Origin of the sequence: Pseudanabaena sp. UWO311 (assembly GCF_006937785.1) — a bacterium.
GTDB lineage: Bacteria > Cyanobacteriota > Cyanobacteriia > Pseudanabaenales > Pseudanabaenaceae > Pseudanabaena.
In genome coordinates this window covers 283,807-341,477 of record NZ_SJEE01000002.1, presented here as the reverse complement: position 1 = coordinate 341,477, position 57,671 = coordinate 283,807, and the positions used below count along the sequence as shown (strand labels likewise).

At 40.8% G+C, this 57,671-nt stretch carries 56 protein-coding genes, 2 tRNA genes and 1 pseudogene (2 of these 59 only partly in view); 29 read left to right on the top strand and 30 right to left on the bottom strand.

Going from position 1 to position 57,671, the window contains the following annotated elements; translation table 11 throughout:
* On the bottom strand, positions 1-38 hold the beginning of the coding sequence (locus PseudUWO311_RS03420) for a thermonuclease family protein (protein ID WP_190303382.1). The gene continues 577 nt to the left of window position 1, outside the view; the window shows 38 of its 615 coding nt (coding positions 1-38); it begins with the start codon at positions 36-38; its stop codon lies off the left edge, out of view.
* A gap of 108 nt (positions 39-146) precedes the next feature.
* On the opposite strand from PseudUWO311_RS03420, the gene PseudUWO311_RS03415 reads away from it, so the two are divergent.
* Complete coding sequence (locus PseudUWO311_RS03415; protein WP_190303381.1) at positions 147-527, top strand: hypothetical protein; 381 nt, start codon at positions 147-149, stop codon at positions 525-527.
* 132 nt (positions 528-659) lie between these two features.
* Here PseudUWO311_RS03415 and PseudUWO311_RS03410 read toward each other — a convergent pair whose 3' ends face one another.
* The 6 genes from PseudUWO311_RS03410 to PseudUWO311_RS03385 all read right to left on the bottom strand — a co-directional run bounded on the left by PseudUWO311_RS03410 (position 660) and on the right by PseudUWO311_RS03385 (position 6,886).
* A complete protein-coding gene (locus tag PseudUWO311_RS03410; RefSeq protein WP_142653662.1) occupies positions 660-1,331 on the bottom strand; it encodes a hypothetical protein in 672 nt (223 codons plus the stop codon).
* A 187-nt stretch (positions 1,332-1,518) separates the two neighbouring features.
* Entirely contained in the window at positions 1,519-2,634 is a 1,116-nt protein-coding gene (locus PseudUWO311_RS03405) for a hypothetical protein (RefSeq protein WP_142653661.1), read from the bottom strand.
* Positions 2,621-3,658, bottom strand: coding sequence for a metal-dependent hydrolase (locus tag PseudUWO311_RS03400; protein WP_142653660.1), 1,038 nt, complete (start codon positions 3,656-3,658; stop codon positions 2,621-2,623). Before PseudUWO311_RS03400 ends, PseudUWO311_RS03405 begins: the two co-directional genes overlap by 14 nt.
* A complete protein-coding gene (locus PseudUWO311_RS03395) occupies positions 3,646-3,867 on the bottom strand; it encodes a hypothetical protein (RefSeq protein WP_142653659.1) in 222 nt (73 codons plus the stop codon). The genes PseudUWO311_RS03400 and PseudUWO311_RS03395 overlap by 13 nt, the downstream gene beginning before the upstream one ends.
* A 100-nt stretch (positions 3,868-3,967) precedes the next feature.
* Entirely contained in the window at positions 3,968-4,900 is a 933-nt protein-coding gene (locus PseudUWO311_RS03390) for a FecR domain-containing protein (protein ID WP_142653658.1), read from the bottom strand.
* Positions 4,901-5,044: 144 nt separating this feature from the next.
* Positions 5,045-6,886, bottom strand: a complete 1,842-nt coding sequence (locus PseudUWO311_RS03385) for an ATP-binding protein (RefSeq protein ID WP_190303380.1) — start codon at positions 6,884-6,886, stop codon at positions 5,045-5,047.
* Positions 6,887-7,295: 409 nt separating this feature from the next.
* Between PseudUWO311_RS03385 and PseudUWO311_RS24815 the strand changes: the two are divergent.
* The 4 genes and pseudogenes from PseudUWO311_RS24815 to PseudUWO311_RS03365 all read left to right on the top strand — a co-directional run.
* Positions 7,296-7,379: pseudogene (locus tag PseudUWO311_RS24815) on the top strand (hypothetical protein); the annotation flags it as partial.
* Positions 7,379-8,098: an IS1595 family transposase gene (locus PseudUWO311_RS03375; RefSeq protein ID WP_142653656.1), complete on the top strand. Its 720-nt coding sequence runs from the start codon at positions 7,379-7,381 to the stop codon at positions 8,096-8,098. The pseudogene PseudUWO311_RS24815 and the gene PseudUWO311_RS03375, both read left to right, overlap by 1 nt.
* 340 nt (positions 8,099-8,438) lie before the next feature.
* Positions 8,439-8,921: a Panacea domain-containing protein gene (locus tag PseudUWO311_RS03370; RefSeq protein WP_190303379.1), complete on the top strand. Its 483-nt coding sequence runs from the start codon at positions 8,439-8,441 to the stop codon at positions 8,919-8,921.
* 8 nt (positions 8,922-8,929) lie between these two features.
* Complete coding sequence (locus PseudUWO311_RS03365; RefSeq protein ID WP_142653654.1) at positions 8,930-9,694, top strand: hypothetical protein; 765 nt, start codon at positions 8,930-8,932, stop codon at positions 9,692-9,694.
* Here PseudUWO311_RS03365 and PseudUWO311_RS03360 read toward each other — a convergent pair.
* The gene (locus PseudUWO311_RS03360) at positions 9,691-9,936 is read right to left on the bottom strand and encodes a hypothetical protein (protein ID WP_142653653.1); all 246 of its coding nucleotides are present in this window, start codon (positions 9,934-9,936) and stop codon (positions 9,691-9,693) included. The genes PseudUWO311_RS03365 and PseudUWO311_RS03360 overlap by 4 nt on opposite strands.
* Positions 9,937-10,211: 275 nt before the next feature.
* Here PseudUWO311_RS03360 and PseudUWO311_RS03355 point away from each other — a divergent pair, with 275 nt between their 5' ends.
* The 3 genes from PseudUWO311_RS03355 to PseudUWO311_RS03345 are packed head-to-tail and all read left to right on the top strand — an operon-like array spanning position 10,212 to position 12,102.
* Positions 10,212-11,006 carry a TIGR04255 family protein gene (locus PseudUWO311_RS03355; protein ID WP_142653652.1) on the top strand — a complete coding sequence of 265 codons (795 nt, stop codon included), beginning with the start codon at positions 10,212-10,214 and terminating at the stop codon, positions 11,004-11,006.
* Positions 11,007-11,012: 6 nt separating this feature from the next.
* Positions 11,013-11,636 (top strand): hypothetical protein, encoded by a 624-nt coding sequence (locus tag PseudUWO311_RS03350; protein ID WP_142653651.1) that lies wholly within the window; start codon positions 11,013-11,015, stop codon positions 11,634-11,636.
* Between the two features lies 1 nt (position 11,637).
* Entirely contained in the window at positions 11,638-12,102 is a 465-nt protein-coding gene (locus tag PseudUWO311_RS03345) for a hypothetical protein (RefSeq protein ID WP_142653650.1), read from the top strand.
* 179 nt (positions 12,103-12,281) lie between these two features.
* Here the strand turns inward: PseudUWO311_RS03345 and PseudUWO311_RS03340 are convergent, their stop codons facing one another.
* The 11 genes from PseudUWO311_RS03340 to rpsJ form a co-directional block, all read right to left on the bottom strand.
* Positions 12,282-12,539, bottom strand: coding sequence for a hypothetical protein (locus PseudUWO311_RS03340; protein WP_142653649.1), 258 nt, complete (start codon positions 12,537-12,539; stop codon positions 12,282-12,284).
* Positions 12,539-13,360: an ATP-binding protein gene (locus PseudUWO311_RS03335; protein WP_142653648.1), complete on the bottom strand. Its 822-nt coding sequence runs from the start codon at positions 13,358-13,360 to the stop codon at positions 12,539-12,541. The genes PseudUWO311_RS03340 and PseudUWO311_RS03335 overlap by 1 nt, the downstream gene beginning before the upstream one ends.
* Positions 13,347-14,411 (bottom strand): site-specific integrase, encoded by a 1,065-nt coding sequence (locus PseudUWO311_RS03330; RefSeq protein ID WP_142653647.1) that lies wholly within the window; start codon positions 14,409-14,411, stop codon positions 13,347-13,349. Before PseudUWO311_RS03330 ends, PseudUWO311_RS03335 begins: the two co-directional genes overlap by 14 nt.
* Positions 14,412-14,620: 209 nt before the next feature.
* A tRNA-Arg gene (locus PseudUWO311_RS03325) sits at positions 14,621-14,694 on the bottom strand.
* A gap of 242 nt (positions 14,695-14,936) precedes the next feature.
* Complete coding sequence (locus PseudUWO311_RS03320) at positions 14,937-16,238, bottom strand: TldD/PmbA family protein (protein ID WP_142653646.1); 1,302 nt, start codon at positions 16,236-16,238, stop codon at positions 14,937-14,939.
* 62 nt (positions 16,239-16,300) lie between these two features.
* Positions 16,301-17,194 (bottom strand): M23 family metallopeptidase, encoded by an 894-nt coding sequence (locus PseudUWO311_RS03315; RefSeq protein WP_142653645.1) that lies wholly within the window; start codon positions 17,192-17,194, stop codon positions 16,301-16,303.
* 144 nt (positions 17,195-17,338) lie between these two features.
* Positions 17,339-18,028: a hypothetical protein gene (locus tag PseudUWO311_RS03310; protein ID WP_142653644.1), complete on the bottom strand. Its 690-nt coding sequence runs from the start codon at positions 18,026-18,028 to the stop codon at positions 17,339-17,341.
* Positions 18,029-18,054: 26 nt separating this feature from the next.
* Positions 18,055-19,854: an iron uptake porin gene (locus PseudUWO311_RS03305; protein ID WP_142653643.1), complete on the bottom strand. Its 1,800-nt coding sequence runs from the start codon at positions 19,852-19,854 to the stop codon at positions 18,055-18,057.
* A gap of 56 nt (positions 19,855-19,910) precedes the next feature.
* A complete protein-coding gene (locus tag PseudUWO311_RS23890) occupies positions 19,911-20,060 on the bottom strand; it encodes a hypothetical protein (RefSeq protein ID WP_190303378.1) in 150 nt (49 codons plus the stop codon).
* Positions 20,061-20,114: 54 nt separating this feature from the next.
* Positions 20,115-21,128 (bottom strand): MBL fold metallo-hydrolase, encoded by a 1,014-nt coding sequence (locus PseudUWO311_RS03300; RefSeq protein ID WP_142653642.1) that lies wholly within the window; start codon positions 21,126-21,128, stop codon positions 20,115-20,117.
* 340 nt (positions 21,129-21,468) lie between these two features.
* Positions 21,469-21,783: a 30S ribosomal protein S10 gene (gene rpsJ, locus PseudUWO311_RS03295; protein WP_009625825.1), complete on the bottom strand. Its 315-nt coding sequence runs from the start codon at positions 21,781-21,783 to the stop codon at positions 21,469-21,471.
* Positions 21,784-22,000: 217 nt separating this feature from the next.
* Here rpsJ and ndhL point away from each other — a divergent pair, with 217 nt between their 5' ends.
* The 3 genes from ndhL (at position 22,001) to PseudUWO311_RS03280 (ending at position 24,279) form a co-directional block, all read left to right on the top strand.
* Positions 22,001-22,231 carry an NAD(P)H-quinone oxidoreductase subunit L gene (gene ndhL / locus PseudUWO311_RS03290; protein WP_142653641.1) on the top strand — a complete coding sequence of 77 codons (231 nt, stop codon included), beginning with the start codon at positions 22,001-22,003 and terminating at the stop codon, positions 22,229-22,231.
* A gap of 63 nt (positions 22,232-22,294) precedes the next feature.
* Positions 22,295-22,636: a DUF3007 family protein gene (locus PseudUWO311_RS03285; protein ID WP_142653640.1), complete on the top strand. Its 342-nt coding sequence runs from the start codon at positions 22,295-22,297 to the stop codon at positions 22,634-22,636.
* Entirely contained in the window at positions 22,633-24,279 is a 1,647-nt protein-coding gene (locus PseudUWO311_RS03280) for a hypothetical protein (RefSeq protein WP_142653639.1), read from the top strand. The genes PseudUWO311_RS03285 and PseudUWO311_RS03280 overlap by 4 nt, the downstream gene beginning before the upstream one ends.
* Positions 24,280-24,307: 28 nt before the next feature.
* Here PseudUWO311_RS03280 and PseudUWO311_RS03275 read toward each other — a convergent pair whose 3' ends face one another.
* The gene (locus PseudUWO311_RS03275; RefSeq protein WP_142653638.1) at positions 24,308-25,741 is read right to left on the bottom strand and encodes a type IV pilus twitching motility protein PilT; all 1,434 of its coding nucleotides are present in this window, start codon (positions 25,739-25,741) and stop codon (positions 24,308-24,310) included.
* 154 nt (positions 25,742-25,895) lie between these two features.
* Here PseudUWO311_RS03275 and map point away from each other — a divergent pair, with 154 nt between their 5' ends.
* From map to PseudUWO311_RS03260, 3 genes are read left to right on the top strand one after another with little or no spacing between them, the layout of a single operon-like run.
* The gene (gene map, locus PseudUWO311_RS03270) at positions 25,896-26,741 is read left to right on the top strand and encodes a type I methionyl aminopeptidase (protein ID WP_142653637.1); all 846 of its coding nucleotides are present in this window, start codon (positions 25,896-25,898) and stop codon (positions 26,739-26,741) included.
* Between the two features lie 48 nt (positions 26,742-26,789).
* Positions 26,790-27,464 (top strand): SDR family oxidoreductase, encoded by a 675-nt coding sequence (locus tag PseudUWO311_RS03265; RefSeq protein WP_142653636.1) that lies wholly within the window; start codon positions 26,790-26,792, stop codon positions 27,462-27,464.
* A 7-nt stretch (positions 27,465-27,471) separates the two neighbouring features.
* Positions 27,472-28,626 carry a LysM peptidoglycan-binding domain-containing protein gene (locus PseudUWO311_RS03260; protein ID WP_142653635.1) on the top strand — a complete coding sequence of 385 codons (1,155 nt, stop codon included), beginning with the start codon at positions 27,472-27,474 and terminating at the stop codon, positions 28,624-28,626.
* Positions 28,627-28,799: 173 nt separating this feature from the next.
* On the opposite strand, the gene PseudUWO311_RS03255 is transcribed toward PseudUWO311_RS03260, so the two are convergent.
* Positions 28,800-29,546, bottom strand: a complete 747-nt coding sequence (locus tag PseudUWO311_RS03255; protein ID WP_142653634.1) for a hypothetical protein — start codon at positions 29,544-29,546, stop codon at positions 28,800-28,802.
* Positions 29,547-29,639: 93 nt separating this feature from the next.
* Between PseudUWO311_RS03255 and PseudUWO311_RS03250 the strand changes: the two genes are divergently transcribed.
* Positions 29,640-29,711: transfer RNA gene (locus PseudUWO311_RS03250), tRNA-Ile, on the top strand.
* A gap of 514 nt (positions 29,712-30,225) precedes the next feature.
* On the opposite strand, the gene PseudUWO311_RS03245 is transcribed toward PseudUWO311_RS03250, so the two are convergent.
* The gene (locus tag PseudUWO311_RS03245; RefSeq protein ID WP_223807428.1) at positions 30,226-31,263 is read right to left on the bottom strand and encodes an aromatic ring-hydroxylating oxygenase subunit alpha; all 1,038 of its coding nucleotides are present in this window, start codon (positions 31,261-31,263) and stop codon (positions 30,226-30,228) included.
* 205 nt (positions 31,264-31,468) lie between these two features.
* Between PseudUWO311_RS03245 and rpmG the strand changes: the two genes are divergently transcribed.
* Both rpmG and rpsR read left to right on the top strand, forming a co-directional pair.
* The gene (rpmG, locus tag PseudUWO311_RS03240; protein WP_094535841.1) at positions 31,469-31,663 is read left to right on the top strand and encodes a 50S ribosomal protein L33; all 195 of its coding nucleotides are present in this window, start codon (positions 31,469-31,471) and stop codon (positions 31,661-31,663) included.
* Between the two features lie 44 nt (positions 31,664-31,707).
* Entirely contained in the window at positions 31,708-31,929 is a 222-nt protein-coding gene (gene rpsR / locus PseudUWO311_RS03235) for a 30S ribosomal protein S18 (protein WP_055074037.1), read from the top strand.
* Positions 31,930-32,079: 150 nt separating this feature from the next.
* Here rpsR and PseudUWO311_RS03230 read toward each other — a convergent pair whose 3' ends face one another.
* Complete coding sequence (locus tag PseudUWO311_RS03230) at positions 32,080-33,030, bottom strand: histone deacetylase (protein WP_142653632.1); 951 nt, start codon at positions 33,028-33,030, stop codon at positions 32,080-32,082.
* A 226-nt stretch (positions 33,031-33,256) separates the two neighbouring features.
* Between PseudUWO311_RS03230 and PseudUWO311_RS03225 the strand changes: the two genes are divergently transcribed.
* Both PseudUWO311_RS03225 and PseudUWO311_RS03220 read left to right on the top strand, forming a co-directional pair.
* The gene (locus PseudUWO311_RS03225) at positions 33,257-33,877 is read left to right on the top strand and encodes a hypothetical protein (protein WP_142653631.1); all 621 of its coding nucleotides are present in this window, start codon (positions 33,257-33,259) and stop codon (positions 33,875-33,877) included.
* A 185-nt stretch (positions 33,878-34,062) separates the two neighbouring features.
* The gene (locus PseudUWO311_RS03220; RefSeq protein ID WP_190303377.1) at positions 34,063-37,266 is read left to right on the top strand and encodes a PAS domain-containing protein; all 3,204 of its coding nucleotides are present in this window, start codon (positions 34,063-34,065) and stop codon (positions 37,264-37,266) included.
* Positions 37,267-37,365: 99 nt separating this feature from the next.
* Here PseudUWO311_RS03220 and aroA read toward each other — a convergent pair whose 3' ends face one another.
* Complete coding sequence (gene aroA, locus PseudUWO311_RS03215) at positions 37,366-38,703, bottom strand: 3-phosphoshikimate 1-carboxyvinyltransferase (protein ID WP_142653629.1); 1,338 nt, start codon at positions 38,701-38,703, stop codon at positions 37,366-37,368.
* An 84-nt stretch (positions 38,704-38,787) separates the two neighbouring features.
* On the opposite strand from aroA, the gene PseudUWO311_RS03210 reads away from it, so the two are divergent.
* Complete coding sequence (locus PseudUWO311_RS03210; protein WP_142653628.1) at positions 38,788-39,402, top strand: Yip1 family protein; 615 nt, start codon at positions 38,788-38,790, stop codon at positions 39,400-39,402.
* Between the two features lie 265 nt (positions 39,403-39,667).
* Positions 39,668-43,885 carry a response regulator gene (locus PseudUWO311_RS03205; RefSeq protein ID WP_142653627.1) on the top strand — a complete coding sequence of 1,406 codons (4,218 nt, stop codon included), beginning with the start codon at positions 39,668-39,670 and terminating at the stop codon, positions 43,883-43,885.
* Between the two features lie 39 nt (positions 43,886-43,924).
* On the opposite strand, the gene PseudUWO311_RS03200 is transcribed toward PseudUWO311_RS03205, so the two are convergent.
* Together PseudUWO311_RS03200 and sufR are read right to left on the bottom strand one after the other, a co-directional pair.
* On the bottom strand, positions 43,925-44,161 hold the full coding sequence (locus tag PseudUWO311_RS03200) for a NifU family protein (RefSeq protein WP_103670054.1): 237 nt from the start codon (positions 44,159-44,161) through the stop codon (positions 43,925-43,927).
* A gap of 189 nt (positions 44,162-44,350) precedes the next feature.
* The gene (sufR, locus tag PseudUWO311_RS03195; protein ID WP_142653626.1) at positions 44,351-45,043 is read right to left on the bottom strand and encodes an iron-sulfur cluster biosynthesis transcriptional regulator SufR; all 693 of its coding nucleotides are present in this window, start codon (positions 45,041-45,043) and stop codon (positions 44,351-44,353) included.
* A gap of 205 nt (positions 45,044-45,248) precedes the next feature.
* On the opposite strand from sufR, the gene sufB reads away from it, so the two are divergent.
* From sufB to PseudUWO311_RS03160, 7 genes are all read left to right on the top strand, one after another.
* The gene (gene sufB / locus PseudUWO311_RS03190) at positions 45,249-46,685 is read left to right on the top strand and encodes a Fe-S cluster assembly protein SufB (RefSeq protein ID WP_103670052.1); all 1,437 of its coding nucleotides are present in this window, start codon (positions 45,249-45,251) and stop codon (positions 46,683-46,685) included.
* Between the two features lie 153 nt (positions 46,686-46,838).
* Positions 46,839-47,231 carry a hypothetical protein gene (locus PseudUWO311_RS03185; protein WP_142653625.1) on the top strand — a complete coding sequence of 131 codons (393 nt, stop codon included), beginning with the start codon at positions 46,839-46,841 and terminating at the stop codon, positions 47,229-47,231.
* 2 nt (positions 47,232-47,233) lie between these two features.
* Positions 47,234-47,581, top strand: a complete 348-nt coding sequence (locus tag PseudUWO311_RS03180) for a papain fold toxin domain-containing protein (RefSeq protein ID WP_103670050.1) — start codon at positions 47,234-47,236, stop codon at positions 47,579-47,581.
* Between the two features lie 22 nt (positions 47,582-47,603).
* Complete coding sequence (locus PseudUWO311_RS03175) at positions 47,604-47,933, top strand: hypothetical protein (RefSeq protein ID WP_103670049.1); 330 nt, start codon at positions 47,604-47,606, stop codon at positions 47,931-47,933.
* A 119-nt stretch (positions 47,934-48,052) separates the two neighbouring features.
* A complete protein-coding gene (gene sufC, locus PseudUWO311_RS03170; protein ID WP_142653624.1) occupies positions 48,053-48,835 on the top strand; it encodes a Fe-S cluster assembly ATPase SufC in 783 nt (260 codons plus the stop codon).
* Complete coding sequence (gene sufD, locus PseudUWO311_RS03165) at positions 48,835-50,220, top strand: Fe-S cluster assembly protein SufD (RefSeq protein ID WP_142653623.1); 1,386 nt, start codon at positions 48,835-48,837, stop codon at positions 50,218-50,220. Before sufC ends, sufD begins: the two co-directional genes overlap by 1 nt.
* A gap of 137 nt (positions 50,221-50,357) precedes the next feature.
* Positions 50,358-52,514: a transglycosylase SLT domain-containing protein gene (locus tag PseudUWO311_RS03160; RefSeq protein ID WP_142653622.1), complete on the top strand. Its 2,157-nt coding sequence runs from the start codon at positions 50,358-50,360 to the stop codon at positions 52,512-52,514.
* A gap of 270 nt (positions 52,515-52,784) precedes the next feature.
* On the opposite strand, the gene PseudUWO311_RS03155 is transcribed toward PseudUWO311_RS03160, so the two are convergent.
* The gene (locus PseudUWO311_RS03155; protein ID WP_223807427.1) at positions 52,785-54,056 is read right to left on the bottom strand and encodes an efflux RND transporter periplasmic adaptor subunit; all 1,272 of its coding nucleotides are present in this window, start codon (positions 54,054-54,056) and stop codon (positions 52,785-52,787) included.
* 136 nt (positions 54,057-54,192) lie between these two features.
* Entirely contained in the window at positions 54,193-55,179 is a 987-nt protein-coding gene (chlG, locus tag PseudUWO311_RS03150; protein ID WP_142653621.1) for a chlorophyll synthase ChlG, read from the bottom strand.
* A gap of 207 nt (positions 55,180-55,386) precedes the next feature.
* Here chlG and PseudUWO311_RS03145 point away from each other — a divergent pair, with 207 nt between their 5' ends.
* The gene (locus PseudUWO311_RS03145; RefSeq protein ID WP_223807426.1) at positions 55,387-56,016 is read left to right on the top strand and encodes a DUF4258 domain-containing protein; all 630 of its coding nucleotides are present in this window, start codon (positions 55,387-55,389) and stop codon (positions 56,014-56,016) included.
* Between the two features lie 54 nt (positions 56,017-56,070).
* Here the strand turns inward: PseudUWO311_RS03145 and PseudUWO311_RS03140 are convergent, their stop codons facing one another.
* Both PseudUWO311_RS03140 and PseudUWO311_RS03135 read right to left on the bottom strand, forming a co-directional pair.
* Positions 56,071-56,712 carry a retron system putative HNH endonuclease gene (locus PseudUWO311_RS03140; protein WP_142653620.1) on the bottom strand — a complete coding sequence of 214 codons (642 nt, stop codon included), beginning with the start codon at positions 56,710-56,712 and terminating at the stop codon, positions 56,071-56,073.
* A protein-coding gene (locus PseudUWO311_RS03135) for an AAA family ATPase (RefSeq protein ID WP_142653619.1) crosses the window boundary here: on the bottom strand, positions 56,709-57,671 show its 3' portion. The gene runs 354 nt beyond the window's last position; the window shows 963 of its 1,317 coding nt (coding positions 355-1,317); the start codon falls outside the window, past its right edge — the gene reads right to left on this strand; it ends in the stop codon at positions 56,709-56,711. The genes PseudUWO311_RS03140 and PseudUWO311_RS03135 overlap by 4 nt, the downstream gene beginning before the upstream one ends.

The window sequence follows — 57,671 nt, the reverse complement described above, 5'->3', positions numbered from 1 at the left end:
ATAATCGTAACAACCGACTCGACAAACTTTTCTTTCATGGTTTCCACGATTAGCCATAAAAAAAATAGCCTAAGACCTTGCATATAGCTAGGCTCAGGCTATTATTAGAGTAAGAAATTTGTCCTCAGCTTTTATATAAATAAATTTTGAGGACTAAACAAGTGCAAAAATTAATTCGTGTCGGTTCGATTTGTTTGGCGATTGCAGGGGCGATCGCAACGGGTCAAGAAGCATTTGCTCAATTACCCAGTGTATTTAAAGTTCAAAACCCAACATCAGGAGTTCAAAGCGTTGTTGTAACTGGCACTCCCAGAACACAGATTCCGATCTCTTTCACGGGTAGAACTGTAACTAAAAAAATTCCGATTCGCACTAATGCTTGTGGCTTTGGGATTTTGAGAAATGCCTCACAGTACGGATTAAGCCAGATAAGCGTTGGAGCGGGAGCATACAGTTTTACGGCTCAAGGCATCTTGGTTGAATCTATTACAAACGGCATTCCTACATGTAGTATTTCTATCTTCTAGCTTTAGCAACAACCCAGCAACTACAATTGCCGTAACGCCTCTATCTGGAACTGCTATTTCTCAAACTGTTGCTAGCCTTCCCATTGGTTCTCCCAATAGATGCACAAATGGCAGTACTCTAGTGCGTTTAAATTAGCTTTCCGAACCCTTACAGAGCCGCTGAATTCTCAGAGCTTGCGATCGCAGTCTAGTTTTAAACTGGGCTGCGATTATTTTTTTGCGATCAAAATCATTCAGCCTAGCAATTTGCTCAGTAGTTGTCCCTTCCCCAAGTCGGTATGAAATCTCAATTAATTTTGAACGCACTTCTTCACGGCGCACGATGGTACTTTGCAGATCTGATTCATCTTTGATTTGCTCAAAAGTAATCACAGCATCGGTTACTTTGCCCTTGATCGCGATCGCAATCTCAGCCTTAGTTTTTTCAAGTTGGGCTAATTTGATAGCAAGATCAGCATTTGATTGAGCATTACGGGTCTGATTTGCGTCAGAAGTGGCTCTGCCACTAATAATCGTGGGCAATGCCTCAAACAATAATCTTGATTCTAAAGATGTGCGAATTTCAAAGGGGGCTAACGGTCTAGAATTTTGTAAAAGGATTGGGGCGATCGCTGATACCCACGGTGTAATAGTTTCCGCAAAACTATCTTCACCTTGAACTTTAGCCAACTTCACAGCCTGAGAACTACTGGCAATTTGTGCATCGATGGCTTTCAGTTCGGGACTATTGGCGATCGCTAAAGCTTCTAATTGTTTGATGCATTCAGGTGTTGAATCCAAACATGGCAAATCACCCTTCAGCATTTCAAATTGCTCCGATTCCTCACGATTTTCCAGTTTTTCATCTAAACCAGATCCTTCAATCGGTTCATCTTCTCCATTTCACCTAGAACCGTTTACAGGTTTGACAACGTTTACACCTGACTTATCGACTGGTTTATTGACTGGGCGATCGATAGTAATCACAGGCTTACCATCCACCCGCTCTAATCTAATTGGGCTTGGTAAAGGATTCTTGGTTGAAAGTGGCGGGGCTAGATCCTTTACTGTTTGTGCGAATGCGTCTGTCGTTGCGATCGGCAGCATACAAAAACAACTCAAGCTCAATCGCATTATTGACTTGCTTAACATATCTAATCCGTCTAACCTCACTAGCAAATTGGGCGCGAATTGTTGACAACTCTTGTAATTTATTCTCGACATCAGCAATCTTCGATCTGATTTCCGCAATCCTAAACTGGCGCTCTTGTTCCGAACGGTTATATTCAGCCAGAGCTTTTTGATATTCCATCTGGGTTTGATTTTGCTGTAAAGCCAGCCTTACCGATGCCTCTTGAGAATCGTATTCTTTCAAAGCCCGATTCGCCTTGGCAGTCTCGAACTTTCCAAGCTGAAGTTGAAGCATTGCCTCTTCCTTCGCCAAATCAGACTTAACCTGAGCCAGCTTTTCACTCTCATGGGCTTCCACTCCAGACGGTAAATCTTTAGCATCAAGAGTAGCTATGAGATCGATTTTTCGCTGTTGCAAACTCACTTGATTCTTAGCTCGTTCTACCTTAATGCGCTGAAAATCTACTTCTGATTCAAATTCAGCAAAGCTCTGTGGAGGCAGTTCAGGAGCTTTGCGTACTGCCAGAGGTTCAATCGGTTTCGATGGCTCTAGTGATAGTCTTTTGATAGTTGCTAGGTATTCAGAGCGTTGCGCTTGCAGTCTTGTCCTTTCGTCCGTGCGATCGCTAATGATGGCATCCTTTTGCAAAAAATCTTTTTCTTTAACTTTCAAGTCCTTGGGGTCACTCAAGGTTAAAGTAATTCGCAATAATCTAGGCTGTGTCACCGATTCCTTGGGTGCAGTAATCCTGTTTCCCTCTGATTGCGCGATCGCAAAGGGTAATTTCCCACCAATCCAAAACCCGAAGCTTCCGCCAATCCACCAAATAGCGATCGCCACTAAAACTCTCTCTCTACGAGATTTGCGCTTTTGTTCCCTATGCTTTGCCAGTTTTGCCAATACCGAAGATTTCACCTTCTCGGCTGCACCACTTTCGATCATCCGTTGGGCGATCGCTTCCGCTAGAATCTCTGGTAGATTGTCATATCGGTTCATCACTACGCACCTTTAAAATTGCTTTTCCATTCAAAATAAATGAGTCCATAATTGGCTCTAGATTTGTTTTTTGAGCATTTATTAGTTCAATTTGACTGCCTGATAGTCGAAAAGTATTAAATGTTTTTTGTTCTAGGGGAAATCGCAAAGATTCCACATTATCGACAAGCAAATTGCCAGAAATAAAAGCATTGCTAGGCACTGACTGAAGCCATTCAGACACAAACATATCTTTAGGCTCCACCTCGATCGCCTGTATCGAAATATTAATTCCTAGTCTTGTCTCTACGCTACTCGGTCGTATTTGAGACGCACTATCTTTGCCAATCTGGTACAAATCGCCGCGATTATCTCTAGCAATGATTGAAGATTCGCCGCCCGACGCAATGACCTTAAATTCTTTCTCCTCAATCTTTTCGGACGTTGCCTGATTGATGCCAGAAACCTTTACAAAAACTTGCTGACTGCTTCCATACTTTTTAAACACATCGGCAGCGGTGTCGGCTCCTCGGAAAAACGAGCGCTCAAACAGTTCAGCAATACCACCGTTACTAATGAAATTGCAGCTAATGATTAGCAGTGCGATCGCTATGGCTAAAATCCAATATTCACCATTTCCACCAGTGCTAAGTCTAGCTTTGGGATTCCCTGGTATTACCAATCTCGAATTACTGGGATAGAACGCAGCAACACCGCTTTTGGTAAAGGCATCAGAGAACCAACCAAAGAAATAGCCGATCGCAATGCCGAGCCATATTTGCCAACTAAACCATAGAGCAGTGGGTGCGGTTATGGCTGTCACAATACCCGTGGCAAGAAATGAATGAGTTACCGACCTATGGGCAAACTTACCTTCTAGGTATTTGGCGATCGGGTAAAGCACCATACCTGTATAGGATTTCGTGCTGTCCACATCAGGCAGTTGGGACGCGATCGCACTTGCCACAAGAACGACGGGATCGGCTGTGCCAATAATCAACGATACAGAGCAAGTTGCGATCGCAGCATGTGTTATCGAGAGCATTGCTTAGCCTCCTCGACTGACATCACATCACCCATTTCCGTGACTGGTTCGAGCAGAAAATCCTCTAGTGGCTCATCTCGCCATTTCAGATCGTCAATTTGCATCGTCGCGTAATAAATTGCGCGATCGCAGGAATCTCGACGATAAACATTGACCCATTGTTCGGGTTGAAACTGCTGATATTCGTCTCCGTAAATGCCCTTAATCATTTTTGGCGAGATAACACAACGTCTCTAAGCATAGTCAAGGCTTTTGAGACTAAGCAAGGGCAAATAGCTTTGCCATCTCGACATAAGATTAAAAAATTTATTATTGACGAGATGGTGATTTCCGTAAATTATCTTTAATCGGTTCGCGTCTCTCTTCTTTGTCTGTGTCTTTTTTGTCCTGGTCTTTCGGTTCAGATTTCTTATCATCTTCGTTGAAATCAGATTTCCCCTTCTGATCTGGTTTTTCTCTAATCTCTGGACGCTCCAATTTTTCGATTTTTAAATCATTTTTTCTTTCAAGAACTGGTGGTTTGACATTCGGAAACAGTACTTGAAACTTCGCTTTAACTTTTCCGAGACTTGGGAGATCTCGTTTATAGCCCTTTACAAGTGGACTGATTAACAACGTCTCATACTCTGACTGAGAAATTTTTTGAAGTACTACTTTTTTCGTTTTCCTAAAATTACGCAATCTTTCGCCACTCTTTACAACTTGTATCTGCGGTGTTGGTTCATCATTGCGAGTAACTGCAACTTCACCCTCTAAAACTTGAATCTGGTCGTTACCGTCTTCATCAATTTCGAGTAAATAAGTTGTTCCGCGTACACCAGTATTTATTGAAGAGGTACAGGCTGAAACTGCGCCATTGATTAACACACTACCTTTCAGTAATTGAGCACCACAGCCGCCCACAGTTAGAAGAGAGTTATGACTGAGGCGTGCGATCGCATGATTGTTAAATTCAATCTCTGTACCTGATTCACCTGTCCTGATTCGCTCTTGTGATTTGGCAATATCATTAACAGCCGCTTTGCGATCGTGGATAAATACCTGATCTCCATCTAGAATTTCTGCAACCTTAGCGGATTGAATATCAGCGTTAGGTTGAGTTGTAGATGTAGTAGTTGTTGTAGATACAGTTGGATTAGCAGTAGTGATATTTGCTGGAGTTTGCGAAGAATTTGGTGAGGGTTCACTGTTGCTACAGCTAGCAATTAGTGAAATAAAAATTAGAAGTAGTATTTTTTTCATATTAGGCGTGAAAGTAGCGAAACTGTCAGCCGCCACAATAATCTTGTATTTCTATACTAGACTGCTAAAAATTAAGGCATTAATATACTTGACACACCAAGCCTAAAGTTTTAGGTTTTTTTTCGTTTCTGCTTACAATTGTGGTTAAATATCATTTTCAAATAAATCTCCTTGCTTTTCAGTAAATAAGTCGCTTAGATAGTCAAACGAACTTATTTCGTCTCGCAGTTTAAAAAGTCTTCTTTGAGCTTGCCTAATAACCAATAAATACTCAGTCGGATAAATAGATATATTTCCCTCTTTTATTTCCCCACTATCTAAACTGCGATCAACGCTTGTCCCAAAAACATAGCAATTAATTTTTGTTGTGGAAGGAACTCTACTTCTGATTTCTCTAGCATATTTTTTCACCTGATCTATTTCGTCATACCCAATCGGTAATTTAGCTCTTTTTAGCTCAAGTATAACTACTGACTGAAACCCTGACATCTTTTGTCTATCATCATTTTCTGCTGTGTCACGGGCATAAACAGAAAGTGATGACTCATTAGGGATGACAACAAAATCTGGACGGTTTCTTAATCTAGAAACATCCTCTTCTTTAAATAATTTTCTAAGTGTAGTTGACAATTCTCTGTTAGATGCAAATTCCAAAGAATCGTATTCATAACCTAAAACCCAAAGCCCACGGTCAAATAATGGCTGTAACTGATGAAGTTCATCGGCAGATTTTGTATCTAAAAAGTGTTCCATTTGAATCAGTAGTTTTAGCCTCCATTCAATCTCCTGTAAAACTCTTTTTGCGTCTGTTACCGACCATTCATCCAATATTCCAGACAAATCATCTAGATCTTGAATGTCAAAATTAGAAAGTTTTTCAAGTAACAAATACCCTGTTCTGGATTTCTCTAATTTCGCTAAAGTTGCTACTGCGTTTTCGAGATCTCTAGCATTAATATTGGGGCAACTTATTTGTATTTCTTCGGCAAATTGCTCAATATGTTCTCTTGATAATAACGGTAATCTTGCTATTACATTTCGATTTGCATCAATGGCTGCCTTCTTGTTTCGTTCTCTTAAATTTTTAGTTAATCCTCTTAAATCATCTTTGATTGCTAATGATACTTTTTTCTTTACCTCATTAACTAAAACGGATGAATAGAACCCAGACCAATCAGGTTTAATATTGCTTTTGTCTTCACCTAAAATATTTGCCATGACTATATAAGTATAACGCTTTGCTTCTGTATGCCTTGCATCAAGCAAAGTACCATCAAACCCCTCCCAACTAGGCATTCCGACAAGTCTTTGGTCTACCCAATAGCAAATCCCATTCTGCTTGCTAGTTCTACCAGTTTTTTCGGAATCAAAGCGTTTAATAATAATTTCTTCTCTGTTATCTAATAATACCTTTAAATCATTAGAAGATGCATGGAGATCCTCAAATTTTACAACTTTCCCATTTACAGAAATATTAAACTCAGGATCAGCAATAAACCGCGATCCTATAAAATCTAACACTTCACTCTCTAGTAGATTAAATGCATTCTTAGTCGCTGACCCATAAATTTTAGTTCCAGTAAGATCTGTTGAACTTTCATCCTTAACGTCTATGTCAAAACATTTTTCTCCAGAAGCTCTTTTCACAGAAGCTAATACTAAGATTCCATCATTTTTTATTTCAACAAAATATTCCTCGCAAAAGCAGAACATCGCATGTCTACCTATTCCATTCTTACCGTAAACCTTTCTTTTTTTAGGAGTTTTTTTGAAAGAAGGCTCAACAGTACTTCCTTGTTCTTTTATTCGGTCGTAGGTTAAATCTCTCCATCTTCTTTGGAACTGCTCTTTAGACATGCTATTTCCATTGTCTTCAATAGAAAAAATACCACCCTCTTGATTTGGTAAAATAATATCAACTTTGTTAGATCCAGCATCCCAACTGTTAGCAACTAGCTCAACTATCGCAAAATATGGATCTGTCATTATACTGCCAACAAGTCTAGGCAAAAATTCATCTCCAAAGATTGGAGACCATTCATTGCCAGATATGTTTGCGATATTAAGTTGATGAGACTGACTCATTATTTTTTTGTTAAAAGGTTGCCTAATGTAGTATCTATAAAAGCATTTAAAGTATTTTAGCTTTATTTAATTGATTAGCAAACAAATTTCTTGAAACTCGTTTTTTTGTCTCTAGCAGTATTGCATTTAACACCACTATCGTATATAACTATTATATAAACGAGGGGGTTAAAAGAATTAAATGAGCGAACTACCACAAACCTTACAGGAAGCAATCATCTATTTTGCAGATCCAGAGAAAACATTTGAAACGGCTGTAAATCTTCGTTGATCTAATGGTGTTACTTGCCCTCATTGTGGTTCTAAAGAAGTTGGTTATACTAGTACTCGCAAAATCTGGAAGTGCAAGAATAAAGAGTGCACAAGCAATTCACTATTAAGACTGGTACTATAATGGAAGATAGCCCTTTAGGTCTTGATAAGTGGTTAATCGCTATCTGGATGATTGCTAACTGTAAGAATGGTGTTAGCTCCTATGAAATCCATAGGGCGATCGGTATTACTCAAAAGTCAGCTTGGTTTCTACTACAAAGAATTAGATTAGCAATGCAAACAGGCAGTTTTGAAAAAATGTCTGGTGCTGTAGAAATTGATGAAACCTATGTAGGTGGTAAAGCTAGATTTATGCACAGAGCTAAACGCGCTAAGCTTGGTAGTCGTGGTACTTCTGGCAAAACTATTGTTTTAGGTGTTTTGGATAGAACCACTCGCAAAGTAAAAGCTAAAGTTATCTCTAGTACCAAGAGAGAAGTATTAACAGAAGAAGTTAAGGAAGTTGTAGAAACAGGTTTTACTGTATATACAGACGCTCATTCTGGCTACGATCTACTAACTGATGAGCAATACATTCACATGGTTATTGACCATGCTAAAGCTTATGTAAATGGTCATATTTCGGCTAATGGAATTGAAAACTTTTGGAGCTTACTAAAACGGGCTTTAAAGGGTACTTACATCTGCATAGAACCTTTTCATCTATTCCGTTATTTGGATGAGCAATGCTTTTGTTTTAACCATCGTAAGAGTAATGATGGCGAAAGATTCGTTTTTGCTGCTAGCTCTTTAAGTGGTAAAAGACTAACTTATAAAAGTTTGATTGGGAAAGAGGCTTAGAAAGTTTATATCTTGTCTTTTGGAGATTCATGAGATTTAAGATTTTGTTTGTCTTGAATCTCTGACTTATGGACAGAAAACAACTTTTTCGCTAAATCCGTAAATTGATTCAATTCGCTACTTCCGTTATCTTCCGTATTATTCTTTTTTTTATAACTCATATACATAAAACCTATTAAATATTCTTATGAAAACTGTGTAATTAAAGTTTAATTATTTATATTATGCTTCTAAAGGATTCAAGCAAAACTTAATATTGAATTTGCATAAATTAAGTTATGCTATGTTTTAAGAAAAATAATTTTTTTTTACCATAACCTTAATTTAGTTGAGGTTTGTCGTGTTAGATATTAATATTGTTGCTAACTATATTTGTTTATGCCTTATAGACGCAGGGGATACGCCTTCTGTCCTTAAGCTTCATAAACTTTTATACTATGTTCAGTCATGGTATTTAGCTCTTAATGGCGAACCTATGTTTGATGAAAAGTTTCAAGCATGGGTTCATGGGCCTGTCTCAAGAGTTATTTATAACCGATTCAAAGACTCGAAATCTATGTATTCTCAAATAGATATTGAGGATTTAGATATTGTGGATCTTGAGCAAGAGTTTTTATCCATCCCCGAAGAAGCTAAGGAGCATATAGAGAATGTGCTTGAAAGCTATGGTGATTTAAGTGGCGTAGAATTAGAAAGGCTCACACACAAAGAAGATCCTTGGATTAAAGCTAGAGTTGGTATTCCTAAATACGAAAGATCCGAAAATTATATTTCAGAAGATGAAATGAAAAAGTATTACGAAGAAATGATTACTGTAGAATAGAAATAGGTATGGGAAGATCGAATGGTAGAAGTAACCCAATACCCAAAAATATATCTGGGAAAAGCCCAATAAAACGAGAGAAAACCTCTATTACTACTAGATCCAATGATTCTAAATGGAGGTTTTCTTTTTCTTATTGGCAGCAGCATAAACATTTTGGTTTAAGTTGTGAAAAGGTAGATGCAAAATGGTTTATATCACTATTAGAAAGATTAAAAATATTATCAAATATAACTATTGAAGAAGTTTCTACTTCTAATAGTGACGCATGGAGATTCCATAAAATCGATTGGCGTTGGAGAGGTATTCAGACCACTAAAGAAGAAATTGACTGGATACCAAGTGAGTACCTTCGGGAAGAAGAATTCGGTTTTTTTCAATTTAATATTTCTAAGGCTTTTGGGCGCGTTGTTGGATTTTTTGATGAAGATTATATGTTTCATATTGTTTTTTTAGATCCAATGCACAATATGCAACCTTGTGATTTTAGTAACTATCAAGTTCGATTTACTCACACGCTTTTAACGCCTTATCAAGAAAAGCAACAAGAACTTTTATCTCTGAAAAGCCATTTAGAAAAATGTTCAGAGGAAACTTGTGCCGTAAAAAATAGGGTGCAAGAGATGACTTCTGAAGATTTATATGTCTCTTTAAATGAGATTTTTTTCAAAGATATAGAGATCTTGAAAACAAAAGCAAAATACACCTATATTCAAGACATTTTAATTGACGCGATTGATTTATTACTTGACAAGCACGATCTAAAAAGTTAAGAATACGCCAAGCGTGATCGCGTAGCGTACACTTTGCGTTTAGCATTGCGCTGTTCTCTATTTTCATCTTCATAGCGTTGTTTAGCCAGTTTAGCTGCTTCACTAGCATTAGTCTTGGCGATCGCCTCATCGGTCAATTTTGACTTGTTATAGCAAGATTTACACATACCTTTTGAGTAGGCTACGCGATCGGTATGAGGGCATGTAGTAGCAAAAGTTTTTTCTTTCTTAGGTCGTGGCATAGCTTATATAGCAAAAAAAAGAAAGATAGGACATATTTATATATGGCTTCCCTAGCAATAGAGCTTTTTAGATGCTAATGCTATGTCCTAACTAACTCTTTTTTTGCTATATCCTTATCTCTTACTTCCCAATTTATGTAAGCGTATCATACGATAGTGGTGCTAAACGCAGCAGAAAATTAGAAATGCAACTAAAATTACTTAATACGGGAAATACGTAGTGCAAAATACGCAATTGTATATCAAAATCAATTTAGTAATATATTTTGGGAAGTATGTCCACCACTATCGAGCAGCTTAAACCTGATTTCAATAAACCTCCTATTGTTGAAAAGGTAATGGGGCTTGAATTTGAGCGCTTAGCGCAATGGGATATACCTTACTTTGGTGTGTACTGGCAGCAGATTAAAGATACTTACCCTGAATTTGAGATAAAACCAGCTATTGTGTCAAGGAATGGACAAGAATTTATTCTTGAATTAGAACCTGTGCCTCTAGTTCGGTGTTGGTTTAGGCATAAATCTGAGACTAAACTACTACAAATTCAACATGACAGGTTTATCTATAATTGGCAGAGTCCAGCCGCTTATGAGTTATATCCTCATTACGACATAATTCGTCCTGAGTTTGAGGTTGAGTGGGGTAAATTTTGTAGTTTTCTAGAGTCTAATCAAATAGACTTACCAAGTATCAAACAGTGTGAAGTTACATATGTTGATCATTTTGTAAGGGGTAGGGAGTGGAATACTTTGTCAGATTTGCCAGATGTCCTTAATTGTTGGTCTGGTTTTTCTAATAACTTTCTCCCAGAGCCTGACTTAATAGCAATTCAAACTTCTTATACATTGCCAGACAAAAATGCAAAAGTGGTTATTGAAGTTCAACCTGCAACAGTTAATAATGGAAATCTAGAAATAATTCAGCTTAGAATCGCTTGTTTCCAGAAGCCGATCTCATCTGAAATAGCTGATGTACTTACTTCATTTGATTTTTGTAGAGATATGGCAGTAAAAACCTTTCTTGGTTTAACCACAGATAAAATGCAAGTTTTATGGGAAAAAAGGAGCTAATCTATTATGTCTACACTTGCTTATACTCCATCTAATTTTGATTTTTTTAATCAAAATTCTTTTGATGATACAACTGTAAAATTCAGGCAACTTAATGGGTATAACTCCCCTCCTAAGTCGAGAAGTAAACGACTAAAAAAACAAGAGTTGCTTATTGTAGATCGAAATCTGGAAATTCAAGAGCGGGATATTTCTATTACTCCATTAATGTCATATGTAAAGCCAGCTTCTATAAATAATGAGCTAAGGTCTTTTGCTACTGAAGTTAGCGATGCTATTCCAATCTCTTCGCCTATATTCCCATTGCAAAATCTTGAAATTGGATGGGACGGCTATGGTGCTGAACCATTGTCTCAAGAGGTATTATTAAGAGCAAATCAGATATGGAATGAGATCAAGAAAATTATTAAGAATGAGAAAAACCTGCCTGTAATTCATCCAACAGCTAATGGTTCAGTCGCTTTTAGTTGGACTCGATTTTATCCTCAAAAAGAACTAGAAGTTTCTTTGATTGATAACAGTACTTTTCTCTGTGAGTGGCTTCTTAGTGGTAAATATAAAGATATAGAAGGAGAGTCAAAATCTTTGCCAGATTTATGTGCAATCATTAGGGAATATATGGAGATGTAGTGTGGGGCGCTATCCTAAGTCATGTAATGAGGTCTTAGCAGAAATAGAAGCAAGGCATAAGATATTTGTTGATAGTGGCTGGCAACCACTTGTAATTGATAGTCAATCTATTTTATATAGGCTTGTGATGCGGGATCGGATTGACACTAATACAAATAAGCCAACTCCTTCTGACTTTGATAATTTTGGTTTGTCGGTTTATGTTGATTCTCCCGATTTTCCCGCAATTGATATTACAGAAATCCTTGCTAACAATAGCAAGTTCGTTGCCGTTGTATCAATTCCTGCAAGTTTCATGATTGAGTTGGGATTTGAGATAATACATGATCCACATCCAAGTCGTACAGGAGAAGCCCAACACTCTAATCATGCTCAGGTGATTTGCAAGAAAACTCAGGGTAAGAAGAACCAAATTAGGGATAAATGCAACTGGGTTATATGTCCAGACCTGTCTAGCTTTAATTAAGTTTTTTTACAGATTTGCAATCAACTCAAACCTAGCCCCAAGCACGAAAAAAAATGAAAAATTAGGCTTGGTGTGTCAAGTATATTAACGCCAAAATTAAGGTGGGTTCAGATATGTTGATGCAAATGAATAGTTGCTATTTAGCAACTTTATAAAAAGTTGTGTCCAGAATTTGTACATTACTTTCTGATAAACCTACGACCCAGCTTAATTTTTCTCTTTCTGCGTTTAATTGCTACATGCTCACAATCAATAACCTCTGGTTTAGGCGGATGGTGTTCGCGCCAAATGGCAAGCGGCGAAACTTTGAGGAAGATCATCATGATTGGCACTAGGACTATAAATAGCAATCCCACTAGAACTGCAATACCTGCAATGATCGCCAGTGCGATCGGGACTAAGCAAACTAGCCCCAACATTCTCAGAACTCTGTTCACTATTCCAGCCTCGTTTTGTTCCTAGAATTTGCCCTCGTTACCAATATCCGCAAAGTAATGGCACTAATCGTAAAGATCCCACCAATGATATACAGTGACCTGTTACCTAGTCCTAAACCAATCAACCGCACCACACCCACCATGCTTAGGGTTGCAATCAAAAACGGTGTGCCGTCGATGTAATCGACGCGATCGCCTTCTTGATCTTGAGCCAAATTTAACGACTGCTCGCGCACAACTCGCCTTGCCAGAAATGGATTACCCCCACATCTTTGCTCCAGTAACGCAAGCTCTGAAGCTGGTAACTTCAGACCGATCTCTGTTGCTTCTTCGATCATGATTTCTCTAATTTGCAAACTTTCGAGCGCTTGCAAATATATGCGGGGCATTTTTAAAAATAAATCTTTACGGGGAGGATTTACGGCAAGCATCAGTAACAGTGCGCGATCGCCTAAGCAATCTTGCAACCAGTAGCGAAATGTAGAGGGGTAACGGTGAGCATCGTCACAGATTAGTATTGTCTTAGGACTATACAGATAGTCAGCGATCGCATCCCTAAGACCATCGGCGGTAAGGGGCTTACCCGTATTAGGATCGCAAGTATCACAACCCAGTTGATCGGCAATTTCAATCAAAGTATTTTTGGCACTGCCCGTATATTCTGCAATGGCAACAGTCCAACCACGTTTTTTAAATTCCGATCTCACCTCGGCGGCGATCGCACTTTTGCCCGATCCCTCGTCACCGACGATTAATAAACTTTGATTTGTTTCTAAGCTGGCGATCGCTTGATTAATTTCTGTCTGTCTAAAGTTGTCCATGCTCTGGTGGTTTCAATCTGTCACTTTTTTGCATGATTGCATCAAATGCTTGTTTATGGTGACGATCGCTAATCCATCGGTGGTAGGTTTGGGAATGGACGATCATGCTGTGCCCCATCTGTTGGGCTGCTAGTTCTAACGAAAGCCCAAACTCCATTGAACGAATTGCCCAAGCGTGGCGCAGATCGTAGGGGCGGAATGGGATTTTATATCTTTGAAATTGCTTACAGGTTTGTTTGCCTGAGTCTTTACAGTTGGGCAGAATAGGGGTTTTAAGATTGAATAAGTCAACCCATTCTGGATAGATAGGATAGACTCGGCGATCGCTACTCAAGCTTTTATCACCTCGCACAATTAGCACTGGCATAGCGTCAAATTCTAGAAGTACTAATTCTTCTGGTCGAATACCATAGGCACTAAGAATTCCATACGCCCACTGCCATGATGGAGTTTTGATTTTAAAATACCATTCTTGAATTAGGGCATCTGTGGGGATATCACGAGGCTGTACAGTCGTTGGGGAATAATTACCTTTGTATGGCTTCAAGTCAATTGCAACATCTGCAAACTTGAATAATGCTGAAATAGACATACAATATCGACTGCGTTTTCTTGTGTTTGGAGCAATCTTAAAAATGGCAGCGATCGCTTTATCTGGATCTAAACTATCAAGAACTTTAAAAGGATCGCCATATTCTTGCTTCCAAGTTAATTCACTAATTCCCTGAGCAAGTTTGTGTTGTCTAAATTTTTCTACCCAAACATCAAAACTGATTTCAAATTGATCTTCTGAGGCGAGATAAGGAGTCCAGTCGAACAAATTTTGATCGAGTAAAGCACTGATCTTTCTTGCTTCCGACTCGGCATAACTAATCCCTGCTGGCGTAGCGCTTACACCTAAAAATATGCGTTGCCTGTGCCAATCTTGGCGATTTGCTGTTGGCTTGGCGGGAAATGTCCCCCTCAGCAAAAGTTTTTCACCGCGTTGTTCAATCGTGCAACGCGCACGCAAAGATTTAATACGGGCATTAGCTTGTGCTAGTCTTTCCATATATATAATATTTCAATAAGTTTTTCCAGCCCACCTCGCTACAGGTGGGCTTTTTGCATTTTATATCACTACCTCAGACAGTGACCAAAACAGTGACCACTTTACCCAAAAATAATGACCGATTGTGACCATTTTGGGCTATTCCACGCACAATAAAAAAGACCTCAATCTATTGAGTTCTTTGCTTACAAGGTATATGGTTTGAGGAACAGGGTTGACGAGGATCGAACTCATGACCTATCGCTTAGGAGGCGATCGCTCTATCCAACTGAGCTACAACCCCATATAAAAATATGATTTAACTAGTTGTTATACAGCTAGTTTAGATATTATAACAATTGCCATTCAAAAAAATAACAAAAACCCTAGAAGCCTGTCGGAGAAACATCATTTCTTGCTAAACAGATTTGCTGTATGGTGTGTTAGCGTCAGCGTAACGCACAACTGCGGTTATTGGGCGCGTTACGCTATCGCTAACACACCCTACGAAAGCAATTTGGGTTTTCCCCAACAGGCTTCTAGAAATTAGTCTCGGCTAGTAATCGATAGACCTTCAACGATCATCGCTGAGCCGAATAGCGATCCATGCCACTGCCGATCGCTACCTACCGCAACAACATGATTGAGCGCATTATAGACATTCCCAGAGATCATCGTGTCCTTGACTCGTCCGATAATTTTGCCATTTTTCACACGATATCCAAGATCGACATTAATCGAAAAATCTCCTGATACATCCGTATCATCCCCTAAGACTTGATCGACGATTAAGCCATTTTTTAAAGTTGCCGCCAATTCCAAAATATCGCCTTGGATTGTTTGACTAGCAGCGATCGCTAAATTAAATAGCCCAGGACTAGGATAGTTGCCCAAATATCCGCGAAAGCCGTTACCTGTGGCAGCAATTCCCAATTCCTTACAAGTTCGCATATCGCCGTAAAATCCTTGCAAAACACCACGATCGATCCAACTAGTTTCCAGCGTGGGTGAACCTTCATCATCAAAGGGCGAACTGTAAACCCCAAAATCTGGGTGTTGGGTAACGGTAAAAATATCCGAAATTACTGGTTGTCCAACTTTATCTAGCCAAGGTGTCGTTTTTTGCTGCACCTGCCTCCCACTCATAGCGATCGCGACTACACCCCATAATAAATCTACTGCTTTGCCCGTAAAGATCACAGGTGATTTCCCCGATGGTGCAGGTGCATTTTTCTTCGCCCAATCGAGATATTGCAATACTTTTTGGGCGATCGCTTCAGGTGGCAAATTACCACGCTCCGATTGACCATACCAAACATTGAGAAAGTCATCTCCCCGCGTCAACTCTGCACTCAGAGAGCCGTCCACTGTAATATCGGTATAGCCACAGTCCAAACCCTTACTATTAAGAATTCGCACCGTTTCTTGTCCACAATCCCAATCTGCTCCACATACTGCTTCAGGATAATGATCAAGAACCTGCGCGATCGCCTGTTTACCCCAATCAATCATCTGCTCAACCGTAACTTCCTGCCCATAGAGTTTGGGATAGTCAGCCACAGTTGATTCTCTTAATAAAATCTCTTCAGGTTCATTCAAGGCACTCAAGGCGATCGCTTGTTGTACCAAGTCTTCTGGTTCTACCGCACCATAGGCGATCGCTAAGCCCACCCTGCCATTTTTCCAAATCCGTAAGCCCACACCCTCTGAGTCAACAATCTCTAGCTGCTTCAGACGATTTGCTTCAAAAAATACTGGGCGTGAAACTGAGCTTGATGCGTACACTTCAGCGGCTTCAGTCCCAGATTTGAGCGCAAGTTCTAATAATTGTTCGGGATTAATTGTCATGATGATCGCTAGCTTATAAAAGAAAGCGCAAAGCACTTTCCTTTATAAGCTTAGCAGGACAGCTATTCGACACCTTCATATCGCCATGCAACAGGATCAATCGCTTCACCATTGACATATAGTCCCCAATGCAAGTGTGGGCCAGTGACTGCACCCGTCGCTCCGACTGCGCCAATTACTTGCCCAGCCTTCACAAAATCTCCTTCTTTTACATAGATTTCGCTGAGATGCAAAAAGATACTTGCTACGCCCTGACCGTGATCCAAGCCAATCGTATTGCCATGCAGAAGAAAACCTTGCGATACATTACCCACTAAGCGAATATAACCTGAAGCTGGAGCTACCACAGGAGAACCAGTCCCTCCAGCATAGTCAACACCACGATGGTAATAGTCATTGGCAAACTCGCCATTGTAATAGCGCTGCACTCCAAAACCTGTCGTAATCTCACCATCATTTGGTCTTAAGAAAGCTCCGTTCCAGAACTTCTGGGGAGTAACTAATTTTTTAAAAGCCGAAACCTTATCCCATTCATAATCTGTTGGTTCCGATCCGCTACCCGAGTCACTAAGCCAAATACTTTGCGTAGGAAATTGGCGATCGCCTAATTGCATCGGCAAAGTTTGCTGTAAACCCTCGGCAGTCACCACTACTTGTCTTAGTCCCGCCTTATCAAGTGGAGTCGTAGGAATAAATGCTCGCCAACGATTTGGAGACATCGCGAAAGCGGGAAATTGCTTGCTATTCATCGATACTGTTGGTGGTGTTGCCGTAGATTTATCAGTTGCGATCCAAACTGATACCGTATCACCAAGTTTTGGCGTATTGGGTCTGAGCATTGCTTGCAATGCATCGGCACGGGATACACCAAACATTATGGCTGCGATCGCCGACAGCAAACTCAGACCAATTAGTAATGGTAATTTGAGAGAGAATTTGAATGGATTGGCAACCATAACAACATTACTGAAAAATAGGAAGTACTCATCGCGCCTTATTTTAACTTTATTTCAACAATTCACAAAATCAAAGCTAAAAAAAGAGTGATAGAGCAAAGACCTATCACTCTTTTTTTAGCTTTGATTTTGTCCTGTCACTAATTAGTTTAAAAATGGCGATACTTTTGAAGATAGAGAGGAGCTATAAACTGCACCAGGACTAGCTGCAAATGCTGCACTAGGATCAGAAGAAAAAGCCGTAACAATTGTCGAACTAATACCAGGGTTAGCAGCAATAAAAGCAGGATCGAGGATCACCAGAGCACTTGCGATGCCAGGACTCTGAACTATAACAGTCGGAGTAGTGATCGGCGTTGGAGGAGCTGCTACGATAGAACTATCGGGAATAGTAATATTCCCACTGTTAACCTGCAAACTGACATTAGTATTTGCAACTGGGGGAGTCCCAATTATTAAAGCGCCAGAAATAGATGTAACAAGCGCATTAGTAACGGTTGTTGGAGCAGCTACGAAACTTGCAGTTCTACCATCATTGAATACAACGCCACCTGTTGTTGTGCCGCTCGCAGTTAAAATCGAGTTCACAGCAATATTTGGAGCATTCGATGATGTAAGACTGGTTATTGTCCCAGCACTTGCTGAGATAGTGCCAATGGGACTGAGCAGCGAATAACTGTTAAGAGAAATTGCTCCATTGGTAAATACGGTTCCAGATACAGTTCCAGTAAATGGAAGATTTGTAAATTGAGCAAAGGCGGCTTCGGTGGAAAGAGTCGCGATCGCAGCGGCAAGAGGCAGCCCGAAAGCAAGAACACGAGAAATAGATTTCATATTGATCATCCTCATAAATTAATAATTTAGAACGTGAACGTTGTTCGGACTGCCCCAATCGTGACAGTATCACTAGTAGCAGTATTCCCAGGATTGAACACAAATACTACTCCTGGGGTAATGCTAATATTTTTGGAGATCGGAAATCTGTAGAATGCTTCGACATGAGTGGTTGAGGCTGGTTGAGAACCAGGAATACCACCTGTATTGCTCAGAATACTTGGAAAGTTAATATTGCCACTCAGGTTACTGCTGGTGATACGCGGAGGCTGACCAATGTATAAACCAATCAGATCACCTTCCTTGAGTATATCAAGAAAATTAGCAAATGTCATCCAGTTAAAAGTCTCAACTGAGCCAGAAAACCCAGAATTCCGAATACTTGATGTCGTAAAGCCTACCCATCCGCCAAGATTGAAGTTTCGGGTCGGCTGCCATGACACTGTGCCGCCAAAGGCATTGGTGCTGAAATTTGATGGCACTGGCGCAACAACACCAATAATTGTGTCCCCAATCGAACTATTTAATGTGCCGTTGTTTGTGTAGGAATTGAGGTAGTAAAGAGCAACATCAACACGCTCAAATACGTTGGCAGCCAACTGTACGCCAATTGAAGTTGGACCACCAAATAAGCCCCCATCTCCAGTTGCACTAGCGGCATTTCCTGCTGAGTAAACTCCCTGTAAGCTCACATCCCTGCCAATTTTCCAGTCAAAGCCTAGCCCAGCCTGTCCAGCATTGAGACTAATCACAGGATTTCGCTGAGCAAACAAAGAAATAGGTCCGCTTCCTGCACCTTCAACCCGATTTGGTCCTCGGAAGACGTTAATTGCATTGACACCTCTTGCACCAACGATGATGCCAAGATTACTGCCAATTAGAAATCGATAGTTGAGATCACTGAGCGTAAAGGTATTACCCGTACTGCCTTCATACCCAAGACGAGTAAAGCTATTGTTTAGCGCCGCAAAGCTCGTAATTGGGGCATCGGTTGATAGGTTACCTGCTTGTAAACCAGTCAGCAAAAGTCCGCGATCGGGAAACTGTGTAACCAGACTCAGTTGCGCTAAGTAGCCAAAGCTAACATTAGTTGCAGGATCGACAACTCTAGTCCCAGCGGTTCTGGGAATGTTAGAAGTATTATTTAATCGTCCTTGTAAACCAAAGATGGCTTGACCATAAAGTTTAGTCGTGGTCGAGAATTGCTGTGCTTCGAGTTTGGCAGTCTTCGCATCTAGAGCATCCACGCGACCACGCAGAGTTGCAAGTTCAGCTGCAAATTCTTCTTGAAGTTTTTGTAAAGTAGCGAGATCTTCTTTGCTGACCTTATCGGCTAAACCTGCGGAGATGATTTCGTTGATCTTATCTAAGCAAGCATTTAAACCAGCTGCAAATTCATAGCGGCTAGTTGCTTGTTTGCCACGAAAAGTGCGATCGGGATAACCAGCAATACAGCCATAGCGCTCAACCAAAGATTGCAATGCAGTGAAAGACCAGTCAGTGGGACGGACATCGCTGAGTTGGGAAACAGAGCTAACGCCTTCAGCTTTCTTATTTACAGGACTAGAAACTAGCTCTTGATTAATTTGGTGAATAATCGCTGATTCGCCCGTTTTCGGTTGACTGACAGCTTGGGATGGACTGACAACCATCGGATCATTACCAATAGCATTAATCAGACTAGACTCAGATTTAGAACTTAAATTACCCTGATTTGATTGCGTTTCGGCATTAGCACTGAGGCAGAGAAATGCTGAACAGGAGACAAATGTACTAAGCAGTAGTAACTGACAACTTTGCTTAGATGGACAAAATTTTATAGCCAACTAAAATAATCCTCACAACGAAAGGAAAAAACAATGAATACCTTAATGTTTTATTGTTAATCGTTTTTTTTCGTTGTCAAGTTCTTTTTCGTTTCCTGTAGCAATATTTTACAAAAGGAAATGGCGGCGCTTTGCGCCGCCATTTCCTTTTTGGCTTTTACTCCCTTCCCAGTCAAGAAATAGTCATGCTGGGCAAAGCCCAGCATGACTATTTCTTAGTTTTATATGCCTATTTCTTTAATGGGAAAGGAGTATATGATCTAAGGAATCAGGGGAATCGTAGCGCTACGAGTAAACTGCTCATAGGCTGAATCTAAATTAAGTGGATATATCGCTTTAAATTTGTAGTCTTTGTAAGCATCAGGAATTTTGGCATATTTCTCAATAACTTGCTCTTTAGTTAGAATCTGAGCTTTCCATTCCAGAGCCGTACGTTCTAACCAACTAAAATAAGCTTGTTGTGCTTGTAAGCCCGTAATATCGGTAACGTCACCATGACCTGGGACCACTTTAGCTGTGGGGTAAGTAGCAATCAAGCGATACAGACTTCCTTGCCATTGACGAATATCACTATCACCAGTGTAAGGAATACGCTTGTTAAATACCATATCTCCCGTAAACAAAACCTTGGCATCAGGGACATAGGCAACCAAATCAGTTCCTGCCGAATGACCATCTACGCGCTCAATTCGCACTTGGCGATCGCCTAACCAAAGATCAGTTTGGCTATTAATAATCACCGTCGGCGGCGTAACACCACCAGTATTATTTTTACCACTTTGAATATATTCACGAATTACACCACGCCCAAGCACAGGAATTTCACGCTTGACAAAAACTGAATTTCCACCCGTATGATCAAAGTGATAATGCGTATTTAAGACATACTTGATCGGTTTATCAGTCAATGATTTTATGGTAGAAATCATCAGTTCGCCTAGTTCAGATGTTTGGAACGGATCGATCACCAACACACCATCACTACCGATCACAAAACCACCATTGCAAATCGCCACCGCAGGATTAGCGGGTGGAAAATCAGTGCTAGCAACTAGGGCATAAATTCCTTGGGCTATCTCTTGCAGTTGTAAACCCGCATTTTGCAAGCTTACAGTTTTAATACTTGTCTCCGCAGATGGTTTTTGAGCCTGAATTTGTGGCTGATTTCCGGCATCAGCAGGGCTCCAACCATGTCCGAGCATTATCGACATTACTGTAGCGATCGCCGCTAACAAGAATGCCAAAAGGTATTTAATCTTTAGCTTTTTCAGCATCTTAATTCCTTAGAGCTAGATTTTGAAGCTTAGCAGCTTCAAACATAGTGTAAACCAAATCAAAATCCAAAAAGGAGATGTGGCGCGAAGCACCCCATCTCCTTTTTGGATATATAGCTGTAGCCCAGTGTCCTAGGACATAAAACCCAAGAATTAATTGGCGGTGAGCCACCAATTTAATTCTTGGGTTTTGATTTGGTCTAAAACATGTGACTGGAGCTATAAAAAAGCCCAGAGTTATGAAAGCATTACTGAGTAACTATTTGGTCACTACTGAGCTAATTTCATAATTCTGGACTTTTATTAAATCTTATATATGTTGAACTACCAGAGTTGAACTTTAGAGTTTAACTTCGATGTCCACACCAGCAGCTAGATCAAGCTTCATGAGTGCATCGATAGTTTTTGCAGATGGTTGATAGATATCGATAATCCGACTATGAGTGCGGGTCTCAAAATGTTCGCGTGAGTCTTTATCTACGTGGGGAGATCTTAGAACGCAATAGATACGACGACGTGTTGGCAGGGGGATAGGACCAACGGCAGCGGCGTTTGTACGATTAGCAGTTTCGACGATTTTTTCGCAGGATGAGTCTAGCAGGCGATGATCGAAAGCTTTGAGACGAATCCGAATCTTTTGTTGTTGAGGTGCCACAGTTCTTAGGGATTTATTCGGGTAAATTTTTCAGCGTTTCTTATATTAGCACCCGAATACTCCAAAATCAAATAATTAGATCAATGCCAGCAATTCTCAATTATGAAACCAATTTTTACAGCGAGAATTGCTGACTGCCCATACATTTTTAGGATTGACGATTCCGATCCTGTTACAATTGCTAGATAGATACATTCACATAACTTTATCTAGAAATATGTCTTTGCTTCTTTCTGCTCCCATATTGGCTGCAACTGTCTATGCCGCGATCGCAGGTGCATATTTGCTAGTGATCCCCTTGATGGTGATGTTTTATTTCAAAGCGCGTTGGTATAAAACAGGCTCTCTAGAAAGAGTATTTCTCTGTTTTCTAGCCTTTTTCTTCTTCCCAGGATTGTTATTACTCTCTCCATTCTTTAACTTTCGCCCCGAAGCACGGCAAATTTAAACCTAAATTAAACTGAGCGCAATGCGCTCAGTTTAATAAAAAATATTTTCTGAGATTAAAACTATGCGCCGCATTGATGCCATAGCAATTATGGTTGCCTTTTTTGGGTTTGGTGGAGTCGCATTTTGGGTATTTCGTGCCTCAGGCTTCGATGCAACTAATGCGGGTGTTTGGAGTCAAGTGGTTTTAGTAGGGGTCTTAATAGCTTGGATTTCCACCTATGTATTCCGCGCTATGACAAAAACTATGACCTACAATCAGCAGCTAGATGATTATAAAAAAGCTGTGCTGACCAAGAAGCTAGAAGAAATGTCGCCTGAAGAGCGCGAAAGTTTACTTGCAGAAGTAGATGCAGAAAATAAACTAGCGCAAACCTCAGCTCAAAATGCAATCAAAGATGAATGAATCAGCGATCGCCTTACTATTCACTATTTCATCCTAAGCCACTTGCAAAGCGGATTGGTTCCTTTGGCTTCCCCAAGGATTTGGGCGATCGCTTTCAAATAGTGCAGAAATGGCTGAGTTTTGCTAGTGATGGCGAACCATCTAACCTGCTTGCCGAAGCCCAGTTTTTACATGATATTTTTGTTGATATTCTGGGTTATAAATCACCCTTTGAGAGCAACGGTGGTGCATGGGAATTAGAATTGCATCCGCATCCTGCACTTGGTTTTTTTACAGAAACATCAGCAAATGTGATCGCCGAGATTCGAGTCAGTACAGCTGAGGAAGGAGCAATCATTAAGCCCGAACCAGAGCATGAAACCACTGAATGGTTGATTGTTTTGGATTATCGAGAAATCTGTCTTTATAACCGAAATGTATCCAGCCTGTTCTGTCAGAGATTTACTTGGAACTCGTTAGCGGATTTAGAACAACTCAAAGCTTTTTATTTTTTATTATCACGAAGGACTTTGCTCAGAGGCATTGTCAATAGTGAAGAGCGATCGCGCACTACACACTTACTGGAAGAGTCTCACCAGCTAGAATCTGAGATCCTCAAAAACTTTTATAGCCACTATTGCAAAATCCGCAGTCAATTAATTAAGGATTTTCGCTATAGGTTACAGCTATTAGCACACCCTGTCGAAAATGCTGAGAATAACCTCCACGTAAAGGCAGAAGATGCGATCTCGATCGCCATTTATCAAGCCCAAAAACTTTTAAACCGCATCTTGTTTGTTGCTTATTGTGAAGATCGCGCCTTATTACCTGAGAACTTAATTAAAGACGCTTACGAATTTGAGAATCCCTATATTGAGCAACCAATTTGGGAAAATTATAAAGCCATATTTGATTGGGTACAAAATGGCAATGCAAAATATCACATTCCCATTAATGCTTATTCATCTAGGCTATTTGCGCGCGATCGCATTTTAGATCAGGCTTTATTTGTAGGCGATGAGTTATGTCGTCAGATCAAGGAAATAGCTCGATTCGACTTTTGTGAAGATATCACACGCCATATTCTGACTTGTCTCTTTGACGAATCAATCAGAGAATTATCGCAATATCGCAAAGATTTAAGCAATCTTAGTAAGCGCCGTATTCCGAAATTACCTTGTAAAGCAATTTTGCAAAGTGAGTCAGTAATTCGTACATTGCAGCAGCATTTAGCTCCGCCCAAAAATCATCAAGATACCTTGGCATATTGCCAAGAATATCAAGAGCGCTTGTTAAGAATCAAAATCTTACATCCTAAATGCGGCGCTGGGGTATTGCTCGCAACTGCTTTGGAGTTTTTACTTTCTGAACATGAGCGCATCCATTACCTAATAATTAAGTTCTCAACTGATGATGAGGCAACCGCTCACAAAACACCAACAACAGTAATAACCCATATCCTGCAACATAATTTATTTGGTTGCGATGCCGCTGAAGAATCTATTGAAATAACCCGACTCTCACTTTGTTTGCGATCGCTCGAAATCAGCCCATCTTTGCCAGATTTTGAGCATAATATCCAACTGGGTGAATTAGCAACCTGTGATTTTGGGGCAGAGTTTAAAGCCGCAAGCGATCGCGGCGAAGTAGTAATTCTAAAATAGTAAACGCCCCGGCAGGGGCATTTACTATTTACATTCGACCACGTAACATTTGTGCCATTTCATTGGGCTTCGGAGAGTTCTCTACCGCAGTTTCTTCGGTAATCCGACCATCTTCGTAGAGCTTATAGAGTGATTGATTCATATTTACCATTCCTTCATAAGTACATTTAGGAATTAACGCCTCAATCTCATCCACTTCACCGCGCTTGATATAGTCACGCACAGCATCAGTATTGATCATGATTTCATGCACCGCTGCCCGCTTACCATCCGTAGTCCGCACCAATGACTGAGCGATAACTCCCACTAAAGATTCTGAAACTTGAATCCGCATGGGACCCTGCTGTTCAGGTTCATAAAGATTGAGAATCCGCTCAATAGTTTTAACAGCACTGTTTGTGTGTAATGTGCCAAATACTAAGTGACCTGTTTGGGCTGCCTTCAGGGCAGTGTTAACAGTTTCTTTATCGCGCATTTCCCCAATCAGAATGATATCAGGATCTTCGCGCAAAGCTGCCTTCAGAGCATTATCAAACTTGAGCGTATGGATGCCAACTTCCCGTTGTTTAATCAGCGCCTTTTTGCTTTGATGTACAAATTCAATCGGATCTTCAATGGAAATTAAATGCTTCTGCATTTCCGTATTGATAAAGTCCACCATCGCCGCTAGGGTAGTTGATTTCCCTGAACCAGTAGGACCAGTTACCAGAATCAGCCCTTTATGGGTATAGCAAAGCTCTCGGAATACCTCTGGCAACCCCAACTGATCAATTGAAAGAATCTTTAGAGGAATCAATCGCAACACCATGGCTGCTCCACGCAACGAATCAAAAATATTGATCCGACAACGGGCAAATTCATACTGAGTTGCACCATCAAATTCTAAGGTGTCCCGAAATTGCTGGATTTGCTTATCATCCATAATTTCCGTCAACCAAGTGTCAAAAGTCTGCTTGTCTGGCACAGGATATTGCTCCTGTGTGACCATTAAGCCCCGACTCCGAAATCTTACTGGTTCATTTATCCCAGCATGAATATCTGAACATCCTTGCTCATGGGCATCTTTGACAATCTGGGCAAGGGTGGGTTGCCCTGTACTACGCTGCAAAATCGATGGTACACCCAGCCCTGGTAAGTTTGGAGGTGGACCTGGACGAATTGGGGGACGTGGATTTGGAGGCGGTGGCACACTAGTGACTTGTGTATCTGTCGGAATTGACATCTGAGCCTGACGAGCCGCCGCCGCCGCACGGGCTTGCTGTGCAGCCAGTGCTTGTTGCTGTTGTTCAGGAGTCAACGCCGCACGAGCTTGTTGCTGTGCTTGTGGATTATTGGGAGGTGCTTGAGGATTGCTAGGAGGAGCGACACGCTGCTGGGCGGGTGCGGCGGGGTTTGTACGTGGCTGTGGCACACCACCACCAGAAGAAGGTGGCGGTACGGGAGGCATCCCAGATTGCGTCATAGTTGAACCTCGAAAAGTGCTGTAGTTGGAGTTCAGGTTTGATGAGGAGCTTTTTGCTATTCAAATTCTGCTATTTGACCTAAAAATAACCAATCCTGTTACTTAATAGGCTAAAAATATATTAGCCCTTGTAAATACTATCCTCAAATAATTAATGAATATTCTCAGTGCCCTGCGATCTAAACCGAGCGCAGAAAGCAAAAAGCCTGCAAAGCAATCAACTCCTAAGCAAACCAAAGGTATTGAAATTAAGTCTCAACGCGAGTTGGACTATATGCGTGAATCATCTCGCATTGTGGCGACAGTACTCAAGGAAATTTCAGAGATCATTGCTCCTGGGATGACTACAATGGATCTTGATGCTCATGCTGAAAAGCGGATTCGGGAGATGGGTGCTGTCCCTAGCTTTAAGGGTTATTGCGGCTTTCCTGCAAGTCTTTGCACTAGCATTAATAACGAAGTCGTACATGGCATACCCAATGCGAGAAAAGTGATTAAGCTAGGCGATCTGGTCAAGGTTGATACTGGCGCATTTAAAAATGGGTTTCATGGGGATTCTTGCATTACGTTAGCAGTTGGTAATGTCAGTGAGAAGGCAGCTAAGCTAATGCGTGTAGCTGAGGAAGCTCTTTTTAAGGGCATTGAACAGGTGAAGCCAGGTAATTGTATGCTCGATTTGGCTGGGGCAATTGAGGATCATGTGAAGGCAAATGGTTTTGCAATCGTCGAAGATTTTACTGGTCATGGAGTAGGCCGAAATCTACACGAAGAGCCTTCAGTATTTAATTTCCGTACACATCAGTTACCAAATGTGCGCTTTCGCCCAGGGATGACTTTAGCGATCGAGCCAATTTTAAACGCTGGTTCAAAGCAAGTAAGGATTTTGTCGGATAAATGGACAGCCGTAACTGTGGACAATCAACTTTCGGCTCAGTTTGAACATACTGTTTTGGTGACTGAAACTGGTTATGAAATTTTTACCGATCGCTCTAAAGTTTAATCAAGATCAAAAAAGCTGTGCAAAGCAAAGCTTTTTTGATAGAAATTTATGCAAAATATTTTTTTAGCTGGTTCCAGTCGCGGAGTTGGGCGTGAAATTGCCAAACTATTGCTAGAGCATGAGCCACCATCCGTAAATTTAAAAGTATTGCTCCGCAATCCTACCTATGCCGTCGAGTTAGAAGCTCTGGGTGCAAAGGTAATGTTTGGTGATGCCCTAAATCCTGCTGACCTTGAAGCGTCGTTGGAAGGTAAAGAGATCGATGTAGTAATTACGACTATGGGTGGTTTGCCAAGCGATCGCGGTGAACGTGCTGACTGTGAGGGCAATAAAAATCTAATTGATGCTGCTGTTAAATCGGGAGTCAAGAAATTTATTCTGGTTTCTTCAATTGGCAGTGGCAATAGCGTGGTGGCGATCGCGCCGCAAGTGTTGCTAACATTGGGCGCAATTCTCAAGGAAAAAGAAAAAGCTGAACAGCACCTAGTTGCTAGTGGCTTAACCTACACAATTATTCGCCCTGGTGGATTGAAGTCGGAAGTTGCTACAGGTAACGCTGTGCTGACAGAAAATCCTACGGTTGCGGGAATTATCCATCGTGCTGATGTCGCTAAGTTAGTTTGTAATTGCGTAACTTCTGACAGGGCAAATAATAAAGTTTTTTCAGCAATTGATCGCAATATGTTGTTTAAATCATTAGAGTTTGAAACGTTCGATTTGTGAGACAGCTATGCAGGAATATATTGTTAGAGCTGGAGATACCCTATCTGCGATCGCGAAACGTTTTTTGGGCGCAAATGCTGACTGGCGCGAGATTGCTCGGATTAATAACATTACCAATCCTGCAAGTTTACAAATTGGTCAGAAGCTGCTGATTCCCGTGGTAACTCCACCGAGCGCTCGAAATCCTGAGGTCGCCATGGTCAGGAATACATTGCAGGGAGTTTATCCACCCAATAAAATTGCAATTTCCTTTACCACTGTTGGCAGTGATGTAATTGCCAAATTATTAAATACTGGGCAACAAGAGCCATTTGCCAAAACTAGAGATTTAGGACTGTATCGGCTAGGTATTTTTAAACTACGCGACTTTATCGCCTATGGCTCAGGCTTATTGCAACAGGTGCAGATGAGTCCTTCAGAAATCAAGGTAATGCTGGTAACGTCAGCAAATGAAGGCAGCCTTGATGCGATTAATACTTGGGACAGCCAGTACTTAAGTTTTGGGATATTCCAGTGGACATTGGGAGCGGCGGAGCAACAGGGCGAGCTACCTGCATTACTTAATAATCTCAAAAGGCGCTATCCATCTGAATTTCAATACTATTTTGGTCAGTTTGGCTTGGATGTAACATCACTAGATGGGATCACGGGTTGGATGTCTCTTAATGGTAATCGCCTAGTGAGTGCTGCTGATAAAAACTTAATGCGACAACCACTTTGGGCTTTACGATTTGCGATCGCAGGCATGGATGCGCTAGTGCAATCAGTACAAGTAGTACACGCAATTTCACGACTTGATCGATTTTATTTTACGCCTACCCAAACGCTACAAGGCTTTACTCTTTCGCAAATCCTAAGCTCAGAATTTGCGGTGGCGCTCCTGCTCGATCACCATGTCAACCGTCCTAGCCATGTCATTCCCTGCGTTGCTGATGCGATCGCGCGATCGCGTCTAACTCCTGCTCAAGTTGCGCAAGGATCTACTGATAATGAAGCGCTGATTATCCAAAATTATTTAGCTCTACGTGAAACCTTTGGCGGCGCAAGTGCGATGACGAAATCACGCGAACGCGCTGAACTAGCAAGACAATCGATCGCGACTGGCAATCTTTCTCCGCAAAGATTTTCATTTCGCTCTAACCGTCAATCAAGATCAACTTAGTAAAAAGGGCTTGCTTCACAAGCCCTTTTTACTAACAAGAAGTGGAGACAAGCAGCGCTTCTCGCGCAGTTATACCGATTCACAAAAGTGTTGTCACACTTTTGTGAATGAAAAAACAAACCCTGTAAGGGTTTTAAAAGCACAAAATGGCGTAGCCATTTTGTGCTTTTGTATTAACGTCGATTTACTTCAGCAGAGCTAGGTGCTTGTTGCGCAGGAATAAAAAAGCTGCCAGTTGGCTGTGGTGCAGCCTCAATGACCTCGACAGAGACTTGTCTAGGATTACCTACAACAGATGTATCACGGTCTTCCCAGCGACTACGAATAGGATGTAGCTCTACAGATGTAGAGAGTAAAGCTGGACTATTGCTACCATTCGCATAAGATCGCTCAAAGCTACTGTCGTAAGTACGACTGCTCGTGTAAACCCTCTGCCTTAGAGCCGCAATCCTTGCCGCAATCCGATCATCAGCATCGGCAGAAACTGCTAGAGGATCACGCATTGAGTTATAGGCGCGATCGACTCTGGTATAGATTTTTTTGCGATCGCTAATATTTGCCTTTGCCACAAAAGCTGGTCGAGTTAGTCCGCCTAACTCTTGCTGCGATCGGGTTTTCATTTCGGCAATAACTTCAGCTTCATCTAAGAGAAAAGAAGTTTTACCATCAGTTTGACTTTGAGGTGATGCTTTTGGGGACTCTTTAGGCTTAGAGACTGGACTTGCCTTAGGCAATTTTATTCCCGCAGGTGAAGGATTAACGCCCTCTAGTGCTTGTTTCCCAAAACTAAAGGCGACTAGTCCAGCCACAGATCCCACAATGATCATGGCAAACAAGAGCATCAGACTATAACTTAGTCTAAATTTCTTAGGTGGCTTTTTTTTCTTGCGGATTCGCTTTTGGGGTTGGGGTGTTGCCATCACAAACTTGTTTAGCTAATAATTGCTATTAGGCAACCTGCAAGGTAGCTTGCTTGATAGCATATAATACTTACGTCTATAATCACAATATGCCCAAGGTTGGCTGACTGGTAAAGCAAACGACTCATAATCGTTGATATGTCGGTTCGATTCCGACACCTTGGATAACCAATACAAGCCACTAAGACTAACTTACACCGTGTAAACACTTACACGGTTGGACACTTTTAGACACATTTAGCTTGTTTATGACTATGAGTTTTGTTGTCATAGTCATAAGCAAACGAGTTCATAGTCAAATGTATAGCAATGAAAGTTTTACTTATGACATAAAACCCAAATAAATGAAGGCGGCGCGAAGCGCCGCCTTCATTTATTTGGGTAGTGTTTCAAGGGCGGCTGAAGCTAAGGTTGCCAAGACAGCTTTTTGAAGGCAAGCAGAAATATCTAACGCTTAAAGAAGGCAATGTCGTTACTGTAGACAAGACTTAGCAGTTCTTTAAGGATGATAGCGGTAAGCTACGCATTGTTGTTCACCACTCCTCATTACCTTATTCAGGCTAATAATTCATTCCAGTGATGCAATCTTAAGCCGAAAAATTGTAAGAATCGCTTTTTGATTCTTACAATTTCTCGCCATTTGAGCCATGTAGAACAAGGCTCAAATGGCGATCGCGAACTAGGACGTAAAAGATTCGCCTAAACCTAAAGCTGCCAGCTTCTTACGGAAAGTAATGGAACTCTTATCGCCAGCAATATGTACCTCATCAGCAAGACGAATAGGCAAATCTTCGGGCCATTGCTCCTCAACGATCGCTTTGTCCTCATAAAACACCTGATCATTAAAATCGAGGGTGTCTTGTAGCGGAGCATCTTTATCGAAGTTCCGACAAATTGGTACGAATAATCTCGTTTTACGGGCAGAGATTGGTGAAGCTGCATTGAGAACATGCAATTTACCATGGGGGAAAAAAACAGTTAACTTAGCGGTGAAAGGAATAAACAGTTCAAATAGCCTGCGCCATAAAAAATTAGATGGAGCTAAGTGCTTCATGCCATGAGCATAGTTACTAACAGTGCTGATATAGTCGGCTTTGAATCCAGAGGTAGTTTGCTCAATCGTGTAGTCTGGAACTTCAGGATTATCAGCTTCGCCAAAGGACTTAGCATGAATAAAGGCAAAATGACTAACATCCAAAAATCCTTCTACTTGCCGCCCTGCTGCCGCATTTAAATCCACGGAATTGGGCAATACCTGAATGTAGTCTGGATCTTCCCATTCATCTAATTCAGGAAATGGAACTGAACCGTTATCTATCAACCTTGTCCAGACTAACCCATAGCGTTCCATAACTGGATATGTCTTAAGTTTGAGTCGTGATGGAATTGTCGCTTCAGGCTGGGCGGGAATGTAAACACATTTAGCATTACAGTCATATTGCACTCCATGGTAAGGACAAACGAGACGATCGTTTTCAATCCAGCCCAAGCTTAGGGGTGCGCCTCGATGTAGGCATAGATCTTTGGCAACGATAATCGTACCATCGGAAACTCGATAGATTACTAAGCGCTCATCTAATAGATGCGTGCCATAGGGCTTTTCGGATGTGATTTCATGGGAGAAGGCAACAGGATACCAGAAGGGTGCAAGCGCTTGCCAATCAGTTTGGCTAAAGGTGCAATTGCGTGGCAAATATACTTCTTGGGTCGCTACCATAAACATCACTCTTGTGCGTTAATCTACAATTCTGACGTTACAGCGATATAAAAATCAATTCTGTATAACTTTGCACGAACCCCATCGCTCCACTATCTAGCCGATTTGAAACTTTCAAAAATCTTCTAAATTGAAAATTTCAAATCGGTGTATTTTTGTGTAACAATTGTAGATCGCACTTTTAAGTAATCTCACAACTAAAAAAATGGCTAAAAACAAAGGTGTCCGTCTCGTAGTTACATTAGAGTGCACCGAATGTCGCACTAATGCTAACAAGCGATCGCCTGGTGTATCTCGTTATACGACCATGAAAAATCGTCGTAATACAACCGCAAGATTAGAACTCAAAAAGTTCTGCCCTCATTGCAACTCTCATACCGTCCATAAAGAAATCAAATAGTCCACTAATCCAATAACTAAAACCGCGTAATCCCAATCATGGCAATGAACTCCTCTTTTTATCGCAAGCGCCTCTCCCCGATCGCGCCTGCTGCCAAAATCGACTATAAAGATGTCGAATTACTGCGTAAATACATCACTGAGCGTGGCAAGATTTTGCCTCGCCGCATTACAGGTTTAACTGCAAAGCAACAGCGTGCATTGACGACAGCGATTAAACAAGCTCGTGTAGTTGCATTACTGCCTTTCATCAACAAAGAAGGTTAAAAAGTAAAGGACGCGATGCGTCCTTTACTTTTAAAAAAATAGAGAGACGCAATGCGTCTCTCTATTTTTTATAGGCAAAGAAGGTTAAAAAAGGACGTGATGCGTCCTTTTTTATAAGAAATAGAGAGACTCAGCGCGTCTCTTTATTCTTTATAGGCATTGCTCGATTACGGCAATGACCGATCGCGAAAGACTATCAAAGTCATAGCCGCCTTCTAACCCAAATAAGATTTTTGTGGTTAGCTCTAAACACAGATTCGTAAATGTGCCAAAATCCTCTGGATTTAACAAAATACTTGCCAAAGGATCATCAGCATTTGCATCAAATCCTGCACTGACAATTAAAAGATCGGGATCAAAATTTCGTAAAAACGGCATGATCTGATTTTCAAACACAGGCAAATATTCTGCGATCGCTGAACCCGATCGCATTGGGATATTTAAAATATTGTCATGATTTCCTGTCTCATCTTTGCGACCTGTCATCGGATAAAACGGTGCTTGATGCGTTGAGACATAGGCAATGTCTGGACGATCCCAGACAGCCTCCTGTGTCCCATTGCCGTGATGGACATCCCAGTCAAGAATGGCAACACGCTTGAGATTTAATCGATCAATTGCAGACATGGCGGCGATCGCCGCATTTCCAAAAATGCAAAAACCCATGCCCGAATGAGCACGCGCATGATGACCAGGGGGACGTGCTAGTACGAAGGATGGGCGACCTGACTCTAAAACAACATCAACACCATCAAGCCATGCACTGAGGGCAAGTAGGGCAACATCATAAGTTTGAGGCGAAGCGATTGTATCGCCATCAATGTAGCCACCACCGCGCTCGGTAATTGCCTGCAAAGTTTCAAGATATTCTTGAGTGTGAAAACGAAGAACTTCTTTTAGGATATTTTGTCGATCAGTTGGTTCTTGCCAGACTAATTGTGAGGCGATCGCTGAATTTTTTAGAGCCTCAACTATGGCTGTAAGACGACCAGCTTTTTCTGGGTGATAAATCCCAGTATCATGACTCAGAAAACTGTCAGAATAAATTATTGGGAATTTATTGGTAAATTTTGAAGAAGTTGAAAAGGTATTTGAAAACATACGTGCTTTTGCTGATCGCCAAATCAATGAATAGTTGTTGTCACCATAGAGACTAGCGTTATACTTTTAAAATCGTGGATTTGTTTGAAATCTTTTATAAGTAGCTAAGCAAAATTAAATATAAAACTGCAAAAAATTTACCCGCAGCGGGCAGTAAAGTTTTTGAATTTATTTTTTATTATGCCAAGTTACTTAGTTCCACAGTAATTTTACTTGGGTCTTTCCTGTGGTCGATCCCTTACCGCCAATGCAGCAAACAGATGTAGAGATGCAAGCCGTGCCAAAAGAGCTTGCCCGATCCATCCAAGAGATTATTAGTCTCTACAAAAAACATAACAAACAGAATATAATCGAATCCCTAGAAAATCTGATCTCTACAGTAAAAAGAGGCACAGATAAACCATTCTTAACAGATCTGTCCTTAGGAAGCGACCAAAATAATTTAGAAACAGAAAATGAAGAGGAATTTCTTAAAAGTTGGGACGACATCTTCAATGTTCAAGTTTATATTGACACTGAAATTTTTGGCGAATTAGATCCAAGACCTCCTGCTTTAGTAGAGTTAGACAATAGCAATGACAACGAAACAATAATCCAGCATACTGATGCAACTGAAATTTATGTTCAGGCATGGAAAGAACTCGCTCAGAGTATGTCTTCTTTCCCAGATGATTTGTTTACTCGACTCTGGACAACTGCCGAGATTGCCAAAATTTTGGAATGTTCTCCCAGTAGTTTACGGAGATCTCGTCGAAGTGGGCGATTGCCAATTAAGGTCAAAGACCTAATTCTGGATTGTATTTCTCACGATGGCAAACGGAGTTTATGGTTTGTACGACCCTCCTAACCAATTTTTGAGTTGTCAGCGCCGTAGCTACTGACAACTCAAAAATTGGTTTTACAACTGATAATCGCTATACAATTTAGATATATGTACCTATGGGCATAAATTTATAGATGTCTTTTCAAGATCTGCGCAAACGATTTTTGCTAAGTAACATATCGCTTTATTGGGTGTTGCTTGTACCGTTTGTGATACAAATTATCGGAACTGTAGGTTTGGTAGGCTATTTGTCCTATCGCAGTAGCGAGATGGCAGTCGATAAAATGGCAAGTCAGGTAATGAGTGAATTAGGCGATCGCATCGAGCAGAACCTTATTAATCATCTCCGCAAGCCAACTGAAATCAACCGCAATAACGCTGCTAGTATCAAGCTGGGAATTCTAGACTGGCAAGATTTGGCGACTGTAGAGAAATATTTTTGGCAACAATCGCAGATTTTTCCAGAAGTATCCGCATTAGCGATCGCTAATGAGCAAAAAGAAATTCTCATCATAGAAAAATTAGATGATGGTTCTCGTGCGATTAGACTAAGAGATAAATCAACTAATAACATATGGGATAACTATTTAGCTGATAGTGACGGCAATCGCCTCAAGCTGCTCAGACGCTCAACTACATATGATCCTCATAACGATCCACCGAATAATCCTTGGTATGGACAAACCAAAAATGCAGGGCGATTGCTGTGGAGGATAAATGTTTCTTTGGCAAATCCAAATAACCCTTCACTTATTGCGGTTAACTTTTTACCATTCTTCGATCGTGACAATAACTTTCAGGGGGTATTAGGAGCTTCGATATCTCTGACCCAATTAGGAGATTTTCTCCAGAAACTCAAGATTGGGAAAACAGGACAAGCCTTTATCATTGATCTCAATGGACAGATGATTGGTATGTCAACAGGGGAGATTCCTTTTCGTCAGGGTACATTGACACCATTAACGCAAGACAAAGAGACTCTCGCTAAAAATGTTGATCCTGATCATCGGAGACTAAGTGCTTTTGATAGCCAAAATGCCACAACCCAAATAACTGTCAATCATTTAAAAGAACGTTTTGGTCGTCTAGAGAGTATTTCTGAACATCAAAAGTTTCGATTTGAAAAGGATGGCATCCGATATTTTGCGCAGATCGCACCGCTAAAAACTGAATTTGGAACTGAAGATTTAGATTGGCTCTCAGTAATCGTGATCCCAGAATCTGACTTTATGTCCGAGATTCAAACAAATACTAATTGGACAATTCTTTTCTGTGGACTGATTGTGTTTGTTGCAATTGGGATGGGGTTACTTACAGCTCGATGGATTTCTCGTTCAATATTGAGGTTGAGTAAAGCAAGTGAATCGATCGCAAAGGGCAATTGGCAAAGTTTACCAGAAGACGTAGAGATTGCTGAGCTCAAAACTCTAGCAACATCGTTTAACTGGATGTCTACCCGACTCCATCAATCATTTTCACAAGTGGAAAATTCTCTGCGAGATTCAGAAGTCAAATTTTCGACAATTTTTCAGGTAAGTCCCGATCCTGCATGGATTGCGACATTAGCCGAAGGAAGATGTTTATATGTCAATCAAAGTCTGTGTAATTTTCTAGAAGCTTACTCAAGCGATATTATTGGCAAAACATGTGTACAACTTGAACTATGGGAGAATATTGAAGATCTCCATCATTATAGAGAAGTCCTAATTAGTAAAGGGATTATTCAAAATTTTGAAGCAGTAGTTCATACAAAGACGAAACAGAGAAAAACAGTATTAATATCGGCTAGTACTATATGTATAGACGATCAGGACTGTGTGATCGGTGTCATGAAAGATATTAGCGATCGCAACCAACTAGAAATTACGCTCATTGAGAACGAGTCAAGATTAGAAGCATTTCTAAATAATATGCCTGCTATTAGCTATATCAAAGATCTAGATGGCAAGTATTTAAATGTTAATAGAGAATTTGAACGGATATTGAAAATTAGTCAAGCGGAAATGTTTGGAAAAACTGATTATGATTTTCTACCTATAGAAGTTGCCGATAGTCTACGGGCTAACGACCATCAAGCAATCTTACAAAAATCCACGATTCAAGTCGAAGAAAGCGTAGAATTCCCTGATGGAATTCATACTTTTTTTGCAACGAAGTTTCCGCTTAGTGATTTACAAGGCAATATTTATGCCATGGCTGGGATCTCTATAGATGTTAGCGATCGCAAACAAACTGAAAGTGATCTGCGAGAAAGTCAAGCCGATCTCAAAACTGCATATATGGAGCAGAATACTCTGTTTAATGCCCTAACTGATGTAATCTTAGTTCGCAACGCAGAGGGGCGTTGCCTCAAGGTAGCTCCGACTAAAGGCGTGAATCTAAAAGGGACTCAAGAGGAAGTTTTAAGTAAGCCAATTCAAGAAGAATTGCCGATGGAAGTAGCTAATCTTATTTTGCAAAACATTCACAAAGCTTTGACGACCAAGCAAATGGCAAGTTGTGATTATATTTTAGAAATTGATGGTAGAGAAATATGGTTTTCTTCCAATATTTCACCCTTGACTGAAGATACAGTTATCCAAATTTCTAGGGATATTACAGAACGGAAGCTTTCAGAAATAGCTTTGGCTAAAGCGAAAGAAGATGCAGAAGCAGCAACTAAAGCTAAGAGTGAGTTTTTGGCTAACATGAGTCATGAAATTCGCACGCCGATGAATGGAGTCTTAGTGATGGCACAGTTACTTGCCACTACCGAACTTACAGAAGATCAAGAAGAATTTGTACAAACTATTCTCGAAAGTGGTGATGTCCTTTTAGCGGTCATCAACGATATTCTTGATTTTTCTAAAATTGAATCTGGGATGCTTAAAATAGAGCAAAGAGAATTTGTCTTGTCTGAGGTCTTAAGTTCAGTTTGCAATTTAATGAATGGTCAAGCTAAAGATAAAAAGATTGAACTGCAATATACAATCGATTCTCAAGTCCCTTTAAAGGTAATCAGTGATAGCTCTCGTTTGCGTCAGGTTTTGATCAATCTAGTTGGGAATGCCATCAAATTCACTCCTCAGGGCAAGGTGTCAGTCGAGGTTAGTGGTAGCCCATTATCTGATAATGATCAACAATATGTACTTAAATTTGCGGTTACTGATACTGGCATTGGTATTCAAAGCGATCGCATATCCAACCTATTTCAAGCCTTTACACAAGCTGACACGTCGATTAGTCGAAAATATGGTGGTACTGGCTTAGGTTTGGCGATTAGTAGGAGATTGATTGAGCTAATGGATGGAAAGATATGGGTTGAGAGTTTTGGGGAGGTTGGGGGCAATCCTTCATTAGGTTGGGAGTCTGATCTAGTTACTCAAGGTACAACATTTTACTTTGTGATTAAAACTACCCTTTCTCAAGGGTAGTTTTAATCTTCTATACCGACGTTATTCCACATCGCAAAACACTCAAAACCGAACCAATAAATTTTTGGAAAGTGTTGCAAAGCAACACTTTCCAAAAATTTATTTTGTGTACAAACTCTGCAAGGTTGGAATAAACGATGGGTAAGAAATTGCCGCAGACTCAGCGCGATTGATTGAAGTTTTGCCCTTGGCAACTAGAGCGGCGATCGCCAGACTCATGGCGACACGATGATCGTCATAGCTCTCTACCTCAGCACCAGTAAGAGCTTTACCACCAACGATCGCCATCCCATCAGGAAGTTCTGTCACATTCGCACCCATTTTCGTCATTTCCTTCACCATCGCCACAATGCGATCGCTTTCCTTAACGCGCAACTCAGCAGCATCCTCAATAATAGTGGTTCCCTCTGCACAGCTTGCCGCGATCGCTAAAATCGGGATCTCATCAATTAGACGAGGAATCACAGCACCACTGATTTTACAAGCCTTGAGATTGGCAGAACGTACACGCAAGTCAGCAACTGGTTCTCCTGTAACTTCGCGTTGATTTTCATAGGTAATATCTGCACCCATCTCAGTGAGAATTTCGAGAATGCCTGTCCGAGTTGGATTAATCCCGACGTTCTCAATTACTAGATCGGAATTAGGAACAATGGAAGCCGCTACCAACCAAAACGCTGCCGAACTAATATCTCCAGGTACGATCACCGCCTGTCCAACTAGTTTTGCGCCGCCTTTAACGGCAACAGTGTTTGTATCAATATCAACTGTGATTTTTGCGCCGAAGGCTGCCAACATCCTTTCACTGTGATCACGCGATCGCTCTGGCTCAGTGATAATCGTCTCGCCATCGACCATTAATCCCGCAAGCATAATGCAGGACTTAACCTGAGCTGAAGCTACGGGAGATTGATAGTGAATTGCTTTTAGGTTTTGACCTGAAATTGCTAGTGGCGCTCTTGCTCCATTTTCCCGACCCCAAATATTCGCTCCCATCTGCCGTAAAGGATTGACCACGCGAGACATGGGGCGAGAGCGCAAAGAGCTATCGCCAGTGACGGTAAAAAAGCGATCAGGATGACTTGCCAAAATCCCTAACATCAAGCGTAGAGTTGTTCCCGAATTGCCAGCATTCAAAACATCTAGAGGCTCCTTCAGATTGCCCAGCCCAATCCCCTTAATCGTTACTAATTCTGAGTTAAGCTCAGATATCTCCGCACCCATTGCCGCAAAGCAAGCCGCCGTACTACGCGGATCTTCACCTAGCAATAACCCGCGAATTGTGGTCTCGCCCTCTGCTAAAGAGCCAAGCATTAACGCCCGATGCGAGATTGACTTGTCTCCAGGGATCGTAATTCTTCCTTGTAAACCTTGTGGCAATTGGCTTGCATCAATGTTGAGCAGGTGATGAGTTTGAGTAGTATCGAGGTCAATCATGTTAAAGTCAGTTAGCAATTAGTATTAGATTAAGACAAAATCACGGCAAATTTAGACTTATATCAACGACACCACTAGCTTTTTATGAATCCCCCTGAGCCAAATCCTGCTGATTTAAATGCGATCGCCGCAGATAGCATCCCCCATAGTGACATCAATCCCCAATCGCCACAAAATCTGGGAACGTTTCTTGATCGCCTCTATGGGACGTTATTTTTGCCCCAATTGACTTTTGAGCAGCTCAAGGCAAATCCAAACTTTGCGCAAGCCATGATCGTAATCGCTTTAGTAAATATTCTAGAAACCTTACGCCTCGATCAATTTGCAATTTATCGAATCATTTGGTCAGTGATTAGTGGGTTTATTGGCTGGGTGTTTTTTACTTTTCTGCTCAAGCAATTAGCTAATGTTTTTCAGAAAAAGATCGAGATGCGCGAATTGCTAACCCTGACAGGTTTTGCTAGTTTACCTTGGCTATTTATGGCTCCAGCGCTAAGCCTGCCGCCTCAATTTCGTGTTATTGCAGCGATCGCTGTGCTGATCTGGTTTATCGTTTGGCAAGTATGGAGCGCATCAGTGGCGCTAGGAATTAAAATCTGGAAAACTTTAGCGATCGTGCCTTTAGCAATATTTGGCGGCATAGTTGCCTTAATTTGGCTAGGAAATACCTTTAAGTTGATACTAAGTATTAGCCTGTAATTTTTGTCTCATTATCATAGAGTTTGAGGCGGTGCAAAGCGTCGTCTCAAACTCTATGATTTTTGTTAATAGTTTTTGAAGATTGTGGAAGCGTTAACACTTTAGGGTGGCTCTTCCACAAACCATTTAGGATTGCTATATAGCTATATATTAGATATACATTTGTGTTGGCGTTAGTAAAGTTGAATTGGGATTAACGAAAAATATCTAATTAAAAAATCTTGATTTGGGAAGCTTGATCCCAAACTCCTAAACCAAAACTTACATGATTTCAGCACCAGAACCATCGAATGAAATAGAAAGAGTTTTAGCTCTGTATCAGTGCAATATTTTAGATACTGAGCCAGAACAAGGCTTTGACGAAATTACGAAATTAGCTGCCTATATCTGTCAAACGCCGATCGCTTTAGTAAGCTTAATCGACAAAGAGCGGGTATGGTTTAAGTCAAAAGTCGGAATCAGTGAAATAGAAATACCGAAAAAAATTACTTTTTGTGCACATACAATTCTAAAAGATAGAATTTTTATAATTCCTGACACTTACAAAGACGAGAGATTTGCCAGCAATCCACTGGTAACTGGGCCGCCTAAGATTCGCTTTTATGCGGGAATCCCCATTAAAAATGTAGAAGGCTATCCTTTAGGTACACTCTGCGTAATTGATCGACAACCAAGAGAACTGAGTGCAGACCAAATATCCGCACTCAAATCGCTGGGTCATCAAACAACATATTTGATTGAAACTCGCCGTAGCTTAAACGAAATTAGTCGCTTATCTATACCGAAAACAACCAAACCTGCGGGAAAAAACTTCCTTAAGAAGATCGCATTTTGGACTGGAATTATCGCCTCAATCGTTATTGGGATGGGTGTAATTTCTTATGTAAATCTCAGTAGTTTAAAAGAATCAAATATTGATTTTTTGCAAAAACAAGATGAACTAGAGAAAATCCAGAAACCACTCAATCAAATCCGTGATTTAAAAAATTCAGTAGGAGCATATCTTCTTTTAGGTAATCAAGAAAGTTTAGAGGCATACAAGCTTTTGGCAGCAGAATTGGAGGTTGACATCCTCAAACTTCAGTACTTGAGTCAGAAGAATAGTAGAGAACAGTTAGCTAATCTGGATGGTCAGAAGAGCAGGGTTGACTATCAGGAAACGATCACACTCTTATTAAAACATCTTCGCAAAGGATTGCAAGACTCGAATGAAATTGTTGAGTCTTATCAATCTTCTGGACTAAAACCCACTCAGAAACTAATATTAGAGAAAAGAATTTGGGATGCTGAAGATCTTACTGAAACTGAACTAGAAGAACTAATTAATATTTCTAGGGATGATTTATCGTTGTGGCTTCAAAAAAAGCAATCTTCAACTGCTAATGCTGTTAATATTTCCTTAATTACACTGCTTTCGACTTTAGGCATACTTGGGTTGCTGTTTTATTCTGTCTACAATGAAACACTTACAAGTCGCCGACTAGAAACTAGCCTTAAGCAAGAACGAGATTTTACAGTTACAGTGCTGGATACAGTTGGTGCGCTTGTAATTGTATTAGATATAGAAGGCAAGATAATTAGATTTAATCGTGAATGTGAAAGAGTAACTGGCTATTACTTTGAAGAAGTAAGAAATCAGAATTTTTGCAAGATTTTTCTGCCGCATGAAGAAGCTGCGGTAGTTAGCAAGACCTTTACAAGATTATCTAATGGCAGTTTATCCAATTCCTATGAAAATCATTGGTTAACAAAGAGTGGTAAGCGTCGGCTAATCTCTTGGTCAACTACGGCTGTACTTGAATCAGAAAATAAAATTGCTTTTATCATTGGATCAGGGCTTGACATCACCGATCGCAAACAGGTCGAAGAAGAAGTACGGTTGCAGAATTGGCGATCGATAGTTTTCTCTCAAATCACTCTACGCATTCGTCAATCGTTGAATGTTAGCGAGATCTTAAATACAACTGTTGAAGAAGTAAGAAAGTACCTTAAAGCAGATCGGGTAGTTGTGTATCGATTTGATGGTGAATGGGAAGGTTCAGTTGCAGTTGAGTCAGTGGAGTCACCTTGGATCTCTCTATTGGAAGCCGATATTAGAGATGAGTGCTTTTATCGTGGTCTATGGGAAGATTTTCGACAAGGACGCAAAGTCATAAATGACGATATTCCCAATTCAGATATGTCCGATTGTTATAAAAGATTGATGTCCCAGTGTCAAGTTCAAGCTAACTTAGTCGTGCCGATTTTGGAAAGCGATCGACTTTGGGGGCTACTCATTGTCCACCAATGTAGCGAGACAAGGCACTGGAACAGTTTTGAAGTTAACTTTTTGGCAGAACTTGGTAATCAAGTGGGGATTGCTCTTTACCAAGCTACTTTACTAGCACAAGAAACATTACGCCGAGAGCAACTCTCTCAGCAGAATATTGAACTAGAAAAAGCTCGTCATCAAGCAGAAATAGCAACAAAGATGAAAAGTTCTTTTCTCGCAACTATGAGCCATGAAATTCGCACGCCAATGAATGCGGTACTAGGAATGACAGGTTTGCTTGCTGATACTGAGCTTTCTACTCTCCAGAGAGATTTTGTGGAGACTGTGAGAATTAGTGGCGAAAATCTGTTGACATTAATCAATGAAATTCTTGATTTCTCGAAGCTGGAAGCTCATGAGATGGAATTAGAAGAGATTGATTTTGACCTTAACACCTGTGTTGAGGAAGTAACTGATCTGCTTGCTATGCTTGCTCAGGCAAAAGGGCTAGAGCTTGCGTCACTAGTTCATCAAAATGTGCCTATTTACCTCTGTGGAGATGTTTCGCGTCTCAGGCAGATATTAACCAATCTGGTTAGTAATGCCGTTAAGTTCACTTCAGAAGGCGAAGTAATCGTCAAGGTATCCCTCAAGTCAGAAACTGAATCGATGGCAATCATCGAATTTAGAGTTATTGATACTGGCATTGGTATATCTGCTACATCTCAGAAAAAGCTGTTTCAACCCTTCACCCAAGTCGATGCTTCGACTACACGCAAATATGGTGGTACTGGTTTAGGACTTGCCATTTGTAAACAAATTATCGATCTCATGGGCGGAGAGATTGGGATCGATAGTGAAGAAGGCAAAGGTTCACAGTTTTGGTTTAGGCTACCATTTACGAAGCAGTCTTCCGCCACGATCGCACAGCTTAAACCACGCCAAGAAGCTAATCTAAAGGATGTTCGGATATTGATAGTTGATGATAATGCAACCAATTGCAAAATCTTGTCTTATCAATTAACTGCTTGGCAGATGCGGGTTGATGCATTACAAAATGCCTCTAATGCGATCGCGATTTTGCGAACAGCCGTGGAAGAAGGCGATCGCTATCAATTAGCAATTTTGGACATGCAAATGCCTGATCTTGATGGCGAAATGCTGGGCGCATTGATCAAAGCTGATCCTTTACTGAAAGATCTCAAATTAATTATGCTGACATCTCTAAACCAGCAAGGTGGTATTAGCCGAGTTAAAGAACTAGGGTTTGAGTTTTATCTTATCAAACCAGTAAAACAGTCTCGCTTGTTGGATGTTTTGGTGGAAGTAGTTTCTATAGATACTAAGAGTGAAATTTTTCGCTCTGTGCCATTGATTCAGGAGAATGATTTACCGTTAAAGGCTTCTAAACTTAAAATTTTGATTGCTGAAGATAACCCCATCAATCAAAAAGTGGTTTTACATCAGCTACGTAGTTTTGGCTATGATGCAGATGTCGTAGGCAATGGTCGAGAAGTACTTAATCTCCTAGAATGCATCCACTATGACATCATCCTCATGGATTGCCAAATGCCTGAAATGGATGGATATGAGACAACAAGAGTCATTCGTCAGCTAGATTCAGAAAAGAGCAAAATCGTGATTATGGCGATGACAGCTAATGCGATGAAAGAAGATCGCGATCGCTGCATTGCTTGTGGTATGGATGACTATCTCAGCAAACCCATACGCAAAGAAGATGTCGCTCAAAAATTAGCTGATTGGGAGAAAAAGATTTTTGCTCAGAATGCTATCGCATCTTCTTCGCTTATCCCTTTTGAGGTGGCAACTACGGCAATTATCGATAACATAAATGTTGATACTAATTCCCTAGATCTAAATTCCAATAACTCAGAATCCCTATCATTAATTGACTGGACTTATATAGATAGTATTGCTGATGGTAGCGAAGAGTTTAAAGCTGAAATTCTCCAAACTTTTTTCGAGTCTACTTCGGAAAGCTTAGCGCAACTTGAACAGGCGATCGCTGAGAATAATTACCATAAGATTGCGCAAATTGCGCATTCTATCAAAGGTGCATCAAGTAACTTAGGTATGATTCCAATAGCAGCGATCGCTAATGATTTGCAGCAAGTTGGGGAAAATCAAAAAGAAGAGAACATACAAGAGATGTTTCAGAAAATACAATCTCTATTTTCACAAATTCAAAATTCTCTTTTATCATCCAAATAAATAAAGGCGGCACTTCGTGCCGCCTTTATTTATTTGGGTTTAAAAAACCTGTTCGATTTCATCGATTTCAGGAATCTCTTCTTTCAACTTGCGTTCAATGCCCATTCTCAGGGTCATCGCTGAGCTAGGACAAGATCCACAAGCACCTTGCAAACGCAATCGCACGACTGGGCCCTCGATTTCGACAAGTTCCACATTGCCACCGTCAGACATTAGATAAGGGCGCAGCTCATCTAAAACATTTTCGACATTTTCTGTAGTCAGAGTCAAACTCATATTTTTTCCTGTATTTATCTCAAAACTATAGGCTCAGAGAATGCGGTGCTAAGTGCTGCATTCTCTATAACCATAACTATTACTATCTATGCTAACAGAATAATTGAGAGCTAATGGTTGTGAGATTTAATAAGGAACCAATTCTTTGTGGCGCGGCTTCGCCGCGCCACAAAAAATTGGTTCCTTGTTTTAATTGTTTGGGATTAAGTATCCACAACGATGTTCACCATTAACCATCCAATGTGTGCGTTCTACGGAACAATCCAACACGGTTGCAAACATTTCTAGCTCATGTCCGCACACACTGGGAAAAGACTCAGCCACATGGGCGATCGCACAATTATATTCTGTAAAAATAAAACCTTCTGTCCCTTCTACAGGGAACCATTCCGTCACATAACCTTCACTACGGCGAAGTTCGGCTAATTTTTCTAATCGTTGCTTGAGTGAACCTCCTCCAAGTTGCAATTTATAATTCTGTGCTTTGCGTTGCCACTGCTTTTGTAATACCTCTGATACTTGCTCTTTACCTAAAGTATCAATCAATGTATCTAAAAAATTTACAGCAAATTGGTTATAACTATCAGGAAAGCGATCGCGCCCTGCCGTTGTTAAAGCATAAATAAATTGCGGTCTACCCATACCCAACTGCTCGGCAGTGTGATATATCAGTCCTTCAGTTTCTAGATCCTTTAAGTGCTTACGAATTGCCTGCGGACTAATATCCAGCTTCTCGGCTAAGTCTTGTGCTGTCACCTCTCCACGCTTAAGCAAATGTTGCAAAATATCCTGCTTAGTATCGTTTTTAGCATCATTTCTGTGATCTAGTTTCAGATCTGGTGCACTTGAAACCACGTCAGCGACACTGATGGGAGTTTTCATGAATATTCAGCTCCTGATAACAACTAACTCTTGCGGAGAGGCAAGACACGATTAAATGGCGTAGTTATCAAAAAAATGACTTTGACAACTTGCATGTTGTTAATGTAACCTACAATTAGTAAAGAAACAAGTAAGTTGTTTTATTCAAACAAAGGTAGCGCGAAGCACTAACTTTGCACATCAATTATCAGGAGCCATGACTGACATGACTGCAACGGTTCAAGCACTTGTCAACCAACCATACAAATACGGATTTGTTACATCCATTGAGTCGGACACGATTCCTCGTGGTCTAAGCGAAGATGTCGTCCGCATGATTTCGGCTAAGAAAAATGAGCCAGAATACATGCTGGAATTTCGTCTCAAGGCGTATCGTCAATGGTTAAAGATGCAAGAACCAACATGGGCGCATGTCGAATATCCTGCGATCGATTACCAAAATATCGTTTATTATTCTGCACCCAAGCAATCGAAAAAGAAAGCAAGTCTTGATGAAGTTGATCCTGAGTTACTGGATACTTTTGAGAAATTAGGGATTTCCATTAACGAACAAAAGCGTCTGACCAATGTTGCCGTTGATGTCATTTTTGATAGCGTTTCGATCGCCACAACTTTTAAGAAAGATCTAGCAAAAGTCGGTGTAATCTTCTGCTCGATCACCGAAGCGATGCATGAATATCCTGAACTGATCAAAAAATATCTAGGTAGCGTTGTCCCGATCGCAGACAACTACTATTCAGCTCTAAATGCTGCCGTATTTACCGATGGCTCCTTTGTATACATTCCCAAAGGCGTAAAGTGCCCAATGGATCTGTCCACCTATTTCCGCATTAACAATGGCGATTCTGGGCAATTTGAGCGCACTCTGATTGTTGCTGAAGAAGGAGCCTATGTCAGCTATCTCGAAGGCTGCACAGCGCCAATGTTTGACACCAACCAACTTCATGCAGCCGTAGTCGAGCTAGTTGCCCTCGATGATGCTGAAATCAAATATTCAACCGTACAGAACTGGTTTGCTGGCGATAAAGATGGCAAAGGCGGCATCTATAACTTTGTAACTAAGCGTGGTTTGTGCCAAGGCAAAAACTCGAAGATCTCTTGGACTCAAGTAGAAACTGGTTCCGCAATTACTTGGAAGTATCCCAGTTGCGTATTGGTTGGTGAAAACTCCGTTGGCGAGTTTTACTCTGTTGCTTTAACAAATAATAAGCAACAAGCCGACACTGGCTCGAAAATGGTGCATATCGGCAAAAACACCCGTAGTAAAATTGTTTCTAAGGGTATTTCCGCTGGTGGCTCTCAAAATAGCTATCGCGGCTTGGTCAAAATCTCACCCAAAGCTGAAGGCGCAAGAAATTATTCTCAATGCGACTCAATGCTGATTGGTGATTGCTCTCAAGCGAATACTTTCCCTTATATTCAAGTTCAAAACAATACTGCTAGAGTTGAGCATGAAGCCTCAACTTCTAAAATCGGCGAAGAGCAATTGTTCTATTTTCAACAACGCGGTATCGCAGTTGAAGATGCAGTCTCTATGATCATTAGCGGCTTCTGCAAAGAAGTATTTAATGCATTGCCAATGGAGTTTGCTGTTGAAGCTGATAAGCTCTTGGCTTTAAAGCTAGAGAATAGTGTTGGATAAAGCGATCGCCATTTTGTTCTCGCGATTAAGAGACTACAATCTCTGCTTTTTAAGTGGTATACAATAATTTATATGGAGATAGATATTTTAAATTAGATAGAATTTTTATAGTCAAATCAGCCGTAAAAATTCTGTCTAATATGTAATGTTGATATGAGCAGCTTTCATACACATGCGCGAATAGTTCGTAGAAACGATTTACCATTTCATTACCGCCGATCTGCTTTTCGCTCTTGTATACAAGTTTATCGGTGGCTCATCAGGCAAAAATTTCAAGTAACTTATCTTCGATATAGTAAATTTTTTGGATTTGATGAGAACACATCGGAATCCAATGAGCGACTAAATAAGGCAATAGATGCTTTGGAGACTGAGAGAAACTTATTTCTTGAGCAATTACGTCTGTTTGATAAAAAGCGCATCAAGGAAAAAGTAGGCGGTCGCAGACTACCTTCTAACATAGAAGTTGATTTACTCTATAAAAACATGAAATTTGTAGTTCCTATGGAAGAAGATGAGACTGAAACCGAAAAAAACTTATCTTAGCTATGGAAAGACAGGAGGAAATTTGGCAAGCGGTCGGTAGAATTACAATTAACTATCCACTATTGGAATGTGATAAATGTGCGTTAACCGTAATGCGTTGGCTAAAAAAGCGTGGCATCGAAGCAAAAATACTGCGGTTACGAACCAAACGTCGCAGTGAAAACTTTGTGACAAGCGATCGCTATGGGTTAGACGAATCAATAACTGAAAATGGGACTCATTATGGAGTAGAAGTCATGGGAAAGGTATTTGACAATTTGTCCGCCGAAGGATTGTCTCGTGAAGATTGGATAAAAGATTTTGATTGTCTGAGTGGCGCTTTTGTAGTTGAGGAACTGACTAGTTTGTAATAATTTGTTTGAGAGGTACAAAATGATTGGATTGTTTGAACTTTTGCAGAAAATCGAAAAAAACTCAGGAATGTATTTAGGTCGTCAATCCGTTAGCGATCTATTTATGTTTCTTGCTGGATATGAATTTGCCCGAAGCCAGAGTAATGATGAACTCACCCAAGAAGAAGAAGCGTTTTACAACGAGTTTCAGCCTTGGTTACAAAAAAAAATAGGCGTAAGATCTGTTACTTCATGGGCAAAGCTAATCATGCTGTCCTGTCATGACGAAAAAACAGGTTTTGAAATGTTTTTTAGATTTTTAAGAGAGTTTCAAGTTCGCGATCATGTTGAAGATGTAATCGCAGTTTAATTTTAATTCTTCTTTAGCTTTGTGTTAAAAGAATTGTAAGACATAGTTTCTCGACCTTCTCATATCAATATCTGTCCACTACATACTACAATATTAAATAGCTGTTAAGAGAAATAGAAATGATTGTTGAAAATAGCGAAGTAATTTTATCAGTCAAGAATTTGACTGCGGAAGTTGGTGGAGTCGAGATTTTAAAAGGGCTAAATCTGGAGATTAAGGCTGGTGAAGTTCATGCGATTATGGGGCCAAATGGCTCTGGTAAAAGCACATTCTCGAAAGTGTTAGCGGGACATCCTGCCTATACGGTCACAGGCGGTGAGATTATTTATAAGGGTGAAAACTTATTAGATTTAGCACCAGAAATTAGATCTAGAGAAGGTATATTTTTAGCTTTTCAATACCCATTAGAAATTCCTGGGGTGACTAATTCTGATTTCTTGCGATTGTCCTATAACAACTTGAGAAAACATAAAGGTTTAGAAGAGTTCGATATCATCGATTTTGATGACTTTATCCAAGAAAAGTTAGAGATCGTAGAAATGAATCCTAGTTTCTTGAGTCGCAGTGTTAACGAAGGTTTTTCTGGCGGCGAGAAGAAACGCAATGAGATTTTGCAAATGGCAATTCTCGATCCGACTCTTGCCATTCTCGATGAGACAGATTCAGGTTTGGATATCGATGCATTGCGAATTGTGGCAGGTGGTGTAAATAAGCTCTCAACTCCTCTCAATTCTTCACTAGTGATTACTCACTATCAGCGCTTGCTAAATTACATTATTCCTGATTTTATTCATGTGATGGAAAATGGCAAGATTATTCTCACAGGTGGTAAAGACTTGGCTCTGGAACTAGAAGAAAAGGGCTATGACTGGCTCAAAGAAGAAGAGGCGGTGTTGGTATAATGTCTATTCAAGTTTCTGAACAAGTGGAAGATCAACAGGAGTTGAAGGGCGCATTAAGCACCCGCAGTAAATTGGCTATTGACAGCAAGAAATTTACTTCCCAAGTGATCGGTTTAAACTCTCCGATCGCGATCGCCCAAGACACCGATCAGTTTGTGAGCGAAATTCGCCAATTGGCTAGCGATCGCCTAGCGAGTCTTTCTTTCCCTACGACCAAAGATGAAGAATGGAAATATACGGATGTTTCGTCTTTGGGAAGTCTAACTTTTGCTAATCAACTGGCTAAGCCAGAGGATGTCGAAGCTTTAGTTGCTAAGCATTCAGCGCCTGAAGCTTCAGTCAATCTGATTGTATTTGTGAATGGGCAGTATAGTGAGAAGTTCTCAGATACAAGCGGCGCTTCGCAGGGCTTAGTTCTTGGCACATTGGCAACTCTTGGCGATCGCATTCTGCCAAAGCTGCGATCGCACCTCGCTCAACATCCCGATACGAATGATTATTTTACAAGCCTGAATACAGCTTGTATGCAGGATGTAGCGATTGTAATCGTCCCCAAAAATTTAGTCGTCGAAAAGCCGATCCAGCTTTTGTTTGTATCTGCACCACAGGCTGGCGCAACATTGATAACTCAGCCGCGCTGTTTGGTGATTGCAGAAAGCCATAGTAATTTGACTTTTATTCAAACTTTTGTGGGAATTGATTCTCAAACCTATTTTACTAATACGGTAACAGAAGTTTGGCTAGCAGAAGGTGCAGAGGTCAATCATACCAAGGTGCAATGGCAAGGTGATGAGGCGGTGCATATCAATATGACTGCGATCGCTCAAGCTCGAAATAGTGTCTATAAGAATCAATCGATTAGCATCGGTGCGAAGATCTCTCGCCAGAATTTGATCGTGCATCAAATGGCTGAACAAACGCAAACTTCTCTGACTGGGTTAGCATTTGTCGATGGTGAACAGCACGCGGATACACATTCTGTAATCGCTCACAACTATCCGCACGGATCGAGTAAGCAATTGCACAAGTGCATTGCTGACGGTCGTTCCCATACAGTTTTTAATGGCAAAATCCAAGTTGCGAAGTTAGCTCAACAGACTGATTCCGCCCAGCTAAGCCGCAATCTCTTGTTGTCGCCCAAAGCGCGAGTGGACACTAAACCCCAATTAGAGATTTTTGCAGATAATGTCAAATGCGCTCACGGCGCGACTGTCAGTCAACTCGATGCTGAGGAAATCTTCTATCTCCAAAGTCGAGCGATTGATGCTGAGAGTGCCGCTAACTTGCTAACCTATGCTTTTGCAACCGAGGCGATCAACCAAATTCCGATTGTTTCGGTACAGCGATCGCTTAGTAATTTTGTATTTGAAAAAACAAAAGCCTGAAGCCTAAAAAATAAGAGGCGAGGCAATTGCGTCGTCTCTTATTTTTTTCCTCTATACTTCGCTAAAAATGCTATAAGTCATCGTGTGAAAAATGTTAGGATGCTGAACATCAAGAATGTATCGGGATGAGAAAATTAATGCGTTGGTCTATCGTGCTTATGCTCAGTGCTACATTAGCAGGAGCGAGCGCCCCACTAATTACCACTTCTTCTGACTCAGATATTACTCTGAATGCAAGCCTAGGAAATAACCGAGACAGCCAATCCTTTGATCCACTTACTTATACTCCTATTGATCAAAGGATTGCTAAATTAGAAACTCAATCCAAACAACAAAATTCTGATAGTACCGATACAAATCGTGTTCGTGCTCGTTTAGTAATTGCGGATATTCATCTCAACAACCGCAAGCCTCGCGAAGCGATCGCCGCTCTTGATAAATTGGAAACAGAGTATCCAGTTTTAGCCGATTATGTTTTGCTCAAACGCGCACAGGCTCAAACCCAACTGCGCGATCTCCAAGCAGCAAAAGCAACTTGGGAGCAACTGTTAGCTAAGTTCCCTGATAGTCCTGCATCTGCTGAAGCAATGTTTGCGTTAGGACAAAATCAACAGCTTTTACAAAAATTTCCTGCTCATCCCCGATCGCAAGAAGTCACACTGCGCCTACTAGCCCAAGATCCAAATCGAGTTGATCTGATGGCGCATCTAGCGACTTATTTTAGTGATTACAAAGAGATTGTCCCGATTTTAAATCGTCTAGTGGCTAGTTCACCATCACTCACATCAGACCAATGGTGGGCGATCGCTGATGGCTATTACAATAAGTTTGAATTTGGCAGAGCTGCCAATGCCTACGCTCGTGCAACTGTAAATCCTATAACTGCATACAATTACGCTCGTAGCCTGCATCGTGGCAAACAATTCGACAACGCGATCGCAGCTTATAACCGCGTTGTCCAGCAATTTCCTCAAAGCCCCCAAGCTCCTCGCGCTCTAATTCGGATTACGCAGATTGACTCGCCTGAAGCGGCGATCGCGGCAACCGATCGCATTGTAACAAGCTATCCTGATACCGCAGGCGAAGCCCTAGGCATTAAGGCTGCCATCTTGCAAGATAAACTAGATAGCCCCAAATCCGCAAGCGACGTTCGTAATTTATTGATAAGTCGCTATGGCAGTAGTAATGATGCTGGCGAATTGCGTTGGCGTATTGCTAAAGGTCAAGGGCGTGGCGGACAGATCAAGAATGCGATCGCCACGGTTGATGCATTGATAGCCAATAGTCCTGACAGTACCTCCGCAGCCGAAGCGAGCTTCTGGGCAGGTAAATGGGCTAATCAAATTGGCGATAAAGCTAAAGCTAAGAAGTTTTTTGAGTTTGCGATTCGTCAACACCCTGATTCCTATTTCGCGTGGCGATCGGCGAGTTCTCTTGGATGGAATGTGGGAACCTTCACTACAGCACGTTACGTTGCACCAGCGATCGCAATACCTAGTGCTAGGGTATCTTTGCCAGCAGGTTCGGCGAAACTACAAGAGTTATATATTCTCGGACTAGATCGTGATGCGCAATCTCAATGGTTGACAGAATTGCGTGGTAAGCGAAATCTTGAACCAAAGGAAATCTTTACTGATGGTGTTTTGCGTGTTGCTAATCTAGATAACTTGATTGGAATTAAAACTCTAGAAAGCTTAAATTGGATTGATGTTCCCAATTCTCAAAAAGCCGAAATTGCCCAACTCAAGCAGCATCCCGCATATATACACTCACTCTATCCGTTTCATTACTGGGATATCATCTCAAACTGGTCTCGCGATCGCAAACTCTCTCCAGCTCTCGTCATTGGTTTGATGCGTCAAGAGTCTCGATTTGAAGCTCAAATTCGTTCACGTTCAGGGGCGATCGGTCTGATGCAAATTATGCCAGATACAGGCTCATGGATTGCTAGCAAAAAGGGAGTGAATAGCTATAATCTGGATAGACCTGAAGATAATATCAATTTTGGAACTTGGTATCTGGACTATACTCACAGCCGCTTTAGTGATAACTCCATGCTTGCAGTTGCTAGCTATAATGCAGGCCCTGGTGCGATCGGTAGATGGGTAGAATCAAGAGGCTTGGGAGATCCTGATGAGTTTGTGAATAATATTCCCTACGATGAGACTAGAGATTATGTGTCCAAGGTTTTAGGTAACTATTGGAACTATCTGCGGTTGTATTCTCCTTCAATACAACAACAGATTACAGCCTTAGAACAGCCTAATAATATCAATGCCTCATCTAAGTTCTAAAACTAAAGTCCAAAGTGACTGCTATACGGTCACTTTGCCTCTTGAAGCTTTAAGTTTTTTAAGAACTGATATTATGTGGAAAGAATTCCTGTCATAGCATAGGTCTAGGGCTGGCACGGGGGCGCAGCCCCTACGGTAACCTCTAAATTTTGTGGTAGGGGCAATCCCCCCCGTGGTTGCCCTGCCGCGCTAGCAGCAAGAGGTCTACCATCTCGTTCCACGTAGCATCAGTTAAGAAATAAAAAAAGCCTCGTAGTGCGAGGCTTTTTTTTATTTCTTAGGAGCATCAGGTAATGGCATGATCGGTGCTCCATTCCGTAATTGGAGAATACCTGCAACGACAATCTGATCTTTAGGGTTTAACCCTTCTAATACCTCTTGTTTATTGCCAGTGATTTTCCCAAGCTTAACTGGTTTTTGATTAGCAATTAGAGATTTTCCATCTGTAGGACTAGGCTCTGCAACAAAGATAAAATCTTGACCTCCAAGACGGGAAATTGCCGAAGTTGGCACTAGTACACCAGCACGAGAAGCCCATATCAATCTTGCTCTCACAAACTGATTAGCTTTGAGTTGATTAGTTCCATTATTAAAATTAGCTTTTACCAAAACCGACTGGCTTTGAGGATTAATATTCGGGGAAATAAAAGCGACATTTCCTTTAACAAGAGGCTTATCTTGAGCGTCTAACAACTCCACAGGCATTCCCATTTTTAAGCGAGGAGCATTCTCAACGGGAACCGAAATCTGAACTTCTAATACTTGATTTTGAGTTACAGTCGTTAGTTGGGTTGTGCTACTAACATTGTCTCCAACTTTAATCGGAATATCACCAACAATACCCGCAAAAGGAGCTGTTACCGTATAGAAATCTAGCTGTACTTCTTCCTGCACAGCACTAGCACGAGTTTCTTCAATCCTTGTAGCCGCACTATTAATACTTGCTTGTTGAGCATTCATCTGAGCATCGATCTGACCAAGTTCAGCTCTTGCATTTCTCAAATTATTCGCAACTTCGTCAAGCTTTTGTTTTGTCGTCGCACCCTGTTCTGTCAATTTAGTAAAGCGACTAAATTCCTTTTGATTAAAATCAACACTGGATAAAATCGATTCTTTACGGGCGCGTAATTGCACAAGGGTCGCCCTAGCACTTTCAAAATCTGCCTGAGAAGTTGCCACTGCGGCAACCGATCGCTGCACAACTGCTTGCTGTTTAGCTGGATCAATTCGTAAAATTGGCGCACCAGCTTCTACCCGATCGCCTGCTTTGACATAGATCTCTTGGATATATCCATCGACTCGTGGTTGTAGAGTCACTGATTGGCGCGACTGCAAATTGGCGACATAATCGGAGCTATCGGTGACTGTCCCTGATTCTACAGAGGCGATCGGCACAGGAACAGCGCCAAATCCGTTACCTTTAGGAGCATTAGCAGAGCAAGAAACTAACAACGCACCGATTACAGCGACTAAGCCCTTGCTCAATGATTTATCTAATAGGTTATTCGACAATTGCTGTCTTCGGAATTTATGTTTAATCATGAATATTGGCAAATTCTCGCTGACGTTTCGGTTCTCTTTGCATATAGATGATAGACAACATTGATCATCACTAAATCACCCTGTAGGAGCTATTTCCCTAAAACAAAAAGGTGGAGCAAAGCTCCACCTTTTTGTTTTAGATACCTGCATGTCCCATGGCGATACCAGCAACTAACATCCCAATCACAAGGAATGGTTGAGCGCTGGCTTGATATTTCACGTCATTCTTGAGCGGATCGCGCAAGAAATACATGTCTTGAAATGTAATCTGGGGAATTACTAACAGCACGATTAAACTAGCTAATAGTTGTTCACCAACAGTGACCAAATAAACAGCGATGCCAATTTGGAACACATCGATCGCAGTTGCCGATATCAACGCCGCATTCTGCACGCCAAACATTACGGGTAAAGACTTCAATCCTAATTCGCGATCGCCTTCGACACTTTTGAAGTCATTGACGACAGCAATACCTAAACCCGCAAGGCTATAGAACAGGGTAACGGCTACTACAGTCCAGTTTAGAGTCCCGTAAAGTGCATGACCAGCCCACCAAGGTAGAGCAATATAGCTGGCTCCGAGGGCATAGTTTCCGAGCCAACCATTTTGCTTGAGCTTCAAAGGTGGCGCAGAGTAGATATAGGCAACCAATGAACCACCAAGCGCTAATTTTGTCATGATAAAGTCTGCATGACCTGCGGTGACATCGAGAATTGCTGCTACAGCAATGCCCCCCAGCCACAAAATCCAAATCTGAGCAATGACTTGCTTAAGGGAAATTGCTCCCGATGGAATCGGACGATATGGCTCGTTAATTGCGTCAATTTCGCGATCGTAGTAATCGTTAATGGTCTGGGTATAGCCTGTCAGTAGGGGGCCTGACATGAGCATACAAAGTAGCGATCGAAATACGTTTTCAATCGACCAAGTAAAGTCGCCAGAGGAGGCTGCGCCACAGAGTACACCCCACATCAGGGGTATCCATGTAATTGGTTTCATCAGTTGCAGGCGGATCTTCCAGATTGAAGCGCCTTGTACGTCCGCACCTTTCATTCCGAGCATTTGGCGGGTACGGGCTTCGCGAGACTCGCTCGCTGGTACGTCAGGGGTTGGAGACGACATATTTACAAAAATTTATAGACTTGCGGTTGATTATAGCTTTTAGGCGATCGCACCTTAGTCATAAAGCTCTAAAGAATTTAATTGTTAGTCTAATTTGAAGCTTTTCTAAAGCTGTTAGTGCATTGCTGAAGTGTGTCTAGATATATTAGTCAATTGTTTACTGTTAAGCTAAAATCCGACTAAAAACTATCGGGTTGGACATAGTTTATGAAAAAGTCCATTGAGCCAATAACTTTACTGTTAATTTGGTTTACTTTATCTTTCTTTTCCCGTTTAGGCTCTCCTCTAGTTATTCAGATAATTCTTTGCCAGATGACATCGGTTCAAATAGCGCGTCGAGCAGAAAAAAATCTTGCTCTAACTTTTGGGGACGATCGCGATGATGGATTTAGGGATTTTGTGTTAGCTCGTTGGTTTGATTCAACTAATGGATCGGCTTACACATATTTTAGTTTTCTTGGTCAACGTTTAGGTTTAGTAAATAATTACAAGCCAGATCCAATAGAAGATTACTCTCTCATAATTGAAGATATTCAGCGCAAAATTACCAGTGATCAGTTTGAGCTTTCTGAAAATACTGTCCATCAGCTAAACTCTCGTCAGATCGAATTGAATGAGATTATAGAGGCGATCGCAAATGGTCAAATCATTGAAGATTACCCAAATGATAACGATGAGCCTAGTTATCTGATTTGTGGCTTGACTAGTGCTGGACGAACTATTCATGTGCAATGTAGCTATCCCAGCAGTCCATTGATTAAAATCATGGCTGTATATGAGCCTGATTCTCAGGAATGGAATAGTGATTTTACAATCAAGCGAATTAACGATGAATGATGTTTAAGAACAATTTGTAGAGAAGCGATTAACTTACACGTTAATTAGCGATCGCTATAACTTTGATTTCAGGAACGAAATTATAAATTGACAATACACATCGAAAAATCCATTTTCATCTTTTGTATTCAATTTTTCTATTTCTCTCTGCACGGTGATTTTAGCCCAAGTTTTATTTGAAAATTTCTCGTCAAGTTTCCGAATTACGACATCAAGGGCATCTTTACGATTTTTCTTCAAAAAACCAAGATTTAAATTTAAAGTTTCATTCAAGTCATGATTGATAGATATATCATCGGAATAAATTTTACCGTCAGGACGATATTTGACTAAGTTTTCACAATTTTTATCGCCTTCGATTGGATTGATAATGATTTCGCTATCTCCTTTTTTGGTGTCACAATGTTGGTTTTGAGGACGTGCTCCTTGATTGCCAATACAAGCACCAAGCAAATTTTTATAGTCGAGTTGCTGAGATAAGTATTTGGTTTGAGGTTGCCAATGTTCTATTTTCATTTCATCTAATTTGATGCGGCTCATACAGTAGCAACAGATATATCCTTGCTCTTTTAGTAAATAGTCTCTGAGGTTATCTTTGTCTGAATAGTTGTCATAGTCGGCATTTTCATTTGCACGTTGTTTTGCCCGATGTTCTACAAGAGATCTTGGCTCTGATTGTTTAATGATCTTTTTCATTTCACCTTAGACAGAAAACTAATCAGAGTGTTTGCCTTAACAATTTCTGAGTCGTTATGACCAAGTAAGTCAGACAATTCACGAAGCAATATTTTGGCTTCTTCGATTTGACCATCATCGATTTTATAGAGGCATTCTGTTAGTTTCTCCTGAATTTCTATAGGTCTTTCGGCAACCCCCATTAATTCCGATAAAATTGAGTTGCTATCACGTCCAAAGGTATAGGCATCAGCAGGATATACTTGAAAATCTTCAACAATGAATACGTTTTCTTTTTTGACGTTGCTAAGAACTTGAGGAGAGTGGGTTGTCACAATAAACTGACAGTTAGGAAAAGTACTGGTAAGGCGTGAAATAATATCGCGTTGCCATTGAGGATGTAAATGTAATTCGATTTCATCAATTAGAATAATTCCTTCACCTTCTAATGCATTTTTTGTAGGATTTGGATTAGCGATCGCCAATCTTCTCGCAATATCAGCGACCATCACCAACAGATTTTTCTCGCCATCAGAAAGCTGATTAAACACTAGCTCATGATCTTGCTTTTTAAGGACAATCTGCATACGCGATCGCTTAACCTTGAGGTCTGTATAATCAGGTAATATTGATGTAACTGCTTCCCTAACTAAATTCAATTGATAGTCTTGATAATCAAGATTACCATCTAGTCTTATCTCCTGTTCTAAATCTTCGTTATTTTTAAACCATCCGAAAAAAGTTGCAAAATCAATACTGTACTGATTAATAGCATCTGTGTAACAGTGAATTTGCGATAATTTAGCTACATTGGGAGACAAAGGATCATTCCCAGAAAGCCTGTAGCTTGTAACAGATCTTTTAGTAGAATAACAAACAAAAATTGGAATACTTTTGTTAGGATTGTTATTTATTTGACTACTAATAAATATTTTAAAACTTTCTACATCACTCAAGTTGCTACGTTGAAAGTCCTTTTG

Excerpts from the sequence above, each read along its gene's own strand:
- PseudUWO311_RS03410 (WP_142653662.1), bottom strand. The coding sequence starts at position 1,331 with ATGCTGAAGGGTGATTTGCCATGTTTGGATTCAACACCTGAATGCATC.
- PseudUWO311_RS03405 (WP_142653661.1), bottom strand. The coding sequence starts at position 2,634 with ATGAACCGATATGACAATCTACCAGAGATTCTAGCGGAAGCGATCGCC.
- PseudUWO311_RS03400 (WP_142653660.1), bottom strand. The coding sequence starts at position 3,658 with ATGCTCTCGATAACACATGCTGCGATCGCAACTTGCTCTGTATCGTTG.
- PseudUWO311_RS03395 (WP_142653659.1), bottom strand. The coding sequence starts at position 3,867 with ATGATTAAGGGCATTTACGGAGACGAATATCAGCAGTTTCAACCCGAA.
- PseudUWO311_RS03390 (WP_142653658.1), bottom strand. The coding sequence starts at position 4,900 with ATGAAAAAAATACTACTTCTAATTTTTATTTCACTAATTGCTAGCTGT.
- PseudUWO311_RS03385 (WP_190303380.1), bottom strand. The coding sequence starts at position 6,886 with ATGACAGATCCATATTTTGCGATAGTTGAGCTAGTTGCTAACAGTTGG.
- PseudUWO311_RS03375 (WP_142653656.1), top strand. The coding sequence starts at position 7,379 with ATGGAAGATAGCCCTTTAGGTCTTGATAAGTGGTTAATCGCTATCTGG.
- PseudUWO311_RS03365 (WP_142653654.1), top strand. The coding sequence starts at position 8,930 with ATGGGAAGATCGAATGGTAGAAGTAACCCAATACCCAAAAATATATCT.
- PseudUWO311_RS03360 (WP_142653653.1), bottom strand. The coding sequence starts at position 9,936 with ATGCCACGACCTAAGAAAGAAAAAACTTTTGCTACTACATGCCCTCAT.
- PseudUWO311_RS03355 (WP_142653652.1), top strand. The coding sequence starts at position 10,212 with ATGTCCACCACTATCGAGCAGCTTAAACCTGATTTCAATAAACCTCCT.
- PseudUWO311_RS03350 (WP_142653651.1), top strand. The coding sequence starts at position 11,013 with ATGTCTACACTTGCTTATACTCCATCTAATTTTGATTTTTTTAATCAA.
- PseudUWO311_RS03335 (WP_142653648.1), bottom strand. The coding sequence starts at position 13,360 with ATGGACAACTTTAGACAGACAGAAATTAATCAAGCGATCGCCAGCTTA.
- PseudUWO311_RS03330 (WP_142653647.1), bottom strand. The coding sequence starts at position 14,411 with ATGGAAAGACTAGCACAAGCTAATGCCCGTATTAAATCTTTGCGTGCG.
- PseudUWO311_RS03320 (WP_142653646.1), bottom strand. The coding sequence starts at position 16,238 with ATGACAATTAATCCCGAACAATTATTAGAACTTGCGCTCAAATCTGGG.
- PseudUWO311_RS03315 (WP_142653645.1), bottom strand. The coding sequence starts at position 17,194 with ATGGTTGCCAATCCATTCAAATTCTCTCTCAAATTACCATTACTAATT.
- PseudUWO311_RS03310 (WP_142653644.1), bottom strand. The coding sequence starts at position 18,028 with ATGAAATCTATTTCTCGTGTTCTTGCTTTCGGGCTGCCTCTTGCCGCT.
- PseudUWO311_RS23890 (WP_190303378.1), bottom strand. The coding sequence starts at position 20,060 with ATGCTGGGCTTTGCCCAGCATGACTATTTCTTGACTGGGAAGGGAGTA.
- PseudUWO311_RS03300 (WP_142653642.1), bottom strand. The coding sequence starts at position 21,128 with ATGCTGAAAAAGCTAAAGATTAAATACCTTTTGGCATTCTTGTTAGCG.
- ndhL (WP_142653641.1), top strand. The coding sequence starts at position 22,001 with ATGTCTTTGCTTCTTTCTGCTCCCATATTGGCTGCAACTGTCTATGCC.
- PseudUWO311_RS03285 (WP_142653640.1), top strand. The coding sequence starts at position 22,295 with ATGCGCCGCATTGATGCCATAGCAATTATGGTTGCCTTTTTTGGGTTT.
- PseudUWO311_RS03280 (WP_142653639.1), top strand. The coding sequence starts at position 22,633 with ATGAATCAGCGATCGCCTTACTATTCACTATTTCATCCTAAGCCACTT.
- PseudUWO311_RS03275 (WP_142653638.1), bottom strand. The coding sequence starts at position 25,741 with ATGACGCAATCTGGGATGCCTCCCGTACCGCCACCTTCTTCTGGTGGT.
- map (WP_142653637.1), top strand. The coding sequence starts at position 25,896 with ATGAATATTCTCAGTGCCCTGCGATCTAAACCGAGCGCAGAAAGCAAA.
- PseudUWO311_RS03265 (WP_142653636.1), top strand. The coding sequence starts at position 26,790 with ATGCAAAATATTTTTTTAGCTGGTTCCAGTCGCGGAGTTGGGCGTGAA.
- PseudUWO311_RS03260 (WP_142653635.1), top strand. The coding sequence starts at position 27,472 with ATGCAGGAATATATTGTTAGAGCTGGAGATACCCTATCTGCGATCGCG.
- PseudUWO311_RS03255 (WP_142653634.1), bottom strand. The coding sequence starts at position 29,546 with ATGGCAACACCCCAACCCCAAAAGCGAATCCGCAAGAAAAAAAAGCCA.
- PseudUWO311_RS03245 (WP_223807428.1), bottom strand. The coding sequence starts at position 31,263 with ATGGTAGCGACCCAAGAAGTATATTTGCCACGCAATTGCACCTTTAGC.
- rpmG (WP_094535841.1), top strand. The coding sequence starts at position 31,469 with ATGGCTAAAAACAAAGGTGTCCGTCTCGTAGTTACATTAGAGTGCACC.
- rpsR (WP_055074037.1), top strand. The coding sequence starts at position 31,708 with ATGAACTCCTCTTTTTATCGCAAGCGCCTCTCCCCGATCGCGCCTGCT.
- PseudUWO311_RS03230 (WP_142653632.1), bottom strand. The coding sequence starts at position 33,030 with ATGTTTTCAAATACCTTTTCAACTTCTTCAAAATTTACCAATAAATTC.
- aroA (WP_142653629.1), bottom strand. The coding sequence starts at position 38,703 with ATGATTGACCTCGATACTACTCAAACTCATCACCTGCTCAACATTGAT.
- PseudUWO311_RS03210 (WP_142653628.1), top strand. The coding sequence starts at position 38,788 with ATGAATCCCCCTGAGCCAAATCCTGCTGATTTAAATGCGATCGCCGCA.
- PseudUWO311_RS03205 (WP_142653627.1), top strand. The coding sequence starts at position 39,668 with ATGATTTCAGCACCAGAACCATCGAATGAAATAGAAAGAGTTTTAGCT.
- PseudUWO311_RS03200 (WP_103670054.1), bottom strand. The coding sequence starts at position 44,161 with ATGAGTTTGACTCTGACTACAGAAAATGTCGAAAATGTTTTAGATGAG.
- sufR (WP_142653626.1), bottom strand. The coding sequence starts at position 45,043 with ATGAAAACTCCCATCAGTGTCGCTGACGTGGTTTCAAGTGCACCAGAT.
- sufB (WP_103670052.1), top strand. The coding sequence starts at position 45,249 with ATGACTGCAACGGTTCAAGCACTTGTCAACCAACCATACAAATACGGA.
- PseudUWO311_RS03185 (WP_142653625.1), top strand. The coding sequence starts at position 46,839 with ATGAGCAGCTTTCATACACATGCGCGAATAGTTCGTAGAAACGATTTA.
- PseudUWO311_RS03180 (WP_103670050.1), top strand. The coding sequence starts at position 47,234 with ATGGAAAGACAGGAGGAAATTTGGCAAGCGGTCGGTAGAATTACAATT.
- PseudUWO311_RS03175 (WP_103670049.1), top strand. The coding sequence starts at position 47,604 with ATGATTGGATTGTTTGAACTTTTGCAGAAAATCGAAAAAAACTCAGGA.
- sufC (WP_142653624.1), top strand. The coding sequence starts at position 48,053 with ATGATTGTTGAAAATAGCGAAGTAATTTTATCAGTCAAGAATTTGACT.
- sufD (WP_142653623.1), top strand. The coding sequence starts at position 48,835 with ATGTCTATTCAAGTTTCTGAACAAGTGGAAGATCAACAGGAGTTGAAG.
- PseudUWO311_RS03160 (WP_142653622.1), top strand. The coding sequence starts at position 50,358 with ATGCGTTGGTCTATCGTGCTTATGCTCAGTGCTACATTAGCAGGAGCG.
- PseudUWO311_RS03155 (WP_223807427.1), bottom strand. The coding sequence starts at position 54,056 with ATGATTAAACATAAATTCCGAAGACAGCAATTGTCGAATAACCTATTA.
- chlG (WP_142653621.1), bottom strand. The coding sequence starts at position 55,179 with ATGTCGTCTCCAACCCCTGACGTACCAGCGAGCGAGTCTCGCGAAGCC.
- PseudUWO311_RS03145 (WP_223807426.1), top strand. The coding sequence starts at position 55,387 with ATGAAAAAGTCCATTGAGCCAATAACTTTACTGTTAATTTGGTTTACT.
- PseudUWO311_RS03140 (WP_142653620.1), bottom strand. The coding sequence starts at position 56,712 with ATGAAAAAGATCATTAAACAATCAGAGCCAAGATCTCTTGTAGAACAT.